49 protein-coding genes, 1 tRNA gene and 3 pseudogenes (2 of these 53 running past the window's edge) are annotated in these 56,483 nt (G+C 71.2%); 20 read left to right on the top strand and 33 right to left on the bottom strand.

Annotated elements, in window-relative coordinates; genetic code table 11:
- Positions 1 to 1,900, bottom strand: partial view of a hybrid sensor histidine kinase/response regulator gene (locus LRS07_RS18910; RefSeq protein WP_260499480.1) — the 5' portion only. It extends 269 nt beyond the left edge of the window; the window shows 1,900 of its 2,169 coding nt (coding positions 1-1,900); it begins with the start codon at positions 1,898 to 1,900; the stop codon falls past the left edge of the window.
- A 254-nt stretch (positions 1,901 to 2,154) separates the two neighbouring features.
- Here LRS07_RS18910 and LRS07_RS18905 point away from each other — a divergent pair.
- Positions 2,155 to 2,246, top strand: a tRNA-Ser gene (locus LRS07_RS18905).
- A 152-nt stretch (positions 2,247 to 2,398) separates the two neighbouring features.
- Here the strand turns inward: LRS07_RS18905 and LRS07_RS18900 are convergent.
- The 7 genes from LRS07_RS18900 to LRS07_RS18870 are packed head-to-tail and all read right to left on the bottom strand — an operon-like array spanning position 2,399 to position 8,373.
- On the bottom strand, positions 2,399 to 3,688 hold the full coding sequence (locus tag LRS07_RS18900) for a PQQ-dependent sugar dehydrogenase (RefSeq protein WP_509909133.1): 1,290 nt from the start codon (positions 3,686 to 3,688) through the stop codon (positions 2,399 to 2,401).
- A gap of 8 nt (positions 3,689 to 3,696) precedes the next feature.
- A complete protein-coding gene (locus tag LRS07_RS18895; protein WP_260499478.1) occupies positions 3,697 to 4,080 on the bottom strand; it encodes a DUF2231 domain-containing protein in 384 nt (127 codons plus the stop codon).
- A 36-nt stretch (positions 4,081 to 4,116) separates the two neighbouring features.
- Positions 4,117 to 4,428, bottom strand: a complete 312-nt coding sequence (locus LRS07_RS18890; RefSeq protein ID WP_260499477.1) for a hypothetical protein — start codon at positions 4,426 to 4,428, stop codon at positions 4,117 to 4,119.
- Positions 4,425 to 6,164, bottom strand: coding sequence for a cbb3-type cytochrome c oxidase subunit I (locus tag LRS07_RS18885; RefSeq protein WP_260502170.1), 1,740 nt, complete (start codon positions 6,162 to 6,164; stop codon positions 4,425 to 4,427). Before LRS07_RS18885 ends, LRS07_RS18890 begins: the two co-directional genes overlap by 4 nt.
- Positions 6,055 to 7,020: a cbb3-type cytochrome c oxidase subunit I gene (locus LRS07_RS18880; RefSeq protein WP_260499476.1), complete on the bottom strand. Its 966-nt coding sequence runs from the start codon at positions 7,018 to 7,020 to the stop codon at positions 6,055 to 6,057. The genes LRS07_RS18885 and LRS07_RS18880 overlap by 110 nt, the downstream gene beginning before the upstream one ends.
- Complete coding sequence (gene coxB, locus LRS07_RS18875) at positions 7,017 to 7,955, bottom strand: cytochrome c oxidase subunit II (protein ID WP_260499475.1); 939 nt, start codon at positions 7,953 to 7,955, stop codon at positions 7,017 to 7,019. Before coxB ends, LRS07_RS18880 begins: the two co-directional genes overlap by 4 nt.
- Positions 7,956 to 7,980: 25 nt before the next feature.
- A complete protein-coding gene (locus tag LRS07_RS18870; protein ID WP_260499474.1) occupies positions 7,981 to 8,373 on the bottom strand; it encodes a c-type cytochrome in 393 nt (130 codons plus the stop codon).
- Between LRS07_RS18870 and LRS07_RS18865 the strand changes: the two genes are divergently transcribed.
- Complete coding sequence (locus LRS07_RS18865; protein WP_260499473.1) at positions 8,372 to 9,097, top strand: c-type cytochrome; 726 nt, start codon at positions 8,372 to 8,374, stop codon at positions 9,095 to 9,097. The two genes, LRS07_RS18870 and LRS07_RS18865, sit on opposite strands and share 2 nt — an antisense overlap.
- On the opposite strand, the gene LRS07_RS18860 is transcribed toward LRS07_RS18865, so the two are convergent.
- The 9 genes from LRS07_RS18860 to LRS07_RS18820 all read right to left on the bottom strand — a co-directional run bounded on the left by LRS07_RS18860 (position 9,036) and on the right by LRS07_RS18820 (position 17,735).
- Positions 9,036 to 9,683, bottom strand: coding sequence for a cytochrome b (locus LRS07_RS18860; protein WP_260499472.1), 648 nt, complete (start codon positions 9,681 to 9,683; stop codon positions 9,036 to 9,038). The genes LRS07_RS18865 and LRS07_RS18860 overlap by 62 nt on opposite strands.
- Positions 9,680 to 10,447, bottom strand: a complete 768-nt coding sequence (locus LRS07_RS18855; protein ID WP_260499471.1) for a cytochrome c oxidase assembly protein — start codon at positions 10,445 to 10,447, stop codon at positions 9,680 to 9,682. Before LRS07_RS18855 ends, LRS07_RS18860 begins: the two co-directional genes overlap by 4 nt.
- Positions 10,448 to 10,735: 288 nt before the next feature.
- Positions 10,736 to 11,668 (bottom strand): 3-hydroxyacyl-CoA dehydrogenase family protein, encoded by a 933-nt coding sequence (locus LRS07_RS18850; RefSeq protein ID WP_260499470.1) that lies wholly within the window; start codon positions 11,666 to 11,668, stop codon positions 10,736 to 10,738.
- A complete protein-coding gene (gene kce, locus LRS07_RS18845; RefSeq protein ID WP_260499469.1) occupies positions 11,665 to 12,621 on the bottom strand; it encodes a 3,5-dioxohexanoate:acetyl-CoA acetone transferase in 957 nt (318 codons plus the stop codon). Before kce ends, LRS07_RS18850 begins: the two co-directional genes overlap by 4 nt.
- Before the next feature lie 71 nt (positions 12,622 to 12,692).
- On the bottom strand, positions 12,693 to 13,505 hold the full coding sequence (locus tag LRS07_RS18840; protein ID WP_260499468.1) for an ABC transporter ATP-binding protein: 813 nt from the start codon (positions 13,503 to 13,505) through the stop codon (positions 12,693 to 12,695).
- Positions 13,502 to 14,257 carry an ABC transporter ATP-binding protein gene (locus LRS07_RS18835; RefSeq protein ID WP_260499467.1) on the bottom strand — a complete coding sequence of 252 codons (756 nt, stop codon included), beginning with the start codon at positions 14,255 to 14,257 and terminating at the stop codon, positions 13,502 to 13,504. The genes LRS07_RS18840 and LRS07_RS18835 overlap by 4 nt, the downstream gene beginning before the upstream one ends.
- On the bottom strand, positions 14,254 to 15,531 hold the full coding sequence (locus LRS07_RS18830; protein ID WP_260499466.1) for a branched-chain amino acid ABC transporter permease: 1,278 nt from the start codon (positions 15,529 to 15,531) through the stop codon (positions 14,254 to 14,256). The genes LRS07_RS18835 and LRS07_RS18830 overlap by 4 nt, the downstream gene beginning before the upstream one ends.
- Positions 15,532 to 15,535: 4 nt before the next feature.
- Complete coding sequence (locus LRS07_RS18825) at positions 15,536 to 16,477, bottom strand: branched-chain amino acid ABC transporter permease (RefSeq protein WP_260499465.1); 942 nt, start codon at positions 16,475 to 16,477, stop codon at positions 15,536 to 15,538.
- 16 nt (positions 16,478 to 16,493) lie between these two features.
- Positions 16,494 to 17,735 (bottom strand): branched-chain amino acid ABC transporter substrate-binding protein, encoded by a 1,242-nt coding sequence (locus LRS07_RS18820; protein ID WP_260499464.1) that lies wholly within the window; start codon positions 17,733 to 17,735, stop codon positions 16,494 to 16,496.
- Positions 17,736 to 17,930: 195 nt separating this feature from the next.
- Between LRS07_RS18820 and LRS07_RS18815 the strand changes: the two genes are divergently transcribed.
- Entirely contained in the window at positions 17,931 to 18,953 is a 1,023-nt protein-coding gene (locus LRS07_RS18815; RefSeq protein ID WP_260499460.1) for an AraC family transcriptional regulator, read from the top strand.
- A gap of 18 nt (positions 18,954 to 18,971) precedes the next feature.
- Here LRS07_RS18815 and LRS07_RS18810 read toward each other — a convergent pair whose 3' ends face one another.
- Positions 18,972 to 20,675, bottom strand: a complete 1,704-nt coding sequence (locus tag LRS07_RS18810; protein ID WP_260499458.1) for a tannase/feruloyl esterase family alpha/beta hydrolase — start codon at positions 20,673 to 20,675, stop codon at positions 18,972 to 18,974.
- Positions 20,676 to 20,946: 271 nt separating this feature from the next.
- On the opposite strand from LRS07_RS18810, the gene LRS07_RS18805 reads away from it, so the two are divergent.
- Entirely contained in the window at positions 20,947 to 21,738 is a 792-nt protein-coding gene (locus LRS07_RS18805; protein ID WP_260502169.1) for an SDR family oxidoreductase, read from the top strand.
- A gap of 21 nt (positions 21,739 to 21,759) precedes the next feature.
- Here the strand turns inward: LRS07_RS18805 and LRS07_RS18800 are convergent, their stop codons facing one another.
- Positions 21,760 to 22,737 (bottom strand): NAD(P)-dependent oxidoreductase, encoded by a 978-nt coding sequence (locus LRS07_RS18800; RefSeq protein WP_260499456.1) that lies wholly within the window; start codon positions 22,735 to 22,737, stop codon positions 21,760 to 21,762.
- A 122-nt stretch (positions 22,738 to 22,859) separates the two neighbouring features.
- On the opposite strand from LRS07_RS18800, the gene LRS07_RS18795 reads away from it, so the two are divergent.
- From LRS07_RS18795 to LRS07_RS22350, 3 genes and pseudogenes are all read left to right on the top strand, one after another.
- A complete protein-coding gene (locus LRS07_RS18795) occupies positions 22,860 to 23,831 on the top strand; it encodes a Bug family tripartite tricarboxylate transporter substrate binding protein (protein ID WP_260499454.1) in 972 nt (323 codons plus the stop codon).
- Positions 23,832 to 23,835: 4 nt separating this feature from the next.
- Entirely contained in the window at positions 23,836 to 24,945 is a 1,110-nt protein-coding gene (locus tag LRS07_RS18790; protein ID WP_260499453.1) for an enolase C-terminal domain-like protein, read from the top strand.
- Positions 24,946 to 25,027: 82 nt separating this feature from the next.
- Positions 25,028 to 26,143: pseudogene (locus LRS07_RS22350) on the top strand (cation:proton antiporter); the annotation flags it as partial.
- 423 nt (positions 26,144 to 26,566) lie between these two features.
- On the opposite strand, the gene LRS07_RS22345 reads toward LRS07_RS22350, so the two are convergent.
- From LRS07_RS22345 to LRS07_RS18765, 5 genes are all read right to left on the bottom strand, one after another.
- Positions 26,567 to 27,565, bottom strand: a complete 999-nt coding sequence (locus tag LRS07_RS22345) for a Rieske 2Fe-2S domain-containing protein (protein ID WP_409450654.1) — start codon at positions 27,563 to 27,565, stop codon at positions 26,567 to 26,569.
- 125 nt (positions 27,566 to 27,690) lie between these two features.
- Positions 27,691 to 28,653 carry a Bug family tripartite tricarboxylate transporter substrate binding protein gene (locus tag LRS07_RS18780; RefSeq protein WP_260499450.1) on the bottom strand — a complete coding sequence of 321 codons (963 nt, stop codon included), beginning with the start codon at positions 28,651 to 28,653 and terminating at the stop codon, positions 27,691 to 27,693.
- A 39-nt stretch (positions 28,654 to 28,692) separates the two neighbouring features.
- Entirely contained in the window at positions 28,693 to 29,424 is a 732-nt protein-coding gene (locus tag LRS07_RS18775; protein WP_260499449.1) for a GntR family transcriptional regulator, read from the bottom strand.
- A gap of 99 nt (positions 29,425 to 29,523) precedes the next feature.
- Positions 29,524 to 29,841 carry a RidA family protein gene (locus LRS07_RS18770; RefSeq protein WP_409450563.1) on the bottom strand — a complete coding sequence of 106 codons (318 nt, stop codon included), beginning with the start codon at positions 29,839 to 29,841 and terminating at the stop codon, positions 29,524 to 29,526.
- 156 nt (positions 29,842 to 29,997) lie between these two features.
- Entirely contained in the window at positions 29,998 to 30,792 is a 795-nt protein-coding gene (locus tag LRS07_RS18765; RefSeq protein ID WP_312028325.1) for a transporter substrate-binding domain-containing protein, read from the bottom strand.
- On the opposite strand from LRS07_RS18765, the gene LRS07_RS18760 reads away from it, so the two are divergent.
- The gene (locus LRS07_RS18760; RefSeq protein WP_260499448.1) at positions 30,786 to 31,676 is read left to right on the top strand and encodes a LysR substrate-binding domain-containing protein; all 891 of its coding nucleotides are present in this window, start codon (positions 30,786 to 30,788) and stop codon (positions 31,674 to 31,676) included. The two genes, LRS07_RS18765 and LRS07_RS18760, sit on opposite strands and share 7 nt — an antisense overlap.
- A 1-nt stretch (position 31,677) precedes the next feature.
- Here the strand turns inward: LRS07_RS18760 and LRS07_RS18755 are convergent.
- Both LRS07_RS18755 and LRS07_RS22340 read right to left on the bottom strand, forming a co-directional pair.
- A pseudogene (locus tag LRS07_RS18755) lies at positions 31,678 to 32,019 on the bottom strand (Bug family tripartite tricarboxylate transporter substrate binding protein); the annotation flags it as partial.
- A gap of 25 nt (positions 32,020 to 32,044) precedes the next feature.
- Positions 32,045 to 32,674: pseudogene (locus LRS07_RS22340) on the bottom strand (Bug family tripartite tricarboxylate transporter substrate binding protein); the annotation flags it as partial.
- Between the two features lie 230 nt (positions 32,675 to 32,904).
- Here LRS07_RS22340 and LRS07_RS18750 point away from each other — a divergent pair.
- From LRS07_RS18750 to LRS07_RS18725, 6 genes are all read left to right on the top strand, one after another.
- Complete coding sequence (locus LRS07_RS18750) at positions 32,905 to 34,596, top strand: alpha/beta fold hydrolase (protein ID WP_260499447.1); 1,692 nt, start codon at positions 32,905 to 32,907, stop codon at positions 34,594 to 34,596.
- Complete coding sequence (locus LRS07_RS18745; protein ID WP_260499446.1) at positions 34,593 to 36,908, top strand: xanthine dehydrogenase family protein molybdopterin-binding subunit; 2,316 nt, start codon at positions 34,593 to 34,595, stop codon at positions 36,906 to 36,908. Before LRS07_RS18750 ends, LRS07_RS18745 begins: the two co-directional genes overlap by 4 nt.
- The gene (locus LRS07_RS18740; protein WP_260499445.1) at positions 36,905 to 37,393 is read left to right on the top strand and encodes a (2Fe-2S)-binding protein; all 489 of its coding nucleotides are present in this window, start codon (positions 36,905 to 36,907) and stop codon (positions 37,391 to 37,393) included. Before LRS07_RS18745 ends, LRS07_RS18740 begins: the two co-directional genes overlap by 4 nt.
- Positions 37,394 to 37,408: 15 nt before the next feature.
- On the top strand, positions 37,409 to 38,095 hold the full coding sequence (locus LRS07_RS18735) for an SRPBCC family protein (protein ID WP_260499444.1): 687 nt from the start codon (positions 37,409 to 37,411) through the stop codon (positions 38,093 to 38,095).
- 266 nt (positions 38,096 to 38,361) lie between these two features.
- A complete protein-coding gene (locus LRS07_RS18730) occupies positions 38,362 to 39,543 on the top strand; it encodes an ABC transporter substrate-binding protein (RefSeq protein WP_260499443.1) in 1,182 nt (393 codons plus the stop codon).
- Positions 39,540 to 40,670: a Rieske 2Fe-2S domain-containing protein gene (locus LRS07_RS18725; RefSeq protein WP_260499441.1), complete on the top strand. Its 1,131-nt coding sequence runs from the start codon at positions 39,540 to 39,542 to the stop codon at positions 40,668 to 40,670. Before LRS07_RS18730 ends, LRS07_RS18725 begins: the two co-directional genes overlap by 4 nt.
- 32 nt (positions 40,671 to 40,702) lie before the next feature.
- Here the strand turns inward: LRS07_RS18725 and LRS07_RS18720 are convergent, their stop codons facing one another.
- Genes LRS07_RS18720 through LRS07_RS18710 form a run of 3 tightly spaced genes read right to left on the bottom strand, consistent with a single transcriptional unit; the run spans position 40,703 to position 43,871 of the window.
- Positions 40,703 to 41,557 (bottom strand): fumarylacetoacetate hydrolase family protein, encoded by an 855-nt coding sequence (locus LRS07_RS18720; RefSeq protein WP_260499439.1) that lies wholly within the window; start codon positions 41,555 to 41,557, stop codon positions 40,703 to 40,705.
- A 29-nt stretch (positions 41,558 to 41,586) separates the two neighbouring features.
- Positions 41,587 to 42,633, bottom strand: coding sequence for a cupin domain-containing protein (locus LRS07_RS18715; protein WP_260499438.1), 1,047 nt, complete (start codon positions 42,631 to 42,633; stop codon positions 41,587 to 41,589).
- Complete coding sequence (locus LRS07_RS18710) at positions 42,630 to 43,871, bottom strand: FAD-dependent monooxygenase (protein ID WP_260499437.1); 1,242 nt, start codon at positions 43,869 to 43,871, stop codon at positions 42,630 to 42,632. Before LRS07_RS18710 ends, LRS07_RS18715 begins: the two co-directional genes overlap by 4 nt.
- Before the next feature lie 121 nt (positions 43,872 to 43,992).
- Here LRS07_RS18710 and LRS07_RS18705 point away from each other — a divergent pair, with 121 nt between their 5' ends.
- Genes LRS07_RS18705 through LRS07_RS18680 form a run of 5 tightly spaced genes read left to right on the top strand, consistent with a single transcriptional unit; the run spans position 43,993 to position 52,256 of the window.
- Positions 43,993 to 44,910 (top strand): LysR family transcriptional regulator, encoded by a 918-nt coding sequence (locus LRS07_RS18705; protein WP_260499436.1) that lies wholly within the window; start codon positions 43,993 to 43,995, stop codon positions 44,908 to 44,910.
- A complete protein-coding gene (locus tag LRS07_RS18700; RefSeq protein WP_312028324.1) occupies positions 44,840 to 46,489 on the top strand; it encodes a DUF7125 family protein in 1,650 nt (549 codons plus the stop codon). The genes LRS07_RS18705 and LRS07_RS18700 overlap by 71 nt, the downstream gene beginning before the upstream one ends.
- The gene (locus LRS07_RS18695; protein ID WP_260499434.1) at positions 46,467 to 48,287 is read left to right on the top strand and encodes an ATP-binding protein; all 1,821 of its coding nucleotides are present in this window, start codon (positions 46,467 to 46,469) and stop codon (positions 48,285 to 48,287) included. The genes LRS07_RS18700 and LRS07_RS18695 overlap by 23 nt, the downstream gene beginning before the upstream one ends.
- Positions 48,196 to 51,564: a DNA ligase D gene (gene ligD / locus LRS07_RS18685; protein WP_409450653.1), complete on the top strand. Its 3,369-nt coding sequence runs from the start codon at positions 48,196 to 48,198 to the stop codon at positions 51,562 to 51,564. The genes LRS07_RS18695 and ligD overlap by 92 nt, the downstream gene beginning before the upstream one ends.
- Positions 51,565 to 51,581: 17 nt before the next feature.
- Positions 51,582 to 52,256, top strand: coding sequence for an alpha/beta hydrolase family protein (locus tag LRS07_RS18680; RefSeq protein ID WP_260499433.1), 675 nt, complete (start codon positions 51,582 to 51,584; stop codon positions 52,254 to 52,256).
- 12 nt (positions 52,257 to 52,268) lie between these two features.
- On the opposite strand, the gene ku (LRS07_RS18675) is transcribed toward LRS07_RS18680, so the two are convergent.
- From ku (LRS07_RS18675) to LRS07_RS18660, 4 genes are all read right to left on the bottom strand, one after another.
- Complete coding sequence (gene ku / locus LRS07_RS18675; RefSeq protein ID WP_260499432.1) at positions 52,269 to 53,132, bottom strand: non-homologous end joining protein Ku; 864 nt, start codon at positions 53,130 to 53,132, stop codon at positions 52,269 to 52,271.
- Between the two features lie 8 nt (positions 53,133 to 53,140).
- Positions 53,141 to 54,007 (bottom strand): tetratricopeptide repeat protein, encoded by an 867-nt coding sequence (locus LRS07_RS18670; protein ID WP_260499430.1) that lies wholly within the window; start codon positions 54,005 to 54,007, stop codon positions 53,141 to 53,143.
- A gap of 39 nt (positions 54,008 to 54,046) precedes the next feature.
- Positions 54,047 to 54,964 (bottom strand): non-homologous end joining protein Ku, encoded by a 918-nt coding sequence (gene ku / locus LRS07_RS18665; RefSeq protein WP_260502167.1) that lies wholly within the window; start codon positions 54,962 to 54,964, stop codon positions 54,047 to 54,049.
- A 122-nt stretch (positions 54,965 to 55,086) separates the two neighbouring features.
- Positions 55,087 to 55,554, bottom strand: coding sequence for an Lrp/AsnC family transcriptional regulator (locus tag LRS07_RS18660; RefSeq protein ID WP_312028323.1), 468 nt, complete (start codon positions 55,552 to 55,554; stop codon positions 55,087 to 55,089).
- Between the two features lie 123 nt (positions 55,555 to 55,677).
- Between LRS07_RS18660 and mdeB the strand changes: the two genes are divergently transcribed.
- Positions 55,678 to 56,483 carry the start of an alpha-ketoglutarate dehydrogenase gene (gene mdeB, locus LRS07_RS18655; RefSeq protein WP_260499429.1) on the top strand. The gene runs 1,897 nt beyond the window's last position, so only the first 806 of its 2,703 coding nucleotides appear in the window; its start codon is at positions 55,678 to 55,680; its stop codon lies off the right edge, out of view.

Raw genomic sequence — 56,483 nt, 5'->3', positions numbered from 1 at the left:
CGCTGTGGGCGGTGGTGACGCGCAGGCCGTCGCGCTCCAGCAGGCGGTGCATGACGGCGACCATCAACTCGTCGTCGTCGACGTAGAGCACCCGCTTGCCCTCGCCCTGCAGGCCGTCGAAGCCGCTGTCCTCCTCCGGCGGCACCGCCAGCGGGTCGCCATCCACCCAGGGCAGCAGCACGTCGAAGGTGGTGCCCTGTCCCTGCAGGCTGTTCACCAGCACCGCGCCGCCGTGGGCCTTGACGATGCCGTGGGTCACCGACAGGCCGAGCCCGGTGCCCTGGCCCGTGGGTCGGGTGGTGAAGAAGGGTTCGAAGATCCGCGCCAGCGTCTGCGGCGTCATGCCGCAGCCGTTGTCCGCCACCGTGATGCGCGAGTACCGGCCGGCGGGCAGCGGCGCCGGGTCGCCCTCGGCCGGCGGCGCCACCTCCGTGCTGTCCAACCCCACGTCGATGCGACCGGTGCCCGCGCTCACCGCATGGACGGCGTTGGTGCACAGGTTCATCAGCACCTGCTCCAGCTGGGTCGGGTCCACCGCCGCCCAGGGCTCGGGCGTGTCGACCTTGACCGACAGGGCCACCCCCGGCGGCAGCGCCGGCCGCAGCAGCTCCACCGTCGCGTCGACCAGAGGCCGCAGCGGCTGCGCGGTCAGCGCCGCCTTCTGCGGCCGGCTGAAGGCGAGCAGCTGGTTGACCAGGTTGCGCGCGCGCTTGGCGGCCTGCTGGATGTGCCGGAGCCCGGCGTGCGCCGGATGGTCGGCCGCGGTGTCGAGCAGGCTCAGCCGGGCGTTGCCGAGGATGGCCGCGAGCACGTTGTTGAAGTCGTGCGCGATGCCGCCGGTCAGCGTGCCGATCGATTCCAGCCGCTGCGACTGCCGCAACTGCTCCTCCAGCGCCAGTCGGGCCGTCTCGGCCTGCTTGCGCTGGGAGATGTCGCGCATGAAGCCGGCGAACACGTGCGCGCCCTCGTGGCTGATGTGGCTGAACGACACGTCGAGCGGGAACTCGTGCCCGTCGCGGTGCAGGCCCGCCGCCTCGGCCGCGCGCCAGTTCATCCGTTTGGTCCCGTGGGCCAGGTAGCGGGCCATGCCGCGCCGGTGCGCCTCGCGCAGGCGCGGCGGCTGCAGCATCTCGATGTTGCGGCCGACCACGTCCTCCGGCCGGTGGCCGAAGGTGGTGGTCAGCGACGAGTTGGCGTACAGCACGGTGCCCGACTGGTCCATCATGACCACCGCATCGGGTGCGGTTTCCCACAGCAGGCGAAAGCGCTGCTCGCTGGCCTCCAGCGCCTGGCGGGCCTGCAGTTCCGCCTCGCGCTGTCGCGCCTGGCTGGAGACGTCGCGGGTGATGCCGACCATGCACAGGTCGTCGCCGTGGCCGCTGAACAGGCCGGTCACCTCCAGGTGGCGCACCTCGTCGGCCAGCACCACCCGGTAGCGGCACTTGAAGAGCTGCCGAGAGTCCATCGCGCGCTGCAGTTCCTCCCGCACCCGTTCCCGGTCCTCGGGGTGGTGCCGTTCGCGCAGCGGCTCGCGCGGCATCGGCCGCTTCACCTGCGACGGTGAAAAGCCGTACAGCTCGCAACCACGGGCGTCGAGGATGAACACATCGGCGCCCACCTTCCATTCGAAGATCGCCAGCGAGTCGCTCGCGGTGGCAAGGGCCAGCCGTTGCTCGGTGGCCTGCAGGGCGGCGAGGGCGGACGCCGCGCGCTGCTCGGCGAGCCGCAGCCGGCGCAGCGGGAAGGCGGCCAGCGCCAGGGCCAGCAGTGCCATCGGGACGGTGACCGCCGGCGCGGTGACCCCGGCGCCGGCCATCGCCGCCAGGGCCAGGCCGGACAGCGCGGCCAGCGGCAGCACGGTGGTGCGCAGCGGCAGCGATGGGCGAGGAGGCGACTTCAAGGCGGACGACGGTTCGGCAAGGCGGGCCACCACGACATCGTTGATCCGCCTGCCACCTGTTCGGCACAAGCCGCCCGCTTCTTGAGCGCCGGCCCGGGGCATGTCGCACACGTTGGCGGCGGGACGATCGGCGGGACCTCCTTCCCGGGCGTTCTGCACGGTGCCTCGCACCGCACGCCACCGCAGACGCCGGCGCCCGTTGGTCTAGAATGCCGGGCTTCGCCGCCCCACCACTCGCGGCGCGATGTCCCTCTGGAGAGGTGGCAGAGTGGTCGAATGCACCGGATTCGAAATCCGGCGTACTGGTTCTCCAGTACCGAGGGTTCGAATCCCTCCCTCTCCGCCAAAGGAAGCCGCTGCCCGCCCGTCGGGCAGTTTTCAAGAATGGCCCGCACCGGCCGGGCTTTTCCGAGGTGCAGGGCCTCTGCTGCGCCTCGTGGCGCTCAACCTCGACCGGAAGCGGTCCGTCTTCTTTGCGCGCCGCTCCCGTCGCCTGCGTCAGCGCGTCGGCGTGACGCGCCAGACGGTGTTGGACAGGTCGTCGGCGACGATGACGGCGCCCTTGCCGTCCACCGACACGCCCACCGGGCGGCCCATCGTCTTGCCGTCGGCCTGGAAGCCGGTCACGAAGTCGACCGCCGGCCCCGCGGGCCGACCGTCCCGGAACGGCACGAAGATCACCTTGTAGCCCACCGGCTCGGACCGGTTCCAGCTGCCGTGGAGCCCGACGAAGGCGCCTTCGGCAAAGGCACCCGCGCCGCGCTGCCGGGTGAACGCCAGCCCGAGCGGCGCGCTGTGCGACTGCAGGGCGAAGTCGGGCTTGACGGTGGCGCTGACCTTCTGCGGATCGGCCGGCTTGACCCTCGTGTCCACGTTCTGGCCCCAGTACGCATAAGGCCAGCCGTAGAAGGCGCCCTCGCGCACCGAGGTCAGGTAGTCCGGCACGAGTTCCGGACCCAGTTCGTCGCGCTCGTTGACCACCGCCCAGAGCTGGCGGCTGCTCGGCTCGAAGGCCAGTGCGGTGGGGTTCCGCAGCCCGGTCGCGAAGGGCCGGGTGGCGCCGGTCTGGGCGTCGATCTGCCACACCATGGCGCGGTTCTCCTCGATCGCCATGCCGCGCTCGCCGACGTTGCTGTTCGAGCCGATGCCGACGTAGAGGAAGCGTCCTTCCGCGTCGGCGGCCAGTGCCTTCGTCCAGTGGTGGTTGATCGCGGACGGCAGCTTCGCCACCTGCACCGGCGCCTCGTCCGCCTGGGTCTGGCCGGTGCGGTAGTTGAACCGCACCAGCGCGTCCTGGTTCGCGACGTAGAGCCGGTTGCCCACCAGGGCCAACCCATAGGGTGCGTTCAGCTTCTCGGCGAAGACCCAGCGGCCTTCGTAGGTGCCGTCGCCGTCGGCATCGCGCAGCAGCGTCAGCCGGTCGCCGCCCTTGACCGACGTGGTGCCCTTGGATTTGATGATGCCGGCGATGTAGTCCTTCGGCGTCAACACCGGCGCGCTCTTGCCCTTGCCCTCGGCGACGAGGATGTCGCCGTTGGGCAGCGCCAGCGTCTGGCGCGGGATCCGCAGGTCGGCGGCGATGGCGCGGACGGTCCAGCCCTCCGGCACGGTCGGGCTGCGGTCGCCCCACGAGGCGGGCTTCGCGATCGCCATCTCCGGCAGCAGTCCGCGCTGCGGCGGCGGCAGGTCGACCACCTCGTCGCCGGGACGGCCGGCGCTGCCCGGTTGGGCCACGGCGAGCACCGCGCCGGCGCTGACCCCCACGGCGGCGGCGGCGAACCAGGACATCCTGCGCGTCATGCCGTCCTCCGCTGCAGGCGCTGGAGGCCCATCACGCTGGCGAGCGCCACCAGCAGCACGACGGCGACGGACAGGATCAGACCGCTGGGCATCGCGGCCCAGCCGTCCCTCGCATGGACCAGGGCGTTGATGAAGCCGACGACCACGCCCAGCAGCAGCAGAAGCAGCGCCACCCAGCCGCGCCCATGGCGGGCCGCGCGGGCACGCAGGTGGTCGACCAGGCCCCACAGCAACGCCGGTCCGGCGAGCAGCAGCCCGCCGGCGTTCAGCCAGGAGGCGAAGTTGGTCCACTGCACTTCGTAGGACTGGGCGTAGGCCCAGTCGCTGAGCAGGGCACCGAGGAACAGCGGGAGCGCTGCGAACGCGAGGGTGGCGTGCATGGCCGCGGTGGGGCAATGCGGATGCCAGGCGGTCCGTCAGGGCAGGAAGACCAGCGACGGCAGCGCGCCGAACACGACGGCCGCCGCCGCGATGGCAATCGCGCCGGTGCCGATCCGCCGGTTCCAGCCGGCGAAGTCCCCGGCTGCTGACATGCCGTGGCGCACGCGCTTCCATTCGAACGCCAGTGCGGCCAACGCCAGCGGCGTCAGCGCCCAGGCCAGCGCATTGGCAGGCCACTGCCGCGGCCACCACAGCTCGGCCGCCACCCAGCAGCCCATGAAGTGCGCGAACCAGATGGAGAAGGCGCCGACCAGCGGTCGCCAGCTGGCCGTGCGGATGGCGTTCATCCGGCGCCCCACGGGGCCACGCGCGGCAGCAGAAGGCCGGCCGCGCCCTCCATGGCCGCATAGATGAACAGCAGGCGAAGGGCTTCCAGCGTCTTGTTCGCCGGGCCGGGCGCCAGCCCACGCACCCAGCGCAGGAGGTAGAAGACCGTCGACAGCACCACCGCCGTGACGACCGAGGCGTGCCACGCCAGCATGGCGTAAACGGTGGCGCCCTGGCCGCTGGCGTCCCCGCGCAGCCCGGCGTTCCGCCAGTCGAGCCCGTCGAGCACCAGCGCGGCGGCCAGGCAGACCGTGCTCGCCGTCATCAGCAGTGCGCTCATCCCGCTGCCGCGTTCGAAGCGGGCCATCGCCGGCCGCGCCGCGTAGGCGAACCCCGCGGCGGCCGCGAGCAAGGTCAACCCCGGCCACAGCGTCTGTCGAGGCGCCGGCACCGTCCACGCGTGCGGTTGCGAGCCGAGCAGGTAGAGGTAGGCGAACATCGCCATCAGGAAGATCATGCCCAGCACGATGTCGAGCAGCACGGCCGCCCACCAGGCGTGCGAACGGGGGCCGGCGACGTAGGTCGGCAACATCACCCCGCCGCCGGCGTCGACCTCCTTCTGCGGCAGATGGTGGTCGTTGGTCCAGAGCCAGCGCATCAGGCTGACGATGGTCAGCACGCCGCACACACCGGCCAGTGCCAGCGCCTTGACGGTCAGCAGCAGGAAGAAGCCGGCCGTGAACAGCGCGGACAGCAGCGGCCACCACGACGGCCCGGGCATGACCTGGACGTACTGGGGTTCGGCCTGGAGGGGACTGGTCACCAGCGTCTCCCGGTGGCCGGTTGCCGTGCCGGGCAGGAAGTAGCGCCCGGCCTCGACGTCCTGGCGCAGGCGAGCGTCGCTCCACAGCGGCTCCAGGTCGCGCACCACCGGGATCGACCGCACCGCGTAGTTGCCGGTGGCCAGCCATTCGAGGGTGCCGCCGTTGAAGACGTTGCGCGCGTCACCGGAGGACGGGCGGCGGTAGCAGCGGATCGCATCGACGAGGAACAGCAGCACGCCGGCGGCCATGACGAAGGCGCCGATGGTCGAGATCGTGTTCGGGATCTCCCACGACCGGCCGGGCAGGTAGGTGTCGACCCGCCGCGGCATGCCCATCAGCCCGGTCAGGTGCATCGGCAGGAAGGTGACGTGCACGCCGATGAACATCAGCCAGAACACCCAGCGGCCCAGCCGCTCGGACAGCGCGCGGCCGATGACCATCGGCGTCCAGTAGTAGAAGCCGGCGAACAGCGGGAAGACCATGCCGCCGATGAGCACGTAGTGGAAGTGCGCCACGACGAAGTAGGTGTCGTGGGCCTGTCCGTCGAAGGCGACCATGCCGACCATCACGCCGGTCAGACCGCCCATGACGAAGATCAGGATGCCGCCGACGAGGAACAGCGCCGGCGTGTTGCGCTGCACCCGGCCGGAGGCCAGCGTGGCGATCCAGGCGAACACCTGCGCCCCCGCGGGAATCGCCACCGCCATCGACGCCGCCGAGAAGTAGCCGGCCGCCAGCTCCGGCAGGCCGACGGTGAACATGTGGTGGGCCCAGACGCCGAAGCTGATGAAGCCGGTGGCGATCATCGCGAGCACCACCAGCTCATGCCCGACCAGCCGCTTCTGCGCCACGGTGACGACCATCGTCGACACCATCGCCGAGGCGGGGATGAAGATGATGTAGACGTCGGGATGGCCGAAGAACCAGAACAGGTGCTGGTACAGCAGCGGGTCGCCGCCCCCGGGTGGCGTCGAACAGCGGCCAGTTGAAGGCGCGTTCCAGCTCGAGCAGGAAGGTCACCATGATCATCGCCGGGAAGGCCAGGATGATCATCACGCCGAAGATCAGCACCCCCCAGGCGTAGAGCGGCATGCGCGTCAGCGACATGCCCGGCGCGCGGGTGCGCAGCACGCCGACGATCAGCTCGATCGCGCCCGCGATGGCGCTGATCTCGATGAAGCCGATGCCGAGCAGCCAGAAGTCCGCGTTGATGCCCTTGGAGTAGGCGTCCGAGCTCAGCGGCGGGTACATGAACCAGCCTTCGGACGGCGCCAGGCTGAAGAACACCGAGCTGAAGAACACCGTGCCGCCGATCGCGTAGGCCCAGTACGAATAGGCCGACAGCCGCGGGAACGGAAGGTCGCGCGCCGCCAGCATCTGCGGCAGCAGCATCACGGCGATGGCCTCCACCGCCGGCACGGCGAAGAGGAACATCATCACCGAGCCGTGCATGGTGAACAGCTGGTTGTAGGTCTCCTGCGGCACGATGCCGGCGAGCGGCGCCGCCAGCTGCACCCGCATCACCAGCGACAGGACGCCGGCCGCGAGGAAGAAGGCGAACGCGGTGACGATGAAGAAGAAGCCGATGACGTTGTTGTTGACCGCGCTCAGGCGGCTCGCGCCGGACGGCGTCTGCCAGACCTTCTCCAGCGCCTGCAGCTCGCCGGCCGGCCGGCCGCCCGCGGTGGGGAAGCGCCGATAGAGCGCCGGGTCGAAGCCGGTCTCGGACGGCAGGGCCGCGGCGTCCTGCACCGCCGCCGGACCGGCCGCTGCCGCCGTCGTGCTCATCGCAGGGACTCCATGTACGCCGCAAGGGCCCGGAGCTCGTCGGCCCCCAGCGAGCGGTACGAGGGCATGCGGTTGTTCGGCTTGATGGACTGGCTGTCGCCGATCCAGCCGATCAGCGTGGCCCGGGTGTTCGGCAGGATGCCGGCGCCGAGCGACAGCCGTGAACCGACGTGGGTCAGGTCGGGCCCCGACAGCCCCTGCGCCGGCGTGCCGGCGATGCGGTGGCAGGCGGCGCATCCCGCGTCGCCGAAGAGCCGGCGGCCGCGTTGCACGTCGACGTCGCCCGTCGAGGGCACCGACGTCGGCACGGCGGCGGCCGAGGCGGCCCGGCGCCCCGCAAGCCAGCGCTCCCAGTCGGCCGCCTCGTGCGCGACCACCACGAAGCCCATGAGCGAGTGCGCCCCGCCGCAGAACTCCGCGCATTGACCCCCGTAGACGCCGGCCCGGTCGGCGTGGAGCTTCAGCCGGTTGACGCGGCCGGGGATCATGTCCATCTTGCCGCCGAGTTTGGGCACCCAGAAGCTGTGGATCACGTCCTCGGAGACCATCTCGACGACGACCGGCCGGCCGGCGGGGATGTGCAGCTCGTTGGCGTCCGCGGCGACCTCCCGGCCGGCGTCGTCGAGGTAGCTCACCCGCCACCAGTAGATGTTGCCGGCCACCCGCATCCGCGGCTCATCGCCACGCAACGTGGTCATGCCCGCCACCATCGTCGTGCCCCAGGCCAGCAGCAGGAACAGGATGCCGGCCGGGATGATCAGCCCGAACCAGCGCACCACCTTCTCGCCGCCGAGCCGCTCGCGCAGCGTGTCGCTGCCGTACAGCGCCACCCACATCGACGCGCAGACGAGCAGGAAGATCGCCGTCATCAGCGCGATCAGCACCCAGGCCAGCGTGGTGACGGTGTTCGACAGCGGCCCCTGCGGATCGAGCACCGGCGGCGGCCAGCCGCTCAGGGCGTCAGCGAGACTTGAGCTGGAGGAGATAGGCTGTGACATCCCGCGCTTCCTGGTCTGAGAGGGCGATCGCCGGCATGGCCGTTCCCGGCACGAGGGCGGGTGCGTTGCGGATGAACTGCATGAGGACGCCGGGCTGGTTCGGCAGTTGCCCTGCGATCAGGCCCTGGCGGCCGAACGCCTGCAGGTCCGGACCGAGGCCGCCGCGCGGCCACCGCACGTCGGGGAAGGCGTGGCACGCGGCGCAACCCTTCTCGACGACCAGCTGGCGGCCGCGCGCCAGGTCGACGTCGCCGACCGACGGGGCGCGGTCGGGCGGGCCGTCGCAGGCCACCAGCCCCAGGCACGCCGTCACCAGCCACCGTGGCCACCAGCCCAGCGCGGAGTCATCGACCATGTCGGACCGTCAGCACATCCATCGTCCGCGTCGGCCGGCCGTCCGGTCGCGCCCCGCCTTCACGGCGGCATTGCATGGCGCCGGCTGGCGCGCCGCCGCGCTGCTGTCGGCCGCGCTGGCGGCGGGCTGCACCGACCGCCTGGCGGCCAGCGACGACCGCTGGGGCGCCAGCGGCGCGTTGATCGCGGTCAGCGGCGGCGAAGGCGGCGCGCGGTACGCGTGCGCCACCTGCCACGGGGCGCGCGGCGAAGGCAACGGCTTCGACGCGCCGCGGCTCGCGGGGCTTCCCGCCGGCTACCTGCAGAAGCAGATGGAGGACTACGCCGCCGGCCTGCGGCCGCACGCCGTGATGCGCGACGTGGCCGGCTTCCTCGACAGCCATGAGCGGGTGCGGGTGGCCAACCACTATGCAGCGCTGGCGCCCGCGGGCATGCCGGCCGCGACCGAGGAGCGGCCCGCCGCAGCGACGGCCGGTCTGTACGCCCGGGCCTGCGCGACCTGCCACGGCGCGGACGCCACCGGCACGGTGCACGGGCCGCCGCTGAACGCGCAGCCGGCCCTCTACCTCGCCCAGCAGCTGCAGGACTGGCAGAAGTCGAAGCGACGGAACGACGGCAACCATGCGATGTTGAAGGTGGCGCGGCAACTGGGCTCCGAGGACGTCAGGCAGCTGAGCCTGTACCTGGCCCGGATCCCAGCACGCCCGGCTGATCCGGCCCGTTGAGGTCCAGCATCGACGGCAGCACGCGGTCGCGCTTGACGACGTAGTGCAGCACCGCGGCCCCTGCATGGCCGGGAATGGCCAGCGCCGTCATCCACACCACCCAAAAGTGAACCAGCTCGGCGCCCCGCATCAGGCGGTGCTGCAGCGTCTCGGACAGCTGGTCGAACGGCAGGTTCGGAAACGGGACGACGCCCGCGATCGACAGCGGCAGGTCGCCCGGCAGCGTCGACCACATCACCCAGCCGCTCAGCGGCAGCGCGAAGAAGCTGACGTAGAACCAGGCCTGCAGCACGGCGCTCGCGCGGCCCGAGAACGAGCGCTCGTCGACGTTGTCCGGGCCGCCGATCTGGTTGCTCCACAGGAATCGCAGCGAACCCACCAGCATGATCGCGAGGCCGACCTCGGCGTGGGTCTGGTAGCCGAGGTGCTTGTCGCCGCCGGCGGGCAGCCAGCCGAGGTACCACCCGTAGCCGAGCTGGAAGACCATCAGCGCCGCCATCACCCAGTGGAAGGCGACGCCGATGGGCGAGTACACGCCGCGGCGGTTGTAGCCCTCGGCCCACTCGATCAGCGCGACGAGGTTCATGCCGGCCGCGCCAGCGGGTGGCGGTCGCGCTCGGCGCGCATCCAGCGCCAGCCGATCCACAGGGCGGCGCCGAGGTACCCCAGGCTGCCGGGCGCCCACATGACGATGCCGGCGAGTTGCTGGTCTTCCAGGGGCGTGACGCCCCAGGCGATCGTGGACGCGAAATGGGGCGCGTACAGCGGTCGCGTGGCGAAGGCGATCAGCGCCCCGAGCAGGCCCATCAGCACCGTCGAGGCGAGGATGGCCGTCAGCGAGACCGCGGGGCCCGCGCGGCGGAGGGCCGCCCAGAACGCCGTCGCGGTGGCCAGCAGCGACAGCTGCATCAGCCAGTAGACGGGGGTGGAGGACAGCGCCGCCGCGTAGGCGCCGGGGCCGTGCCAGAACCAGAACGTGCCGGCCGCCACGAGCGTGCAGGACGCGGTCGGCAACGCCAGCGAGCGCAGCGACCGTCCCAGGCCCAGGACCAGCAGGGGCGCCAGCACGAAGACGAGCGCCATGTGGTGGACCACCCGGACGGTGAAGAAGGTCGAGCTCAGGGCGCACAGGGGCGACACGTAGAGCAGGACCACGGCGATCCAGCCGGCACGCAGCGCGCGCTGCTGCCGCGTGTCCATCCCGACCGGCCGCAGGCGGGGCACCCACAGCGCGATCGCGCCGATGAGCAGCGCCAGCGCCAGCACCGGGTCGGTGTTCCAGCGCCAGAGCCACTCCTGCGGACCTGGGGCGGCGCCGCAATATGGCATCCACTGATGAGCTTGTTCCATGTTGCGAGCGCCGTGTTTGCCTTGGCCGGCCACCGGCGACGTGAAAGGGTCTGCTCGGGCACCGCCTGTGCGCGAGGCCCCAGCAATCGCTGTTCCGGAACAAGGCTGATCAGGACGGGCACGCGCTCGGGCGGCGCCTCCGCCGGCTGCCCGTGCCCGACGACGCGGCGCGCCCGGCCGCGGGCCCGTCAGGCTCGGTGGTCTCGCGCTGGGACCGGGCGCCGAAGCGCCGTCGACCGGCACGCCGCCCTTGCTTCCGATGCACTGGTACTTCTTGCAGGTCTCGCGTCAGGGCTCATCGGCCATTGGCGGTCTTTGGGTCAGCCGAATGAGGTGTCGCGTCAGGCGCTCCCGCACCCCCGCCACCTGTTCCGGCGTCCAGTCGCGCAGGCCCCGGCCGGCCGCCATCCCGCCGTGCCCGGCGTCGAGCAGGCGGTCGAGCAGCGGCGAAGGTGCCGTGGCGCGGCTCAGTTCGGGAAAGAGCAGGCCGTGCACGTCCCGCGTCAGCTCCAGCCCGACCAGGTCGGCGTTTTCCATGGGGCCCAGCACCGACAGGCGCATGCCGAAGCTGTTCTTCACCACGAGGTCGATGCTGGCGGCGTCGCACACGCCGTTCTCGATGAGGCTGATCGCCTCGCGCCAGAGGGCGTGCTGGAGGCGGTTGCCGATGAATCCGGCCACGTCACGCTTCACTTCCACGGGCCGCTTGCCCACCGACTCGAGCCAGCCGAACGCCTGCCTGAACACCGTGTCGAGGGTGTGGTCGGTGCGCACGACCTCGACAAGGGGCACGAGGTGCGGCGGGTTCCACCAGTGGGTGCCGACCAGGCGCGCCCTCGCATCCAGGGGCAACGCCTCTCCGATGCGGGTGATGGGAATCACCGACGTGTTGCTGGCCAGCACCGCATGCGCCGGCGCAGCGGCGGCGATCTGCGCGAAGAGCCGCTGCTTCAGCGCCAGCTTCTCCGGGACGGCCTCGATCACGAGGTCGGCGTTGGCCACCGCCGCGTCCAAGGCGGCTTCGAGGACGATGTTGCACAACACCCGTTCAGGGTCGGCGCCTTCGGCCGCGAGGTTGTGCCCGATCCGCGCCAGGGCTGCGTCGAGCACCTCGCGGCTCGGGTCGCTGATCACCACCGCATGCCCGGCACGCGCGAACACCTGGGCGATGCCGTGGCCCATCATGCCGCCGCCGACCACGGTCACGGTGAGGGCCTTCATCCGCCGCTCCGGCCGCGGGCGACAGGGCCCGACGCGTCTCGTCCCTTCAGACCCAGCATCGCGCGCGCCTCGTCCGGTGTCGCCACCTCCAGCGACAGCTCGTCGAGGATGCGGCGGATCTTGCGCACCTGCTCGGCGCAGGAGCGGGCGAGCTCGCCCTTGCCGAGGTAGAGGCTGTCCTCCAGGCCCACGCGCACGTTGCCGCCCATCACCGCGGCCATGGTCAGCAGCGGCATCTGGTGGCGCCCGGCGCCCAGCACCGAGAAGCGGTAGCCGTCGCGGCCGAACAGCCGGTCGGCGGTCTGCCGCATGGTCACCAGGTTCTCCGGGTCGGGCCCGAGGCCGCCGAGGATGCCGAAGATGCTCTGGATGAACAGCGGCCCGCGCACCAGGCCCTCGTCGACGAAGTGCGCCAGGTTGTACAGGTGGCCCACGTCGTAGCACTCGAACTCGAAGCGGGTGCCGGCCTCCTCGCCCAGCACCTTCAGGATGTGCTTGATGTCGGCGAAGGTGTTGCGGAAGATCAGGTCCTCCATGCCTTCCACGTAGGGCCGCTCCCAGTCGTGCTGCCAGGCGGTGATCTTGCGCGCCACCGGGTGGATGGAGAAGTTCATCGAGCCCATGTTGAGCGAGCACATCTCGGGCTTGAGCTTGAGCGGGTAGGCCAGCCGCTCGGCCAGCGTCATGCGGGTGCTGCCGCCGGTGGTGATGTTGATCACCGCGTCGCAGGCCGCGCGGATGCGCGGCACGAACTGCTCGAAGACCGCCGGGTCGGGGGTGGGCCGGCCGTCCGCCGGGTCGCGGGCGTGCAGGTGCAGGATGGCCGCGCCGGCCTCGGCCGCCTCGATGGCCTGCTCGGCGATCTGCTCGGGCGTCAGCGGCAGGTACGGCGACATGGTGGGCGTGTGCACCGAGCCGGTGACGGCGCAGCTGATGATCACTTTGTCGGCCACGCCGACCTCCTTCCAAGGAACCATGAGCCCCCCGCGGGGGGCGGGCCGGGCGAAGCGCGGACCGGGGGCGGTCATACGGCCAGCCACTGCGCCAGCAGCTGCGGGTCGGATTCCAGCTGCTGCGGGCTGCCGTCGAAGACGATGCGCCCGTGCCCCATCACGCACACGCGCTGCGACACCTTCATCGCGATGGCCAGCTTCTGCTCGACCAGCACCACCGAGACGCCCTGGCGGTGCATGTCCTCGATGCACTCGCCGACCTGGGCGACGATCTTGGGCGCCAGGCCCTCGGTGGGCTCGTCGATCAGGATGACGCGCGGGTTGCCCAGCAGCGAGCGGCAGATGGTGAGCATCTGCTGCTCGCCGCCGGACAGGCTGCCGGCCTTGGTGTGGCGGCGCTCCTTCAGGCGCGGGAAGTAGTCGAACATCTGCTGCACCGTCCAGCGCGGCGCGCCGGGCACCGGCGGCTGCTCGCCCATGCGCAGGTTCTCGTCGACGGTGAGGTTGGCGAAGACCTCGCGCTCCTCGGGCACGTAGGACAGGCCCGAGCGGCAGATGGCGTGCGGCCGCAGGCCGGCCAGCGACCGCCCGGCCAGCGCGATGCGCCCGCCGCTGGGCGGCAGCAGCCCCATCAGCGCCTTCAGCGTGGTCGAGCGGCCCGAGCCGTTGCGCCCGAGCAGGCTCAAGACCTCGCGCTCGCCGACGCTGAAGCTCACGCCGCGCAGGATGTGGCTCTTGCCGTAATGCGCGTGCAGGTCTACGACCTCCAGCAATGACGACCCCTCGTCCGGCGGGTACGCCGGCCGATCCCCCGAGGGGATGCGGGCCGGCTTGGGAGCGGCCCGGCGCTCGGCCCGCTCGCCTTGGCTCGCGGTGTTACTCATGCCGCCGCCTCCTCGCCCAGGTAGGCCTCGCGCACGGCGGGGTCGGCGCGCACCTCGGCCGGCGTGCCGGTGGCGATGACCTGGCCGTAGACCAGCACGCTGATGCGGTCGGCCAGCGCGAAGACCACGTCCATGTCGTGCTCCACGATGAGCAGCGCGCGCCCGGCCGTCACCTCGCGGATGAGCGCCAGCGTGTAGTCGGTCTCCTCGGCCGACATGCCGGCCATCGGCTCGTCGAGCAGGATCACCTGGGGGTCGCTGGCCAGCGTCATCGCCAGCTCCAGCGAGCGCTGGCCGGAGTAGCTCAGCTCGCCGGCCAGGGCGTCGGCGTGGGCCTGCAGGCGCACGCGCTCCATCAGCCGCTCGGCCGCCTCGCGCACCGGGCGCAGGCCGTCCAGCCGGCGCCAGAAGCTGTACTGCAGCCCGGCGCGCTGCATCACCGCGATGCGGATGTTCTCGAACACCGTCAGGCGGGGAAAGATGTTGGTGATCTGGAACGAGCGCGCCAGCCCCAGCCGGTTGATGCGCTGCGGCGAGCGGCCGTCGATGCGCTGGCCGTCGAACAGCACCTCGCCGGCGCTGGGCCGCAGCTGCCCCGAGACCAGGTGGAACAGCGTCGACTTGCCCGCGCCGTTGGGGCCGATGAGCGCGCGCCGCTCGCCGGCGGCCAGGTCGAGGTCGATGCCGCGGATGATCTCGGTGGCGCCGAAGGACTTGCGCAGGCCGCGCACGGTGAGGATGGGATCGGTCACGACAGCACCTCCTTGCCTGGCGTGACCGCGGGCGCGGCGGGCTTTGGCTCGCGCAGCGTCCCCAGCGCCGCGGTGCGCCCGCGCGCGGCCCAGGCCACCGCCGCCCCGGCGCCCAGCAGCAGCAGCGGCACGCCCCAGGTCGCCACCGCTGCCGGCGGCCAGGGCCGGCCGAACAGCACGATCGGCGGCGCCGCCCCGGCCATGCGCGCCAGCGAGCGGTAGTCCTGCGAGAACAGCCGCTGCAGCAGCTCCACCGTGAACACCACGCCCGCGGCCAGCAGCAGCGCGGCCAGCGCCCACAGCAGCGCCGAGGGCAGCACCGCGGCCAAGCCGTGGCGCTGCACGCCGCGCGCCGCGCCGCTGACCAGCCCGGTCAGCCCCGCGGGCATGAACATCATCACCAGCACGAACAGCACGCCCTGGTAGAGCAGCCACGACTGCGTGGCGTCCGACACCGCGTAGCCGAAGAAGGTCATGATCGCCGCGCCCAGCGCCGGCCCCAGGAAGCTGCCGACGCCGCCGATGTAGCTGTTGAGCACCACCGAGGCCGACACGTGGGCGTCGAACACCACGTAGTTCACCGCCTCCTGGTTGACCACCTGCAGCGCGCCGGCCACGCCGGAGAACATCGCCGAGATGGCGAAGGCCGACACGCCCAGCCCGTGCACGTCGTAGCCGAGGAACCTCAGCCGGTGCGCGTTCTCGCGCAGCGCCAGCGTCAGCCGCCCCATCGGCGTCAGCGCATGCCAGTACAGCGCCGCCAGCGACACCAGCACCCAGGCCAGCGTCAGGTAGTAGACCTCGGTGGTCGAGCCGAAGGTGAAGCCCCAGGCCGGCATGCGCATGCTGCTGATGCCCGACTCGCCGCCGAACCAGCCCTTGAGCTGCGGCGCCAGCGCGTGCAGCAGCTCGGCGATCGCCAGCGTGATCATGGCGAAGGTGGTGCCGCTGCGCTGGGTGGCGAACCAGCCCGCCACCAGCCCCACGCCCAGGCCGACCACCGCGCCCACCAGCGGCAGCAGCGGCGTGGGCAGCAGGCCGGCACCGCCGAGGGCGTTCATCGCGTGCACGGTGGCGAAGGCGCCGGCGCCGAAGTAGGCGGCATGGCCGAAGGACAGCATGCCGGCACGCCCGCTGAGCAGGCTGTAGGCACAGGCGAACAGCGCCGCGATCAGCATCTGGATGCTGGCGTTGAGCAGCCCCGCGGGCAGCAGCGCGGGCAGCGCCGCCAGCACCGCGACACCGCCGGCGGTCCACAGCAGGAGGGGTTTCATCGCGTCAGGCCTTCTCGCCCATCAGCCCCGAAGGGCGCACCAGCAGCACCAGCAGCATCAGCGCGAAGGGCAGCGTGGCCGCCAGGCTGGACAGCTTCAGCGTCAGCAGCCCGCCCACGCCCTCGGCCCAGTCGTGCGCGCCCAGCGGCCGCAACAGGTCGGCCAGGCTGGCGTCCACCGACACCGCCAGCGACGTCATGACGCCGATCAGCAGCGAGGCCAGCATCGCCCCGCCGAGTGAGCCCAGCCCGCCGACGACCACGATGACGAAGACCATGACGCCGATCTCCAGCGCCATGTTGGGGCTGGTGGTGTAGAAGGCGCCGGCCACCGCCCCGGCCAGCCCGGCGAGTGCCGCGCCGACGCCGAACACCGCCATGAACACCCGCTGCACGTTGTGGCCCAGCGCCTCGGCCATGCGCGGGCGGTAGATGGCCGAGCGCACCACGATGCCGACCCGGGTGCGCGTCAGCAGCAGGTAGACGAGGGCGAACATGACGATCGCCACGCCGCCCATCAGCAGCCGGTAGGCCGGGTACTGCTGACCGCCCAGCGTGAAGGCCGCGACGTCCATCGCCTTGGGGATGCGGTAGTCGACCGGGTAGTTGCCGAAGACCAGCTTGATGGCCTCGGCGATGATGAACGACAGGCCGAAGGTGAGCAGCAGCTCGTGCGCGTGGCCGTGGCGGTGCACCCGGCGCAGGAACCAGCGCTCCACCGCCACGCCGACGGCGCCGGCCAGCACCGTGGCCAGCACCACCGCCGCGGCGAAGCCCACCAGCCCCTGCAGCGTGTAGGCGAAGTACGCGCCCAGCATGTAGAACGAGGCGTGCGCGAAGTTGAGCACGCCCATCATCCCGAAGATGAGCGTCAGCCCGGCCGACACCATGAACAGCAGCAGGCCGTAGACGACCCCGTTGAGCAGCGAGAAGACCAGCGTGTCCATCGTCGCGGCAGCGGGGTCAGTTCGGGCGCTGCATCTTGCAGCTGGCCTGCGCCGGCACCGCCGCCTCCTCGGCGCTGAACACCTTCACCGGCTTGAAACCCATGTCGGTGTCGTCGACCTTGTACTTGGCGTCCTTGGCGACCATGGAGACGACCATGGGCATCTGAACCTGGTGGTCCGCCGCCCGCATGCTCATTTCGCCCATCGGGGTCTGGAGGCGCGTCGTCTCGAGGTTCCGGGCGAAGGCGTTGACCGGCAGTTGGCCGTTGCTCGGCGGCGGTGTCCGCTTCAGCGCCTCCATCACCATCAACATGCCGAAGGTGGCCTGCGGCTCGATGAACACCGGCGCCCGGCCCATCTTGGCGCTGTAGTCCTTGACGAACCGCTCGCCCTCGGCACCGGCCGCCTCCGCGTTGAAGGTGTGCGCGACGAAGTGACCGACCGCCGTGTCGCCGGCGTTGGCGATGTTGCCCGGCTGGTCGAGGAAGACGGTGGCGAAGCGCGCCTTCAGCCCCGCGGCCTTGGACGCCTTCATCAGCAGCAGCAGGTCGTTCGACCAGTTGCCGGTGATCACGGTGTCGGCGCCGGAGCTGGCGATCTTCGCCACATAGGGTGCGAAGTCCTGGATCTTGTTGACGTCGTGCAGCGCCTTGTCGACCACCTGGTAGCCGCCGAGGCCGGCGGTGTCGACCGCCGCGCGCTCCATGTCCTGGCCCCAGGAGTAGTTCTGGTTGAAGGCATAGACCTTGGTGCCCAGCGCGCCGGTCTGCTTCATCGCCTGCACCAGCGACTTCACCCGCACCTGCGCGTTGCCGGCCATGCGGAAGTGGTGGAAGTGGCACTTCTCGCCGGTGAGCTCCAGCGCCTCGCCACCGACGTTGATGTAGACCAGCTCCTTGCCCGGGTTGCGCAGGTTGTGCTTGCGAACGTCCTCCGTGATCTGCCCGGCGATGGCGGACGAGGCGCCCTGCACGACGATGTGGACACCGTCGGCGATGGCCGCCCTGAGCTTGTCGGAGGCGCCGGCGGGCCCGCCCTGGTTGTCGTACTCCAGCAGCTGCACCGGCTCGCCGTTCCAACCCCCGGTGGCGTTGATGCGGTCCACGGTGTAGCGCACGGCCGCGCGGTAGGCGAGGCCGGTGGACGCCTGCGGACCCGACAGCGTGTCGACCAGCCCGATCTTGACCGGGGCGCCCTGGGCGGCGGCCGACAGCAGGCACACCGCGGGGAAGAAGCACAGCCGTGATACGTGGCGCATGGGAGGTCTCCTGTCGTGGGTTATCGGACGGTGATGCTATGAACCGACCCGCAGGAGGCACAGGTTCATCCCGGCTAACGGCAGGTTCGAAACGGACAGCTTCGATCATCGTTAACCCCGAGTGCCGAGGAGACGAGCCTTCAAGACCATCGCGCCCTGTACGGTCCTTGCGGGACAGAAGGAAGTGGTGGTTCGATGGTGTTCAAGCCCTGGCTCAACGACAAGATCTACGCGCCCTACAAGGTCAGCGCGCTCGTCGAGACGCTGCTCGGCCTCGGCGTGCCGGCGGTGGAGACACTCAAGGGCACCGGCCTGTCGGCCCAGGATCTGGAGGACGCGCAGACGCTCACCTCGGTGGGCCAGTACCTGACGGCCTGCCGCAACGCGGTGCGGCTGGTGCCCGACCCGATCACGCCGTTCCTGCTCGGCCGCAAGATGCACCTGTCGGCCTACGGCATGTACGGCTATGCGCTGATGTGCAGCGTGACCCTTCGCAACTTCTTCGACGACGGGGTCAAGTACCACCACCTCGCCACGCCCACGGTGGTGATCGAGTGGCGCGAAGAGGCCGGTGCCGCCATCTGGAGCTTCCCGCGGTTGACGTCGCCGGAGCTCAGCGCCGACCTGCACCGCTTCCTCATCGAACTGCAGCTGATGCTGCACGCGGTGCACCTGAAGGACGTGGCCGGGCCCGCCTGCACGCCGCTGAAGGCCACGTTGTCGTACCCGCAGCCGCCCCATGCCGACCACTACGCCCGGTTCCTGGAGTGCCCGGTGAGCTTCAACGCGCCGGCGTGCGAGCTGCACTTCGACGCCGCCATCCTCGACAAGCCGACGCAGCTGGCGCACAAGCTCACCTCCACGCTGATGCAGGCCACCTGCGAGCGGCTCATCGGGCAGGCCAAGATCTCGGCGGGCGCCTCGGGCGAGGTCTACCAGATCCTGATGGCCACGCCCGGCCGGCTGCCGGCGCTCGGCGAGGTGGCGGCGATGGTGCACATGCACGAGCGCACGCTGCGGCGCAAGCTGGAGAGCGAGGGCACCTCCTTCGGCGAGATCGTCGACGACGTCCGGGCCTCGCTCGCCATCGAGTACCTGCGCACCACCAAGATGAAGACCGACGACATCGCCGCGCTGGTGGGCTTCAGCGACGCCGCCAACTTCCGCCGCGCGTTCAAGCGCTGGACCGGCAAGGCGCCCAGCGACTTCAAGCGCTGAACACCGCCGAGCCAGGGGTCAGTTGACGCAGGCGAAGGAGGCCGCGGCGTTGACGTCGCCGCTTCCCTTGTACTGAGGCCACTTCGGGTACTCGCACATCGGTCGGGTGCGGCCCGGCACGCCGACCGTGTCACGGGTGATCTGCTCGCCCGGCACCGTCGCCTTCTCGACCCAGTTCTCCAGGGTCGTCAGCGAGTCCCAGGTGGCGTTGAACACGCTGCTGGCGGCGTGGTTGTAGCCGGGAACCTCGTAATAGCGGGCGAAGCCGCGCAGCCCTTGCAGGCCCATCTGGCTGACCAGCGTGTTGTAGTAGGCCCGCGTCGACCGGCTGCTGACCAGCACGTCGTTCAGGCCATGGGCCATCAGCAGGCGGCCACCGCGTGCCGCAAAGCCGGAGAGGTCGGTCTTCGCGTCCAGCGTGGTGCTCAGGAAGCTGATCCGCGACGCCCAGGCGCCGGGGTTCTCGGGGTCCAGCGACAGCGAGTTGTAGCCCGGGTCGCGGGTCACGTGGTACTTGATCCACTGGTCGGTGTAGATGCTGATGTACGGCGCGTCGGCCGGCATCGGAAGCACCGGCGCCGAGCGGTTGAAGGCGAGGAAGTTGACCGTCGGCTGCACGGGCGTGTTCCAGGTGTAGATGCCGGTGTCCGCGCCCCAGATGTTGTAGCCGGGATGCTGAGTCTCGCCGCTGGCGAGGTAGTTCAGGTTGGTCGGCGTGTTGATCACCTTCATCGCGGTGATCTGGGCGTCCGACAGGCAGGTGTCGCCCGTGTCCGCACCGCCCGGGCAGCGCAGGGGCGCCCCATCGACCAGCGCCGTCGACGGGTCGAAGACGGCGTTGCAGCGATCCTGGTGGCCGATGATGCCGTCGCTGACGCCGTCGAAGGCGTCGCAGGTCTGCACCGCGGACTTGAACAGCGCCTCGCGCTTGGCCGCGTTCGGGTAGGCGCCAGGCTGCGCCAGGGCCCGGCTCATCCGGTGGCCCCCGAGGATGCTGACCATGCCGGCGCGCGCGGGATACCACGCGATGGCGCCGTCCCAGTCGGCCGGCCACCGCTGGATGGCGGTGAGCGCCTCGCGCCCACCGGTCGATCCACCCGAGAAGTACGAGCGCACCGGTTTCTGCCCGTACCGCGCCTGGATGAGCAGCATGGCGACGTCGCGCGTCTTCTTCAGCGCGTCGCCCGAGTTGTAGTTGTGCAGCGCCTCGTCGTTCAAGCCGAACGAGGCGTCGAGGCTGGCCAACGGACCCGCCTGGTGACCGGAGTCGCTGCCGAAGACGGCGTAGCCGCGCCCGATCGGCAGCGGCTGGTCCGTCGGCCCGGCCGACACGTTGCCGACCACGTTCGGCACCGTGCCGTCCAGGCCACCGCCGCCCAGCATCAGCGCCTTCTGGTTCCACACGGTCGGCAGCGCCAGGTTGAACCGGATGCTGGGGGCGGTCGGGTCCACCGGCGCGATCTCGCCGGACACCAGGCAGTGCTCCGGCCGTGCGGCCGCCCCTGAACCGGAAGGCGCCACGGTGACCGCGGCGGTCACCCTGGCGCCGGTGGTGGGCAGGCCGATCTGGTCCGCCGGCACGGTGCGGCCCGCCATCTCGGCGCACGACAACGGCACGGCGACGACGGCCGACGGCGGGGCATCGTCGGAGCCGCCGCAGGCGGTGACGAGCAGGAGCAGCGAGATCAGAGAGGGCGTGGCGGGAGCCGTCCGATTGGGCATGGCGGAGTCATCTCCAATGTGGTGTGTTGGGTGTGCCGCCCGGCCACGGGGTGGTGTGGGGCGGCGGGCGGCTCGCATCATTCGGCCTCGTCGGGGATCACAGAAGGTCCGCACAGGACAGATCCGATCCATGCCGGACAGGCTCGGGAAAACCACCACGGTGGCGGTCGCATCGGCCCGTCCGCCGCCGACCTGGGATCAGCCGGATCGGACCTGTGCTCCATCGGCCACCGCGCCTAGCATGGCGCGCTCCGCCCATGAAGAAGGAACCATGCCGCTCGCCGATTCACTTCGCCCTCGACCCGGCCTTCGCGTGCTCGTGACGGCCGGCGCCAACGGCATCGGCCAGGCCATCTGCCGAGCGTTCCACGAGGTGGGCGCGAAGGTGCACGTCTGCGACATCGATCGGCGCGGGCTGGAGCGGCTGGCGTCGTCGCTCCACGGCGTCGAATACACCGTGGCCGATGCGGCGCTGCCCGCGGACGTGGACCGCGTGTTCGATGCGCTGGAAGGCTCGCTGGGCGGCCTCGACGTGCTGGTCAACAACGCGGGCGTAGCCGGGCCGACGGGTGCCATCGACACCATCGACCTGCAGGCATGGGAGCACACCATCGCCGTCAACCTGAACAGCCAGTACTACTTCGCGCGGCGCGCAGTGCCGCTGCTCAAGCGGTCCGAGGCCGATCCCGTCCTGCTGACGATGGGGTCGGTGGCCAGCCGTCTGGGCTATCCCTTGCGCTCGGCCTACGCGTCGAGCAAGTGGGCCATCGTCGGCCTGATGAAGTCGCTGGCCATCGAGCTGGGCTCGCACGGCGTGCGGGTCAACGCCATCCTGCCGGGGGCCGTGGAGGGGGCCCGCATGAACGCCGTCATCGCCGCACGAGCCGTGGCCCTCGGCATCGACGAGGAGGAGATGCGTGAGCGGTACGTCAGCCGCATCTCCCTGCGCCGGATGGTGAGCATCGACGACGTCGCGGCCATGGCCCTGTTCCTCTGCTCACCGGCCGCTCGCAACGTCTCGGGTCAGGCCATCAGCGTGGACGCGAACCTCGAGTACCTGTGAGCCGCGCTGGCGGCCCGTGCCTCAGCGCGACACCGTCGGCAAGACGACGGTGTCGCGCAGCGGCTCGCCGTTGATCCGCCGGCGGCAGTTCTCGACGACCCCGGCGGCGATGCGCTCGGCGGTGGCCCGGCTTCCACCGCCGGCGAAGTGAGGGGTCAGCAGCAGGCGGGGGCAACGCCAGAGGGGGTGCCCTTCGGGCAACGGCTCGGGGTCGGTCACGTCCAGCGCCGCGCCTCCCAGCCGCCCCGAGGTCAAGGCGGCCAGCAGCGCGTCCTGCTCGACCAGGCCGCCGCGCCCCACGTTGACCAGCAGCGCGTGGGGGCGGCAGGCCTCCAACACGCCGGCATCGATGATCCGCGTCGTCTGTGGTGTCAACGCGAGCGCGACCACCAGCACGTCGGCGTCGGCCGCCCTGTCACGCAGGCGTTCCAGCGGATGGACCGCGTGCAGGCTCGGATCGGGCTGCGGCCGCCGGGTCACGGCCTCCACCGTCATGCCGAAGGCGAGGGCGCGTGGGGCGAGGGCACGCCCGATGTGGCCCATGCCGACGATGAGCAACCGCGCGCCCTCGACGCTGCGGGCCTGTGCGGACAGGCTGCTGTCCCAGCGTCCGGTGTCCTGCGCTCGAACCGCCGCCGGGAGTTGGCGGCCGAGCGCCAGCACCAGCGCCATGGCGTGCTCGGCGACGGTGGCGGCATTGGCGCCGGCGGCGGCGCTCACCACGGTCCCCGGCGGCAGGCCGGCCGCCTCGAATCCTTCGCGTCCGGCGCTGATCAGGTGCAGCCAGCGCTGGCCACCGAGGCCGTGCAGCGCCGCGCTGATCTGCCGGGCCATCGGAAGCGGTGCGTCCGGCAGCACGAGACCATCGGCGCCGGGCAACTGGGCGATGAAGCTGTCCAGGGACTCCGCCACGGTCAACTGCACCCCGGGCAGGGCGGTCAGCCCCGCGATGATCTGCTCGCGGGCAAGGGGAAAGCGGGGCCAGTAAACGAGCCGCATGGTCAGGCTGCCTCCAGGTGTCGCGCTCGGCGATAGTGCGTATGCTGACACGCCTGCCGCCGGCGGGCGCTGGCCCGGCGTTCGATCGGTGCGCGGGACGACACGACAAGCAAGGAGACTTCATGACCTCGACCCGCCGCCGCGCCGCCTGGCTGGCGCTGCTCTGCGTCCCCTGGCTTGCGGCCGCGCCCGCCCAGGCACAGGAAAGCTACCCGTCCCGTCCCATCCGGTTGGTGCTGCCCTACGCCGTGGGTGGCAGTGCCGACACCCTGGCCCGCGCGCTGGCCGAGCAGATGCGCGCCAGCCTCGGCCAGCCGGTGGTGGTCGACAGCCGGCCGGGCGCCAACTCCATGCTCGGCGCGGAACTGGTGGCGCAGGCGCCGAAGGACGGCTACACGCTGCTGTACCTCGGCTGGCCGACCATCTCGACGAACCTGGTCACCTACAAGGACGTGCGCTACAGGCTGGAGGACTTCCAGCCCATCACCACGTTCTACCGCTCGCCGGTGTCCCTGACGGTGCGCAAGGACCTCCCGGTCAACAACCTCAAGGAGCTGGTCGAGCACGCCCGGCGCCAAGGCGGGCTCAACTTCGGCACGTCCGGCGCCGGCAGTTCGCCGCACCTGCTGATGGAGCGGCTCAAGCAGGCGACCGGCGTCGCCTTCCAGCACGTGCCGTACAAGGGCGAGGGCCCGGCGGTGCAGGACGTGCTGGGCGGCCACCTGCCGGTGTTCGCCGGCAGCATCGCCACACCGTTCCAGCATGTGCGCGCCGGCGCCCTCAAGGTCATCGCCACCTCGCTGCCCGATCGGCTGCCGGCCTTCCCCGAGGTTGGCACGTTCCGTGAGGCGGGGTTCGCCGAGCATGTGTTCACCTACTGGCACGGCATCGCGGCGCCGGCCGGCACGCCGCGGCCCGTGATCGACAAGGTGCATGCCGCGGTGGTCGCCGCCATGGCGTCGCCGGCCGTGCGCAACGTGCTCGGCCCCGACCAGATCCCGACCCTGCTCAGCCCCGAGGCCTTCACCGCGCTCATCCGCAGGGACATCGAGACCTGGGCTCCGGTGATCCGCGCCAACAACCTCGTCGAGTAGCGCCGTGCGCATCACCGATCTCACCCTGACGATGTTCACCGTCCCGGGCGTGCCGCCCACGCGCTATGCGGCCCACCTGGCCAACCTGTCCGGCACGTTGGAACTGGGACTGTTGACCCTGGACACCGATGAGGGCGTGCAAGGCCATGCGTTCCTCGGCTCGGCGATGAGGCCGGCGGGGCTGGACGCCGCAGCGCTGATGCAGGGGTTGAAGCCCCTGCTGATGGGCGAGGACCCGCTCGAGCGCGAGCGCCTGCACGAGCTGATGCGTCGCTGGTCTCGAACGTCCACGCTGCGTCCCATGGGGACGGTGGACGTGGCCCTCTGGGACATCGCGGGCAAGGTGGCCGGGCTGCCCATCCACCGCCTGCTCGGCGGGTACCGGCAGGCGCTGCCCGCCTACGCCAGCTCCCAGAAGCTGTCCGGCACCGACGCCTACGTCGAGCAGGCGCTGCACTTCAAGTCGCTGGGCTGGACCGCCTACAAGATCCACCCGGTGGGCGAGGCGTCACAGGACATCGCCATCTGCGAGGCCGTGCGGCGCGCGGTGGGCGACGGCTACACGCTGATGCTCGACGCCTCCTTCGCCTACCGATTCGACGAGGCCGTGCGCGTCGGCCGCGCCATCGAGCAGCTCGGCTTCAGGTGGTACGAGGATCCGCTGACGGAGAACGACGTCTACAACTGCCGCAAGCTGCGCGACAAGCTGGACATCCCGCTGATGGCCACCGAGCTGCCGATCGGCGGCCTGGACACCTATGCCGTGTGGCTCACCGAGCGCGCCACCGACTACCTGCGCGGCGACGTGCCGCTCAAGGGCGGCATCACGACGATGGTGAAGACGGCCCACCTGGCCGAGGCCTTCAACCTGCAGTACGAGGTGCACCATGGCGGAAACTCGCTGAACAACCTGGCCGGCCTGCACGTCGCCCTGGCCATCCGCAACACCGAGTTCTTCGAGGTGCTGCTGCCGGTGGAATCGCACCGCCATGGCCTTGTGCAGGACATCGAGGTCGACGCGAAGGGCCTGGTGCAGGCGCCGGCCCAGCCGGGACTCGGACTGGACATCGACTTCGACCTCGTTCGCCGGGGGACGAACGCGGTGTTGCGCTGACCGCCGCACCGCTGCGTCGGGCGCTGCCCTGCCGCCATACTTCGCGCAGTGGAAGACCTCGAGCAGATCCTGGCCCTGTTCGGTGCCGCGGTGGTGCTGGCGGCCCTTGCGCGCCGCGCCGGCGCGCCGTATCCGGTGTTCCTGGCGGTCGGCGGCGCGCTGCTCGCGCTGGTGCCTGGGGCGCCGAGCCTGGTCCTGCCGCCGGAGCTCGTGCTGGCGCTGTTCGTGGCCCCCCATCCTCGTCGACGCCGGCTACGACGCCTCGTTGCGCGATCTGCGCGACAACTGGGCGCCGCTGTTGAGCCTGACGGTGGTGGCGGTGGGCCTCACCACCGCGGCGGTGGCCGTCGTCGCACACGCCCTGGTGCCCGGCCTGCCCTGGGCCGCGGCCGTCGCGTTGGGCGCCGTCGTGGCACCGCCCGACGCCGTGGCCGCCACCGCCGTGCTGCGCCCGCTGCGCCCACCGCAGCGCATCCTCGGCATCCTGGAAGGCGAGAGCCTGCTCAACGACGCCACGGCGCTGCTGATCTACCGCCTGGCCGTGGGCGCCGTCGCCGCCGGCGGGTTCACCGTGCAGGAGGTGGCGCCGACCTTCCTGCTCGGCGTGCTGGGCAGCCTGGTGGCCGGGCCCGCGATGGGCTGGCTGGTGGAGCGGATGCTCGAACGCGTTCAGCACATTCCCACGGCCATCATCCTGCAGTTCGTGAGCACCTTCACCGTGTGGCTGTTGGCCGAGCACATCGGCCTGTCCGGGGTGCTGACGACCGTGTGCTTCGCGATGACCCTGGGGCGCCTCGCGCCGGCGCGGGTGCCGGGCCGCATCCGCATTCCGACCAACGCGGTGTGGGCCACGGTGGTCTTCGCGCTGAACATCTTCGCGTTCATCTTCATCGGCCTGCAGATCCGTCCGATCCTGGTGGAGCTGGCGCCGCAGGCGCGCGACCAGTACCTGCTCGTCGCCGTGGCGGTGCTGGCGACGGTCATCGTCGTGCGCGTGGCCTGGCACATGTCCTTCAACGCGGCCGTCCGCTGGCGCAACGAGCGGCACGGGTTCCATCCGCCGCGGCCGATGCTGCGTCCGACGGTGGGCAGCGGGTTGGTGATCTCGTGGGCCGGCATGCGCGGCATCGTGACGCTGGCGGCGGCGCTGGCCCTGCCGCCGGCCTTCCCCATGCGGGACCTGATCGTGTTGACCGCCTTCCTCGTCGTGCTGGGCACGCTGCTGATCCAGGGGCTGACGCTCAAGCCGCTGCTGCGCGCCCTCGACCTGCGGGACGGCGATCCGGTGGCGCGCGAGGAGGAGGCCGCCCGGCGGCACCTGCTGGACACCGCCCGGAGCCGTGTGCCGGAAGGGTCACCGGCCGCCGAGGCCGTGCGCAAGGCGCTGAAGATCCGGCTCGGCCGGCTGCAGCACGCCGACGGGCCCCATGCCGCGTTCGCCGCCGACTACGAGGTCAGCTACCGCGCCGCCGTGCAGGCGGCGCGGAGGCGCTGCTGTCGCTGCGCGATCGGGGCGAGATCGGCGACGACGCCTTCCACACGCTGGAGAACGAACTGGATTGGATGGAGGTGTCCGATCCGTTGCGCGCCGCCAATGCGGACGCCACGGAGTAGCACGGCGTCAGAAGACGTTCTCGAATCGCACCATGCCGAGCCCGGGCTCACGCACCACACCGCGCGGATCGCGTCCCGACTGGACGTCGTCGATGGCGGTGAAGAAGGTCCGCCGAAGCAGTGCCACGCCGGCGTCCGTGCCGCCGAGGTTCTCGAGGGAGCGGTCCGCCACCTCGCCCTGGCTGTAGCAGGCGAACTTGTCCTGCGCGTTCACCTTCGTCGCCGCGGTCAGCGGGTCCCGCTGGTCCAGCTCGTAGACGAAGGCCTCGAGCTGCTCCCGGCAGCGGGCGCGCTCGGCGTCGTCGATGTCCTCCGGCAGGGGCATGAAGTAGGTGTGGAAGGAGGCGGTCAGCGTGTCGGACACGGGCACGACCCAGAAGGCAAGCGCCAGCGGTCGCTTCATCGGCACGCCCAGCCGGACCCCGCCCGGCATGAGGAACTCCACCTCGCGCTCGTAGCCGGGCCGACCGGCGACCGTCTTCAGGCCCCAGCGTGTCGTTTCGACCCGCAGCGTCGGCATCGCGCGGAAGCGGTCCTGGTCGAAGTCGGTCTCGAGGTGCAGCACGGACACGTGGACCGGGTCGACCATGTTCTCCAGCACCTGGAAGTAGTTGCACGGCCAAGTGCCGAGGGCGTTGATGCGCAGCCCGTCCTGCCGGGCGAGCACATCCCAGTCCGGCAGCTCGGGCGCATCGCCCGGGCCCATGTAGGCCCAGACAAAGCCGTGTCGCTCCATCACCGGGTAGGCCTTGATGCGGATGCGCTGCGAGAAGTCTCGCCCAGGCGCTTCCCCCGGCTGTTGACGGCACTGGCCGGTGCGGTCGTACAGCCAGCCGTGGTACGGGCAGCGCACGCCGTCGTCGTCCACGCGGCCGCTGGTCTTGAGGTGCTCGTCGCCGGCCGACAGCGAGGTGCCCCGGTGGGCGCACCGGTCGTCCACGAGCCCGAGCTGGCCGCTGCGGTCGCGGAACAGCGCGAGTCGCTCGCCGAGCACTTGGACGGGCATCGGATTGCGCCGGGCGAGTTGTTCCGGCATCGCGATGGGCAGCCAGTAGCTTCGGAACACCCGTCCGGCCGGCGAGCCGGGCATGGCGTCGGTGAGCAGTCGGTTCTTGTCCGGGGTCAGCATGGCTAGGCGGTTGCCTTGAGGTTGTAGCGGTCGACGATGGCTTTGAGCTGAGGCAGCACCTCCACGACGTAGCGCCGGTACTCCTCGCCGCTCATGTACAGCGGCTCCTGCGCAAGACTCGCCAGCAGCTGCACGAAGTCCGGCGACTCCATCGACGCCTTGAACGCATCGTGCAGGGTTCGCACCACGGTCGGCTCCATGCCCGCCGGGCCGACGATGCCCCAGGGGGAGTGGTCCGACGCGTCGATGCCCGACTCGATCAGCGTGGGCACCTGGGGGTACTTGCGCAGCCGGCGCCGCCCCACCACCGCCAGGAGCCTGAGCCGCCCGGCGTCCACGTGCGGCACCCATCCGGTGCTCTCGATGGCGGCCGTCACGTGACCGCCGAGCAACTGCTGCATGCTTTCGGCTGTTCCCTTGAACGGCACGACCGTCCAGTCGATCTTGCGTTGGGCGGCGATCTGGTCGCCTACCAGGTGCCCCGGCGATGCCTTACCAGGGACGGCCAGCGATACCGTGTTTGGTTGACGGCGGGCATGCTCGATGAAGTCCTCGACCGTGCGCCATGGCGCGTCGGCTCGGACGACGATGCCAAACGGGTTGTCCGACACGCCCAGGAGGTAGGTGAAGTCCTTGACCGGGTCGTACGGCGTCGGCGCGATGAAGGGCTGTCGCAGGACGGCGTTGTGGGACTGCGACAGCGTGTAGCCGTCGGCCCGCACCTTCATCAATGCCGCCGCGCCGAACGACCCGGCCGCGCCGGGGCGGTTCTCGACGAGCACGGGCTGGCCCAGGAGGCCTCCCGCGATGCGTGCCAGGCCGCGCAGCTGGGCGTCGGCCCCGCCACCGGCGGGCCAGGGGCAGTACAGCGTGATCGGCGCGCTCGGGAAGCGGGGCTGTGCGAGCAGGTGAGGGCCGGCCAGGGTGGCCCCAGCCCCGGCCAGGAGGTGCCGTCTCGTCAACATGGAGGTTCCTTGCGAGGGTGGGGAGTTGAAGCGCCTCGGCTAAGGCATGCCGTGGGCAAGCGCGGGCCAAAGCGCTCGAAGCTGCGCCGGGCTCTTCAGCGCACGCCTCAACGTGCGTCGACCGATGCGCGCGTGCTCCTCGGCGATGGCCTGGGCCCGCGTGCCTTCGCGCCCTTCGATTGCTTCGACGAGTGCCTGGTGCTGCGAATGAGACGTGCGCAGCCAGAAGAGCTGGTCCGGCGCGCTGGCGTCGACAGGCAGCATCGCGCTCGGTCCGGCGAAGGGCAGGCGGTTGTTGTTCTCGATCGCCCGGCGCAGCGCTTCGCTGCCACTGGCCTGCACGATGAGCGCATGGAACGCCTCGTTCAGCGCCGCGTACGCGCGCTGATGCTCGGGCGCTGGCGGTTCGGAAGACAACAACCCGAGGCCATCGCGCAGCAAGCCCCGCATCTTGAGCAGTGCCGTGCTCTCGACGCCCCTCTCCGCGGCCAATCGCGCGGCAAGGCCCTCGAGGCTGCCGCGAAGCGTCATCGCGTCCTCCACGTCCTGCGGCGTGAAGGACCGGGCCACGAAGCCGCCGGTGGGACCGGTGTCCACCAGACCGGTGTGCTCCAGCTCCATGAGAGCCCATCGGATCGGGGTACGCGACATGCCGAGCCGCTCCGCCAACCGGACCTCGCTGAGCCGGTCTCCGGGCGCCAACTCCCCGCGCAAGAGCAGATCACGAAGCTCGATGTAGGCCCGTTGTTCGTGCGGGATGGCGGCGTCCATTGGGACAGTCTGTATGCAGCCTGCCGCAACGAATATGGTGTTAACCCTCTTTCCTGGGCCTACGCATCGTTGCGCAGGCCATCGGCTGCATGCAGCGCTTCAGGTGCTCGGGCCGGCTTGTCGCAGTGCGACGGCCTCGATCTCCAACGCGCAGCCGTAGTGCAGCGCCGGCACCGGCACCACGGCGCGGGCCGGCCGGGCCGGGCCGGCCCAGGCCTCGTAGAGCTGGTTGAACGCCGGCCACTGGCCGAGATCGACCAGGTAGACCCGGACCTGCAGCAGCTGGCCGATGCCGCTCTGGGCGCCGGCCAGGGCCGCGGCGACGTTGGCCAAGACGCGTCGGGCCTGTACCTCGAACGCCGCTTCGTTGAGCACCGTGCCGTCCTCGGCGATCGGCAACTGGCCCGAGACGAACACCAGGCCGGCCCCGACCGCCGCATGGCTGTAGTGCCCCCTGGGGGCGCCATCCCGGCGGGCGAGAAGATGAGTTGCGGCGCGTTCATGCGGTCTCCTGTGGGTGGCCTTGGGCCGCGGTGCCCCGGACGCGGGGACCGCCGCGGCGGCTGGAAGCTGTCATGCCAAAGGCGCCACGACGGCGCCCGAAATGCCATGGCGGGCCAGGGCGCGGGCGACGAACCCGTCCGCCTTCATGTCCTCGAGGAACTGCCGCACCACCGCGACCGCGGCGTCGCTGCGGCTCGCCGGCAGGGCCATGGCCTGCTGGATGGTCATGAAGCAACCGGCGAGCAGGCGAAGGCCCGTGACCCGCCGGCAGTCCGCCTCCAACTGCTGGCGGACGCCCGCGACGACATGCGCGCCGGTGTCGAGAAACTCGTCCAGGGCCGCCGACGTCGTGGCGGTCCGCACCAGGGTCGCGTGGCGCAGCGTGCGCGTCAGGTGCAGGTCGTAGGCGGTGCCCTTGACCACGACCACCCGATGGCCGACCTGGTCCACCTCGTCGGCGCTGAGCAGCGCATCGGGCTGGCGCACCAGGTACGCGCCCTCGATCAGCACGTAGGGCGCCGTGAACGTCAGCTGCGCGGCCCGCGCAGGGTCGAGGGCGAAGAAGCCGATGTCGGCGTCCCCGGCCGCCACCGCTTCGACGGACCGCCCCGCGCCGTCGAAGGTGATCGGCTGCAGCGCCAGCCCCAGGCGCCCGGCGAGCGCCCGCGCGAGGTCGACGGACACCCCGCGGGGGTCGCCGCCCGCCTCGCCCGGCGAGGCCAGCACACGGTTGCTGAGGTTGATGGAGGCGCGCAGCACGCCCTTCGGCGCGATCTGCCGCACAAGGTCGGCGTCCATGTCGGTCCTCATTCGTTCGGCCGTCGCCCCGGCACTACAGTCCGCGCATGCGAAGAGCCTTGCCACCTCTCAGCGCGCTGCTGGCCTTCGAGGCCACGGCACGCCTTCAAAGCTTCACCCGGGCCGCCGGCGAGCTCAAGCTCACCCAGACGGCGGTGAGCCACCGCATCAAGGAGCTGGAGACCATCCTGTCGGTGCAGCTCTTCACGCGCAAGCAGAGCGCCACCCGCCTCACCGACGAGGGCCGCACCTACCTGGAGTGCATCCGGCCGGCCCTGGCCCAGATCGCGGCGGCCACCGAAAGCGTGTCCTCGGTACACGACAACCGCCTGACGATCGCGGCGCTGTTCGCCTTCTCCGCCAAGTGCCTGTCGCCGGCGCTGCACGAGTTCCGGCGCCAGCACCCGCACATCGAGCTGCGCCTCACGCCCCTGTCGCCGACGGACCGGCTGGAGCAGCGCGACTTCGACGTCGCCATCTGGCATGGCGCCGACGAGTGGCGCGACTTCGACGCGCAACGCATCGTCGACGAGGAGATCTTTCCCGTCTGCACGCCCGGGCTGCTGAGCGGCGGCCCGCCGCTGCGCACGCCGCAGGACCTGTGCCACTACCCCATCGTGCGGACCGTGTCGCCGATCATCACGGACGACTGGACGGTGTGGCTGGATCAGGCGGGTGCGCGCGTGGACCGGTTCGCCAGCGAGATCTATTGCGAGACGGTCTCCTTCTCGCTGAACTCGATCCTGGACGGGCTGGGCGTCGGCATCGGGCGCTCGGTGCTGGTCCACGACGACCTGGCCCGCGGCCGGCTCGTGGCGCCGTTCGCGCTGCGCTGCGCCTCCCCGGCCGCCTACCAGCTGCTCAGTCGGCCCGAGCGGTCGGCACTGCCCAAGGTGCAGCTGTTCAAGCGTTGGCTGCTGGCGCACTTTTCCAAGACCTCCGCACGCTGAGTCAATCGATGCGGATGCCGCCCTTGGTGACGACTTCCTTGTAGCGCGCCACGTCCCGGCGGATGCGGTCGGCGAACGCCGTCGAGGACATGCCGCCGACCTCCGCGCCGGCCTCGGCGAAGCGCTTGCGGACCTCCGGGTCCTGCAGCGTCCGGGCCACCTCGGCGTGCAGCTTGGCCAGCACCTCGGCGGGCACGCCCTTCGGCGCGAACAGGCCCACCCAGTTCGAGGCGTCCACGTTGCGCACGCCCGCCTCGTTGGCGGTGACCCAGCTGCCGTTGTACGCGGCGCGCCGGGCGGTGGTGAGGCCGAGCACCTTCACGCGGTTGGACTGCAGGTGGGGGGATGACGGCGGGCACCGCGACGACGCCCAGCTGGACCTCGCCCGACGCCACCGCCGCCACCGCCGGCGCGCCGCCCTTGTAGGGGATGTGCGTCAGCTTCGCGCCGGACTCGAGCGAGAACCACTCCCCCGCCAGGTGGTTCACGCTGCCGTTGCCGGGCGACGAGAAGGACAGCTTGCCGGGGTCCTTCTTGGCCGCCGCAATCAGTTCGGGGAGGGTGTTGTACGGCTCCTTCGCGTTGGCGACGATCAGCATCGGCGTGTCGCTGATCATGGTGATCGGCGCGAAGTCGCGGTCGAGGTCGTAGGTGATGTTGGGCATCAGCGCCGGGTTGACCGCGAACTCGCCGGTGTGGGCGGTCAGCAGCGTGTAGCCGTCCGGCGTGGCCTTGGCCGCCTGCGACACCGCGATCGTGCCCCCGGCGCCGGGCCGGTTGTCGACGACGAAGGTCCAGCCCAGCCGCTCGGTGAGCTTCTGCGTCAGCAGCCGGGCCGTGACGTCCACCACCCCGCCCGGCGCGAAGGGCACCAGCACCCGGATCGGCCGGTTGGGGTAGTCGTCCGCGGTGGCGGCCGCCACGAAGGCCGGTGCGGCCAGCCATGCCGTGCCGGCGATCAGGGCGATGCGCCGGCGGGGGATCGAAACGGTACTCATCGGTCGGCTCCTCGCGCTCTGTGATCCGGCCCGCCAAGGGGCAGGCGCGGCGATGCTGTGCGATGCGCCAGCGAGGGTCAAACGAGATATTTCTCTGCCTCACATCAATCCCGCTCATGCGTTGTTGGGTGCACCCCTGGGCGCCCCGGTGGACATGAGCAAACTTCATCGGCCACCTGCAAATTTCTCGTTGGACGGTGCGCGGCGGGCGACCGAAGAATCCGCGCCCTATGAACATGCATGGTGTCGCCACGGGACGGGTGCCTTCCGGCGACGGCGTTCCCATCGCCTACGAGGCGCGTGACCTGGGCCGTGGCCTGCCCGTGGTGGCGCTGGTGCATTCGCTGGCGATGAACCGCCGCTTCTGGGACCCCGTGGCCGAGCGCCTGGCCGGCCGTGCCGCGTTGCTGGCGATCGACGCCCGTGGCCATGGCGAGTCGGGGCGCGGCGATCCGCCCTACACCGTCCAGCGCATGGCGGACGACCTTCGCGACGTGATGGACCACCTGGGCGTCGAGCGGGCGGTGGTCGGTGGGGCCTCGATGGGCGGCTGCGTCGCCCTCGGGTTCGCCGGCACGCACCCCGGCCGCGCCAGCGGGCTGGCCCTGGTCGACACCACCGCCTGGTACGGCCCCGCGGCGCCGCGGGAGTGGGAAGACCGCGCGGCCAAGGCGCTGGCCCAGGGCCTGCCCTCGCTCGTGGACTTCCAGACCACGCGCTGGTTCAGCGACGGCTTCCGGGCCCGCGAGCCCGAGGTGGTCCGGGCGTGCATCGACGTCTTCGTGGCCAACGACCCGCAGGCCTACGTCGCCAGCTGCCGCATGCTGGGTGCCTTCGACGGCCGCCCGCTGATGGCCGGCCTGCGGCTGCCCACCCGGGTGCTGGTGGGGGGACGAGGACTACGCGGCGCCGGTGGCCATGGCGCAGGCGCTGCAGGAGGGCATCGCCGGGGCACGGCTGCAGGTCATCCCCGGGGCGCGCCACCTCACGCCGCTGGAGGTGCCCGACGTCGTCGCGGCGGCCGTGCTCGAACTGTGCGAGGAGGCCGGCCGATGACCCCGTTCGAATTCCTGCTGCCCTACTCGCTGGAGGAGGCGCTGTCGTGGCTGGACCCGGAGGACCCGGGTGTCCGACCGGTGAGCGGCGGCACCGGCGTGATGCTGATGATGAAGGCCGGCGTGCTGCGGCCCACCCGCCTGGTCAGCCTGCACCGCATCGGCCGGCAGCACGCGGCGGTGGCGGTGAACCGCGACGGCGAGCTGACGATCGGCGGCATGGCCCGCCTGGCCGACATCGAGCGCGAGCCGTCGGTGCGCGAACGCTGGCCGCTGATCGCCCACGCGCTGCGGGGCGTCGCCAACCCGAGGGTGCGTGCGGTCGCCACGCTCGGCGGCAACCTGGCCCACGGGGACCCGCACCTCGACATGCCGCCGGTGTTGTCGGCGCTGGGGGCCCGGGTGGTGCTGCGCGGGCCGCAAGGGGCGCGCATGGTGGACGTCGAGGACCTCTACACCGGCTACTACGAGACCGTGATCCGCCGTGACGAGCTGATCACCGAGGTGATCGTGCCGCCGCAGGCCGGCCCGGCGGCCTACCTGAAGATGACCACGCGCGCCGCGCACGACTGGCCGGCCCTGGGCCTGGCCGTCGTGCTGCGCATGGACGGCGACGCGGTGCGGCGCGCCACCGTCGTCGCCGCCGCCGCCACGGACCTGCCGACACGCCTGAGCGGTGCGGAGGCGGTCCTGCAGCAAGGGGGCCTGGCCGACACCGTGGTCCGCGCCGCGGCCGACGCCGCCGCCGCCGAGGCGAGGCTGGTGGGCGACGCCCACGGATCCGCCGCCTACAAGACCGAGCTGCTGAAGGTCGCGTTCCGCCGCGTCATCCAGACCGCCATGGCCCGCCACGGGAGCCGCGCATGAACGACACGTCCGTCTCCTCGCGCCAGGTGGGCCGCAGCGTGGACCGCATCGAGTCGCGCGACAAGGTGACCGGTGCCGCGCGGTACACCCACAACGTCGTGCTGCCGCGCATGCTGCACGCGAAGATCGTGCGCAGCGTGCACGCGCATGCGCGCATCCTGTCCATCGACACGCAGGCCGCCGCGGCCCTGCCCGGTGTCTTCGCGGTGGTCACCGCGCAGGACGTCCTGAAGGTCATCCCCGACCCGCACTTCGGGCCGGCCTTCCACGACCAGCCCATCCTGGCGATCGAGAAGGTGCGCCACATCGGCGAGCCGGTGGCGGTGGTGCTGGCCGCCGACCCGCACGTGGCCGAGGCGGCGGTGGGGCTGGTCGCGGTCGCGTACGAGGTGCTGCCGGCGGTCTTCGACGAGGTCGACGCCGCGGCCCGCAGCGACGTCCTGGTGCACGACGTGCTGCGTCCCGCCGGCACCTTCCCGGACCTGAAGCACCTGGCCGGCCGCAAGGGCACCAACGTCGCGCTGGACTACCGGCTTCGACACGGGGACGTCGAAGGCGCGTTCGCCCGCGCCCACCGGGTGTTCGACCACACCTTCCGCACGCAGCAGGTCATGCACGTGCCGCTGGAGCCGATGATCTCCATCGCCGAGCTGCAGGGCCCGCGCATCGTGGTCCACACCGCGTCGCAGAGCCCGTCGTTCGTGCGGCTGGAGATCGCCCGCCTGCTCGGCTGGCCGGAGAACCGGGTGCAGGTCCAGACCCGGCTCTTGGGCGGCGGCTTCGGCGCGAAGCTGTACATCAAGCTCGAGGCCCTGGCCGTCGCGTTGGCGCTGATCGCGCGGCGGCCGGTGCGCGTGGCGCTGACCATGGAGGAGCAGTTCTTCCACACCACCAAGCACGCGACGACCTTCCGCCTGCGCAGCGCGGTCGACGCCGGCGGGCGCATCACGGCCCGCCGCTGCGAGGTCTACTGGAACGGCGGCGCCTACGCCGACATCGGGCCGCGCGTCACCCAGAAGTCGGGCTTCACCGCCGCAGGGCCCTACGACATCGAGAACGTCGACATCGACTCGTACCAGGTCTACACCAACCTGCCGCCGGCCGGCGCCTTCCGCGGCTTCGGCATCACGCAGGTGGTCTGGGGGTACGAGTCGCAAGCGGACCTCATCGCGCGCGAGCTGGGCCTGGACCCGGTGGAGTTCCGGCGCATGAACCTGCTGGTCGATGGCCGGCCGCACGGCACCGGCACGGTGATGAAGGACGCGGCGCTGCGCCTGGTGCTCGACCGCGTCGCCGAGCGCTTGGGCTGGCAGCAACCGTTCGACCGCGGGAGCGGCACGCTGCGCCGGGGCCGCGGCATCGGCCTGGGCTTCAAGGCCATGGTCGCGCCGACGGCGTCGGTGGCGACGATCACCGCCGGTGGCGACGGCAGCTGCACGCTGCTGGTGAGCACGGTCGACATGGGGCAGGGCTCGGACACCGTGATGGCCATCGTGGCGGCCGAGGTGCTCGGGCTGCAGGCCGAGCAGATCCACGTGGTGCACCCGGACACCGACGTCACGCCCTACGACATGGCGACGCTGGGCTCGCGCTCGACCTTCTCGATGGGCAACGCGGTCAAGCTGGCGGCCGAGGACCTGCTGCGCCAGGCCCGTTCGCTGGCGGAGGAGGTGGGGCGGCCGTTCGAGGGCATGGCGTCGCTGCCCGCGCTGTTGAAGGCCCGCTTCGGCATGCAGGCCGGCACGGTCGTCGGCACGGGCAGCTTCGTGCCCTCGTACACCTCGCCGGACGGCAGCGGCCGCTCGGACGACATCACGCCCAACTGGATGATCGGCGGCAGCGGCATCGAGGTGGAGGTCGACACCGAGACCGGCCAGTTCCGGATCGTCCGCATGGAGAACGTGGTGGACTGCGGGACCGCGCTCAACCCCCGGGTGGTGGCCACGCAGATCTCGGGCGCGGCCATCATGCAGCTCGGCGCCACCTTCCTGGAGAACATGGCGTTCGACGCCGACGGGCAGCTGCAGAACGGCTCGCTGTCCGAGTACAAGATCCCCGGCATGCTGGACGTGCCGGCGCACCTCACCGCCGAGGCGGTGGCGTCGCAGCAGAACACGGGGCCGTTCGGCGCGAAGGGCCTCGGCGAGAGCGGCTGCTTCGGCGTCGCCTCGGCCATCGCCGAGGCCATCCACGATGCCGTCGGCGTGCGCGTCATGTCGCTGCCGATCACCCCCGAGGCGGTGTTCCGCGCGCTGCGGGCACAGCGCGGCGAACCGCTCGTCGACCGACCCGAAGGCACGATCACGCCATGAGCAGCACCAGCACCCTCATCCAGTTCCGACTCAACGGCGAGCCCGTCGCCCTGCAGGTCGAGGCGTACACCACCCTGGTCGAGGTCGTGCGCGGCTGCGGCCTGCACGGGGCGCGCGAAAGCTGCGGGCAGGGCCTGTGCGGCTGCTGCACCGTCGTCGTCGACGGCCAGGCCGTCACCGGCTGCATCCACCCCGCCATGCACGTGGACGGCTGCGACGTGGCCACGGTGGAGTCGCTGGAACAGGACGGCCAGCTGGACCCCGTGCAGCAGGCGTTCATCGATGCCGGCGCGTTCCAGTGCGGCTTCTGCACGCCCGGCTTCATCCTGATGTCGCGGCAGCTGCTGCGCGACAACCCCGACCCGTCGGAACACGAGATCCGGCACCACCTGGCCGGCAACCTGTGCCGGTGCGGCGCCTACCCGGAGATCGTGCGGGCGGTGACGCTGGCCGCCGAGCGCCTGCGGGCGCCGACGAAGACCTGAGCGACACGCACGACCATGGACATCCAAGGCGAAACCCTCCTCGCGGTGCCGCGCCCTGCCGTCTGGCAGGGGCTGAACGACCCCGCGGTGCTGCAACGCTGCCTTCCCGGCTGCGACACCTTCGAGGCCGACGGCCCCGACCGCTACCGCGTCGCGTTGCAGGCCACGGTGGGTCCCATCCGGGCCCGCTTCGCCGGCACGCTGCGGCTGCACGACATCCGGCCCGGCACCGGCTATTCGCTGACGTTCGACGGTTCGGGCGGCGTCGCGGGGTTCGGCAAGGGCAGCGCCCAGGTGACGCTGGAAGACGTCGGCGAGTCCACGCGGCTGCGCTACGTGTCGAAGGCCCAGGTCGGCGGCCGGCTGGCACAGGTGGGAGGCCGGCTCATCGACGGCGTCACGAAGCGCATGACCGATGACTTCTTCGCGCGCTTCGCGCGCGAGCTCGAAGGGCCGGGGCGAGCCGCCGGCGTGGCGGCGTCGGCAGCGGGCGCGGCCCACGCGACGTCCTCGGAGACGACGGCCACCGTCGCGCCGGCGCCGGTGCCCGTCCAGCCCTCCGACGGGCCGGCGCAGGGACCGGCAAGGCCCATGGCCGCCTCCGGCAACGCAGTCGCCGTCATCGCCGCCGCGGTCTCGGCCACCGCGGCGTCGGTGGCGGTGCTGGCGGCATTGCTGGCCTTCCAGTTCGGCCGCGGTTGACAAGGGGAACGCGGACGGGACCACCTCACGGACACGGGCGACGCGCGGGCGTCGGCCGAGCAGGGATGTCGAAGGGGCTGCACCGCAAGGTCGCAGCCCTTTTCTGCATGGGCCACACGCGGGTGCACACGCTGGGGCGGCCCCATCCAAATAGCTGATCCGCAAGATTGGCGCAGGTCGATTGACACACCAATGGCCGCGTCCGATGCTCCATCGGACCCGCCCGCGTTCGCTGGGCGAGGACCACAACAATCCAGGAGACGAGCATGAAGCGGCGAGCAGTGGTGCAGGCCTCCGTCGGCGTGGCGCTGGCGGCGGTGGGGGCGGCAGGCGTGCGGGCGCAGTCCCGTCCGTTCCGCATCGGGTGGGTGCTGCCGATGACCGGCGCCTTCGCGTCGACCGGTCGGCAACAGGAAGCGGGCGCGCGCCTGTACCAGGCGCTCCACGGCGACACGGTGGAGGGCCGCAAGGTCGAGCTCCTGCTGCGGGACGACGCGGGCGTCGCCGACACCGGACGGCGCATGGTGTCGGAGCTGGTGGTGAACGAGAAGGTCGACGTGGTGGCGGGCTGCGGCCTCACGCCGATCGCCCTCGCCGCGGCGCCGATCGCGACGCAGAGCAAGACGCCGCTGGTGGTGACGGCCGCTGCCACGTCCAGCATCACGGAGGCCTCGCCCTTCGTCGTGCGCACGAGCTACTCGCTGCCCCAGTCCTCGATCGCGATGGCGCAATGGGCCATCCGCAACAAGATGCGGCGCTTCGTGTCGCTGGTGCCGGACTACGGTCCCGGGCTGGACGCCGAGAAGTACTTCAACGGCTACGTGCGCGAGAACGGCGGCACCGTGCTGGGCGAGATCCGCGTGCCGATGCGCAACCCGGACTACGCGCCCTTCCTGCAGCGGGTGCGGGACATCAAGCCGGAGGCGCTGTTCGTCTTCCTGCCGTCGGGACCGGGCGCCATCTTCATGCGCCAGTTCGTCGAGCGCGGTCTGGCCAACGCCGGCATCACCATCATCGGCGACGGCACGCTCACCGACGACGACGTCATCGGCGACATCGGCGATGCGGGGCTCGGCGTGATCACCGCGCAGCACTACTCGGCGGCGCATCCGTCGGCCCTCAACCGGCGCTTCGTCGCCGCCTTCGAGACGGCCAACAAGGGCATGCGGCCGAACTTCATGGCCGTCGGCGCCTGGGACGGCATGCGGGTCATCCACGAGGCGCTGCGCGCCACCGGCGGCAACGGCGACGGCCCCGCGCTGCTGGCGGCGATGAAGGGCCAGACGTTCGAAAGCCCGCGCGGCATGATGACCATCGATCCGGAAACCCGCGACGTCATCCACGACATCTACATGCGCAAGGTGGAGAAGGTCAACGGCAAGCTCTACAACGTGGAGTTCGACGCCATCAAGCAGATGAAGGACCCGGCCAAGGGGAGGCCCGCGTGAGGGCGTCGGACGGCGCCGCCACCGCGGGGACCGCGGTGAACTGGATGCGCAACGTCTGGTACGTCGCCGGCTTCGAGCACGAGCTGGACGGCGTGCCGTGGGTCGCCCGCCGCTTCCTCGGGGTGTCGGCGATCATGCTGAAGACGGCGGCCGGCGAGGTGTCGGCGCTGGAGGACGTCTGCCCGCACCGGCTGCTGCCGCTGTCCGCCGGCCGCCGCCATGGCGACGAACTGCAGTGCGGCTACCACGGCCTGCGCTTCGCCGCGGACGGCACCTGCCTGGAAGCCCCCGGCCAGCCGTCGCCCCCGGCGCGGGCCCACGTGCGTCGCCTGCCCCTGCTGGCGCGCCACGGCCTGCTCTGGATCTGGCTGGGCGATCCGGCGCTGGCGCGGCCTGAACTGGTGCCGGACATGCGGTGGAACCGCGACCCGCAGTGGACGCCCTCCCGCGGCTACCACCACGTGCAGGCCGACTACCGGCTGTGCATGGACAACCTGATGGACCTGGGCCACGAGAGCTGGGTGCACCGCAGGACCATCGGCCAGGGCGACGAGGAGTGCATTCCCAGGTACCCGGTGACGGTGTCGGTGGCGGGGGAGGGGCTGGTGCGGGCGCACCGCGAGATGCCGAACATCGAGCCGCCGCCCTTCTTCGCCATGGTGCTGGACCACCATGGGCGCATCAACCGCTGGCAGACCGCCATCGCCATGGCGCCGTCGCTGTGCATGACCGACTTCGGTGTCTACCCGGTGCAGGCGTCGCCCGACGACGCCTTCCGCAGCCACGTGCTGCACCTGTTGACGCCCGAGACCGAGCACACCACCCACTACTTCTGGGCGGTGGCGCGCAACCGCAAGCTCGACGATGCCGACCTGACCGAGGCGATGCGCCGCGCCACCGAGCACACCTTCGACGAGGACGCGGCGGTGCTGAGCCTGCAGCAGCAGCAGCTGCAGCGCTACGGCGGCGCGGTGCCCGGGGTGGCGCTGCGGGTGGACGAGGCGCCGATCCGCACGCGGCGCGCGCTCGAGGCGCTCATCCGGCGCGAGGCGCAGGAGCCCGGCTTCTGCTTCGTGCCGCCCCCGATGGTGGACGACGCGACGCCCACGCTGGCCATGGCGGCCTGAGCCGGCCGGACCCCGGCGGGTCCGGCCCGCCCTCAGCGGGCGATGGTCATCGTCAGTTCGCCGAGGCCCTGCACACGGGCCACCATGCGATCGCCCGGGCTGACCGGGCTGACGCCGGCCGGCGTGCCGGTCATGATGACGTCGCCCGGCATCAGCGTGTACATCGCCGAGGCGTACTCGATCAGGTGCTGCACGTTGAAGATCAGGTGCCGGGTGTTCGACCGCTGCCGCGTCTCGCCGTTGATGGTGATGTCGAGGTCCAGCGCGTTCGGGTCGGCCACCTCGTCGGCGGTGGTGATCCACGGTCCGATGACGCCGAAGGTGTCGGGCGACTTGCGGAAGCCGGGGAACTCGGGGCCGCGCACCGTCATGTCCAGCGCGACGCAGTAGCCGAACACATGGTCGAGGGCCCGCTCGCGCGGCACCCGGCGCGCCTGGCGGCCGATGACCACCCCCAGCTCCACCTCGTGGTCGGTGCGGCGGTCGGGAAAGGGGATCTGCACCGCGCCGTCGGGCCCGAGCAGCGAGGTCGGCGCCTTGATGAACAGGCCCAGCTTGTCCAGCGAGACGAAGTGCTTGCCGTGGTTGATCTGCCGGTCGGCGTTGGCTTCGGCGATGTGGTCGTCGTAGTTGATCGGGGCGCCGATGATCTTGCCCGGGTTGGCCACCGGCGCGCGCAACGTCACCTCGGCCAGCGGCGTGCGCTGGGCACCGGGCAGGAAGCCGTCGATCTCCGGCCGCACCTGGTCGAAGTGGCCGACGATCCAGTCGTAGGCCGGGTAGGGCCAGCCCGGGCGGCCGAAGCGCTCGAACAGCGGCGTGATGTCGTGCACCTGGTCGTCACGGACCACGCCGATGCGGTTGTCGTTGAAGCGGCAGAGTTTCATGGTCGAAGGTCCTCGTTCTTCGTGGAGGGTCAGCCGCGCTGCTCGCGGTACAGCCCCAGTTTCTGGTGCACCGGACGGTCGGAATAGGCGAACAGCACGGCGTCGCCCGACGTGCCGGCACCGGCGCGCCAGCGCCGCCAGCCCGGCACGACGAAGACGTCGTTGGGCGCCAGCGTCGTCGGCGCCTCGCCGTCGATCTCGATGGTGGGCGCGCCGTCGACCACCACCAGCACCACGCTGTCAGTGGTCCGCAGGTGTCGGGCCGTCCAGCCGCGCGGCAGCAGCTGCATCCACGCGCCGATGGTCGGGATGGCCCAGTCGCCGTTGAGCGGGTTGGCGTAGCGCACCACCGCGCCGAGGCAGTCGTCGATCTGGCCGCCGTGCGCCAGGCCGTGCAGCGCCTCGCGGGTGCGTTCGTAGGGGTAGCTGAAGACCGGCGACGTCGGCCCCGCGGCCTGCCGCTCCAGCGGCAGCAAGGCATTGCCGTAGCGGTGGAACACCTGCTCGGCGTCGCCCCGCGTCGGGAAACGCTCGGCCTCGTGCTCCTCGCGGAAGCCGGCCTGCAGGAAGCCGACCAGCGGCACGTCCAGCCCGTCCAGCCACATCACCGGACCGTCGCCGTCGTTGCCGTGGTCGTGCCAGGTCCAGGCCGGCGTGACGATGAAGTCGCCGCGTCGCATCGGTGCGCGCAGGCCGTCCACGGCGGTGTAGCCGCCGCTGCCCTCGAGCACGAAGCGCAGGGCCGACTGGCTGTGGCGGTGGGCGCGCGCGGTCTCGCCGGGCAGGATGAGCTGGAGGCCGGCGTAGATGGTGTCCGTCACCTGCGGCCGGCCCGGCAGACCGGGGTTGCGCAGCATCAGCACGCGGCGTTCGGCCTGCGCCGCGGTGATGATGTGGCCGGCCTCCAGCAGCTGCTCCCGCATCTCGCGCCAGCGCCAGGCGACCGGCAGCGCCTGGCTGCGCGGCTCGGGCGGCACCATGCCCTGCATCACCTCCCACAGCGGCGACACGTTCAGGGCCGACATGCGCCCTCGCACGTCGGGGTCGAGGTCGGCGGTCGGCGTCGGGCCGTTCATCGCGCGGCCTCCGCCGCCGGCCGGCTCGAACGTGTCGTCGACCCCGGCTGCGGCGACGCGTCGCCGTTCCAGATCCAGTCCAGGCAGCGGTAGAAGTCCGCCTCGGTGCGCTCGGCCAGGGCCGCGTCGCGGGCCTCGCGGGCGATGCCCTCGGCGTGATAGAACTCCCACAGCTCCCGCGAGCCGAGCTGGATGCGCGCGCAGCGCACCAGGCGGCGGCGGGCGTAGTCGGCGAAGGCGCGCTCGAAGTCGCCCCCGCTGTCGCGCACCTGGTCGGCCAGGCACACCGCGTCCTCGAGCGCCATGCCGGCGCCCTGCGCATAGGACTGCAGGGTGGGGTGGGCGGCGTCGCCGAGCAGGGCCACCCGGCCGCGGTGCCAGGGACGGAAGGGGTCGCGGTCGGTCAGCGGCCAGCGCTTCTCCAGGTCCATCAGCGCCAGCACGTTCTTCAGCGCCGGGTGCACGTTGGCGTAGATCGCCTTGACCTGCGCCTCGTACCGGGCGGGGTCGTCCACGCCGGGGGCCGGGTTGCGGAACACCGCGACGACGTTGAACAGCTCGCCGTGCTGAAGCGGGTAGTGCACGACGTGGTAGCCGGGGCCCGACCACAACGCCACCTCGTCGAGGTGGCGCAGGTCGCGCGGCGCGGCGGCCATCGGCAGGATGGTGCGGTGGGCCACGTAGCCGGTGTCCCGTGCCGGCCCGTCGGGACCGATGAGGTTGCGGATGCGGCTCTTGACGCCGTCGGCACCGACCAGCGCGCAGCCCTCGTGCTGCACGCCGTCGGCGGTGACGGCCCGCACGCCGGAGGGCCCGCCGTCGTGCACGTCCACGACGGCGGCGTTGACCGTCAGGCGGATGCCCGGCTGGCGCCGGCAGGCGTCGAGCAGGATGTCGTGGATGGTCGAGCGGTGAATGACCACGTACGGGGCCTTGAAGCGCTGCCGGTACGCCTCGGTGGCCAGCGGGATGCGCATCAGCACCTCGCCGGTGGTCACGTCGGGCATCACCAGCGCCGCGGGGTAGTCGCAGGCCGCCCGCACCGCCGGCGTGACGCCCAGGCGGTCGAAGACCTTGAACACGTTGGGCCCCAGCTGGATGCCGTAGCCGATGGGCGAGATCTCGCGCGCCTGCTCGAGCACGTGGACCGGCAGGCCCGCCTGCGCGAGCGCCAGCGCCGTGCCGAGCCCGCCGAGCCCGCCGCCCACGATGAGCACCGGTTTGTCGTGGCCGTTCATCGAATGCATGTCTCCGTTCTGGTGGCGTCGCCGGCTCCTGGCAACTACGCCTGTCGACGGGATGATTGCGGCCGCAAAATCATCGGTCAATCACATGCGCTGGATGGCTGGGATCAGAAAATTGGATGTCCGGCAAGTCGACCTCAACCTGCTCGTCTTCTTCGAGGCCATGCTGCGCCACCGCAGCGTGACGGCCGCCGGCCGCGAGCTGGGCATGAGCCAGCCGTCCGCCAGCTACGCGCTGCTGCGCATGCGCAACGCGTTCGAGGACCCGCTGTTCATCCGCGTCAGTTCCGGCATGGAGCCGACGCCGCGGGCGATCGCCATGCAGGACACGGTGCGCGACGTGCTCATGCGCATCCGCACGGACCTGCTCAGCCCGGCCAGTTTCGACCCGCAGGCGTCCAGCAGGGAGTTCCGCATCGCCACCAGCGACGTCGGTGAGAGCTTCTTCGTGCCGCGCATCGACGGCGTGCTGCGATCGCAGGGACGGCGGCTGCGGCTTCGGGTGGTGTCGTCGACGCCGGCGGAACTGGAGCAGCAGCTGGCGTCGGGCGAGATCGACCTGGCGATGGGCCACTACCCCGACCTGGTCGGGGCCGACTTCTTCCAGCAGGCGCTGTTCACCAGCCATTTCGTCGTCATCGCCAAGCCCGGCAACCCCCATGTGGGCGACGAACTGACGATGGAGCGCTTCCTGGCCGCGCCGCACATCGACGTGTCGACGCCCGGGCGCAGCCAGGAGATCATCCTGCGCCACATGGCCGAGCAGAAGATCGTGCGTCACGTGCCGCTGCGGGTGTCGCGATTCCTCAGCCTGCTGGAGATCGTCTCGCAGTCCGACCTGATCGCCGTGGTGCCGAGGGAAGTCGCCCAGTTCTTCAGGAGTTCGCGCGACATCGAGGTCCACCCTCTGCCCTTCGAATCGCCGCACTTCCGGCTGCGCCAGCATTGGCACAAGCGCTTCCATGGCGATGGGGCCGTCGGCTGGTTGCGCGAGCAGATGCACGCGCTGTTCAAGGACACGCCGGCCACCTGATTCCTCAGGCCGCCACGGCGCGGCGCCACCGACGGTGTCGGAGCGGGCCAGCGGGCCCGTCCCGGCGTCGACGCCGTCGGGCATGGTCATTGCCCATGGGGGCGCCATGGCTTTAGTCCAACCACATCCCCGGGTCAAGACCGGCATTCCGGAGCTTGACGTCGTCCTGAAAGGCGGCCTTCCTGCAGGGCGGGTGCACCTGGTCGAAGGGCGTCCGGGGACCGGCAAGACCACGCTGGCCCTGCGCTTCCTGGTCGACGGCGCCGCGCAGGGCGACGCCTGCCTCTACGTCACGTTGTCCGAGACGGCGGCGGAATTGCGAGCCACCGCGGCCAGTCATGGCTGGGACCTGACGGGCGTCGAGGTGGTGGAGATCCGCCTCACCGAGGAGCGGCTGGAGCGGCAGCAGAGCATCTTCGCCAGCGGCGAGTTCGGCCTGGGCAGCACGGTGGCCGAGATCGTGGAGCGCATCCAGGCGGCGCGGCCGAGGCGCGTCGTGGTGGACAGCATGGCCGAGATGCGGCTGATGGCCGAAGACGCCATGCGCTACCGGCGCCAGGTGATGGCGCTGCGCCACCACCTGCAGTCGTCCGGCGCCACGGCGCTGCTGCTGAGCGACACCTCGGACCCGGACGAATACGACCTGCAGGCCTTGGTCCACGGCGTGGTGTCGCTCGAGATGATCGAGCGCCAGTACGGCGCGGCGCGGCGGCGGCTGCGCGTCGTCAAGCTGCGCGGTGCGGATTTCCAGAGCGGCTGGCATGACTTCGTCATCCAGCGCGGTGAACTGCTGGTGTTCCCCAGCCTCATCGCCGACGAGCACCGCCGCGATTTCGAGCCCTCCGACGAGACGACGGGGGTGGAGGCGCTCGACCACCTCCTGGGCGGTGGCCTCGGTCGGGGCAGCACGACGATGCTCATCGGTCCCTCGGGCGTCGGCAAGTCGTCGCTGGCCATGCACTGCCTCGTCGCGGCCACCCGGCGCGGGCATCACGCGGCCTGCTTCTCCTTCGACGAGTCCGACGAGAGCGTGCTGCAGCGGGCGCGTGCGCTGGGGCTGGACTTCGACAACCAGGTGCACGCCGGCAAGCTGCACTGGGAACGGGCCAACCCGTCGCGCATCTCGCCTGGCGAGTTCGTCTGGAAGGTGCGCCGCCAGGTGGAGGACCACGATGCCCGGGTGGTGGTCATCGACAGCATGAACTCCTACCTGGAGACGATGCCCGAGGAGCGCGCGCTCATGCTGCAGATGCACGAGCTGCTGACCTACCTGTCGAACCAGGGCGTGGTGGTGCTGCTGATCCTGGCGCAGAAGGGCGTGGTCGGCAGCGTGGAGAACCCGATCGACCTCTCGTTCCTGAGCGACACGCTGGTGCTCATGCGGTTCTTCGAGTCCGAGGGCCAGATCGGCAAGGCCATCACGGTCGTCAAGAAGCGCAACGGCAGCCATCAAGTGGGCGTCCACCGGTTCGCCTTCGCCGACGGTGGTGTGCGCATCGAGCTGAACCGGCTGCAGCACGGCGCCCTGGCACCCGTCGGCCACGAGGTGGCGCGCCATGACCATGCTGGAGCACCCTAAGGAGTCGGGCGGCACCGTCCTCGTGTGGACGCGGCAGGAGGTCGATGCGAGCGTCATCGGCCTGGTCTGCCGCGCAGCCACGTTCGACTGGCGCGTGGTGGCCGACACGGTCTCCTTCTGCCGGGACATCGAGGCGGCGGCCGTCACCGCCGTGGTGGTCAGCGAGGAGGCGCTGCACGAGCGCATGGACGCGATGGCGCGTTGCCTGCGCGAGCAGCCACGGTGGTCCGACATCCCGGTGATCGTGCTCACGTTCGCGAACGCGTCCCAGCGGCTGGCGGAGCGCTGGCAGGCGCTGCGGCCGCTGGGCAACGTGACCCTGCTGGAGCGCCCGCTGCGGGTGGAGACGATGCGCGCCGCGCTGTTCGCCTCCAGGCGGACGCGCGAACGCCAGTACCTGCTGCGTGACCACATGGCAGCGCTCGAGCAGTCGGCCCAGAAGCTCGAGGAGGCGGTTCGCCAGCGCACGGCCGAACTGGAGGCGGCCCTGCGCGACCTGCAGGTCGCCGAGAAGGCACTGGTGCAGTCCCAGCGCCTGGAGGCGGTGGGCCAGCTCACCGGGGGCGTGGCGCACGACTTCAACAACCTGCTGCAGGTCATCTCGTCGAGCACCGCGCTCCTGGAGCGGCAACGCCACCAGCCCGAGCTGGCGCAACGGCCGCTCGAACTCATTCGGCGCACCACCGAGCGTGGCGCCCGGCTGACGCAGCAGCTGCTCGCCTTCGCCAGCCGCCAGCCGCTCGTCGCCCAGCGGCTGGACGTGAGCCATGTGCTGCTCGCGCTCAAGCCGTTGCTGGAGCGCTCGCTGCGCGACGACATCGTGGTGCACCTCAGGATGCCGCACGACGTGTGGCCGGTGCGTGCCGACGCCACCCAGTTGGAGGTGGCGCTGCTCAACCTGGCCATCAATGCGCGCGACGCGATGCCGCACGGCGGCGAACTCACCATCGAGGTGAGCAACGTGCCGGGCAGTGAGGCGAACGGCCGGGTCGACGCCGTCAGCATCGCGGTGACGGACACCGGCCACGGCATGACCGAACAGGTCGCGGCCCGGGTGTTCGAGCCGTTTTTCTCCACCAAGGCGGCCCAGGGCAAGGGCACGGGTCTGGGCCTGAGCCAGGTCTATGGCTTCGTCCGGCAGTCCGGCGGCGAGGTGTGGCTGCGGCACTCCAGTCCCTCGGGGACCTGCTTCGTGCTGACGCTGCCGCGGGACCACGTCGAGGGCCCGGTGGCCTCCGTCGGTGCGGTGGCGGCGGCGGTCGGAGACGACGGTGACCTGCGAACGTTGCGGCCGACCGTGCTGGTGGTCGACGACGATGTCGAGGTGGCCTCCGCCACGTGTGCGCTGCTGGGCGCGCTGGGCTGTCGCTGCCACACCGCCCGCAGCGGCGACGAAGCGTTGACCAGGGCGAAGGCCGATGACGACATCGACGTGGTGCTGTCCGACGTCCTGATGCCCGGCGCGCTGGACGGCCTGCAGCTGCGCGACGCCCTCAAGGCCTGGCGACCCTCGCTGCCGGTGCTGCTGACGTCGGGCTACGTCGGTGCCCCCCGAACGACTGGCCCGAACCGACGCGAAGCTGCTGATGAAGCCGCACACGGCCGATCAGCTGCGCGGGGCCTTGACCGAAGCGCTTCGAAGTCGGCGCTGATCGGTCGCCCACCGGCCCACCCACGCCTGAGCCGACGACCGTGCGGATCGCGACCTGGAACCTCAACAACGTCACCAAGCGGCTGGACCTGCTGCTGGACTGGCTGGCACGGAAGCGGCCGGACGTCGTCGCGCTGCAGGAGCTGAAGACGCCGACGGCCGGCTTCCCGGCCGCGGCCTTGAAGGAGGCGGGCTACGACGCCGTGGTCGTCGGCCAGCGGTTGTGGAACGGCGTCGCGCTGCTGAGCCGGGGGCACCCGCCGCTGCCGGTGGTCACCGCGCTGCCGGGCGACCCGAAGGACAAGGAGGCCCGGTACGTCGAGGCCGCGATCCATGGGGTGCTGTTCGGCTGCCTCTACCTGCCCAACGGCAACCCGCAGCCGGGCCCCAAGTTCGATCACAAGCTGCGCTGGTTCGAGCGCCTGCGGCAGCGCGCCGAGGAACTGTGGGCGTCGGGCCAGCCGGTGGTCCTGCTGGGCGACTGGAACGTCGTGCCGACCGACGCCGACATCTACAAGCCCGACACGTGGCGCGACAACGCGCTGCTGCAGCCCGAGGCGCGGCAGGCCTTCGGCCGCCTCCTGTCCCAGGGCTGGACCGACGCGCTGAAGGCGGTGCACCCGACGTCGACCCCGTACACCTTCTGGGACTACCGGCGCCAGCGCTGGGAGCGCGACGCCGGCCTGCGCATCGACCACATCCTCGTCAGCCCGGCGCTGGAGGTCGTCGACGCCGGCGTCGACCGCGAGGAGCGCGGCCGCGAGAACGCCAGCGACCACGCGCCCGTGTGGGCCGAGGTGACGCTGCGGACCACCGGCGGCCGCCCGGCGGGCAGGGCGGCGACCCGGAAGACCGCCAAGACCACCAAGCCCGCCACGCCGGTGCCGGCCCCACCGGAGGACAAGCCGCTGTCGCGCTACAACCAGAAGCGCGACTTCAAGAAGACCGCCGAGCCGGTCGGCACCGTGCCGCCGGCGGCCGGCGACGGGCCGCGGCCGCTGCAGTTCGTCATCCAGAAGCACTGGGCCTCGCGGCTGCACTACGACGTCCGGCTGGAACTGGACGGGGTGATGCTCAGCTGGGCGGTGCCCAAGGGGCCGTCGTTCGACCCGGCGCTCAAGCAGATGGCCATCCACGTCGAGGACCACCCGCTCGGCTACAACACCTTCGAAGGCACGATCCCGAAGGGCGAGTACGGCGGCGGCACGGTCATCGTCTGGGACCGCGGCACCTGGTCGCCGGTGGGGGACCCGCGCGACGGCCTGGCCAAGGGCAAGCTGATCTTCCACCTGCACGGCCAGAAGCTGGCGGGCCTGTGGGAGCTGGTGCGCATCTCCAAGCCGGGCGAGAAGAAGCAGGACCAGTGGCTGCTCTTCAAGAAGCGGGGCGACGCCTGGGCGCGGCCGACGGCCGAGTACGACGTCATCACGGCCCTGCCCGACAGCGTGGTCGAGAAGCCGCTGGGACTCGTCGAGCAGCGGGAGCCGCGCGGCAGTCCGCCGACCGAGGGCCGCGCCTCGGCCGACACCGCGCCCGACCTGCGCCGGGCCAAGAAGGCGCCGCTGCCGCCGACGCTGGCGCCGCAGCTCGCCACGCTGGTCACCGCCGTGCCGCCGGGCGACTGGGTGGTGGAGACCAAGTTCGACGGCTACCGCCTGCTGGCCCGCATCGACCGCGGCCAGGTGCGGCTCTTCACCCGCAACGGCAACGACTGGACGGACAAGCTGCGGCCGATCGCCGAGGCCGTCGCGGCGCTTGGCGTGAAGAGCGGCTGGCTGGACGGCGAGATCGTGGTGCTGAACGACGCCGGCGTGCCCGACTTCAACCGGCTGCAGAACGCCATCGACAACACGAACACGAAGGACATCGAGCTGTTCCTGTTCGATGCGCCCTTCCTCGACGGACAGGACCTGCGCGCCGTGCCGCTGGCCAGCCGCCGGTCCCTGCTGCAGGCGGTGTTCAAGGACCGCACCTTCGACAAGGTGCGTTTCAGCCAGGCGTTCGACGCGCCGCCGGACGAGATGCTGAGCGCCGCCTGCCAGATGGGCCTCGAGGGCGTGATGGTCAAGCGGGCCGACGCGCCCTACGTCGCGGGCCGCACCGAGAGCTGGCTCAAGCTCAAGTGCCAGCACCGGCAGGAGTTCGTCGTCATCGGCTTCACCGACCGCACGGGCACGAAGGACGAGGTGGGCGCGCTGCTGCTCGGCTACCACGAGGGCGGGCGGCTGCGCCATGGCGGGTCGGTCGGCACCGGCTGGGACACCGCCACGGGCCGCCGGCTGCACGCGCTGCTCGCCCCCTGGAAGTCGACACGCCGCCGGTGGACCCGCAGACCGTGAAGCCCGGCCGGTGGTCGCGGCGGGCCAGGGGCGCGCAGCGGTGGGTGCGGCCGACCACCGTGGTGGAGGTGGCGTTCTCGGAATGGACATCCGAGGGGCACGTCCGGCATGCGGTGTTCCGCGGCGTGCGCGACGACAAGCCGGCCGGCCTCATCGTCCGGGAGCGCGCCGGCGCCGCCCCCGGCGCCATGCCCGGCGCGGTCCCCGAGCGGCCCTCGGTCAAGGTCACCCACCCCGAGCGGGTCATCGACCCATCCACCGGCTTCCGCAAGGTGGACCTGGTGCGCTACTACGAGGGCATCGCCGACTGGATGCTGCCGCACCTGAAGGACCGGCCGGTGTCGCTGGTGCGCGCGCCGACCGGCATTACCGGCGAGCTGTTCTTCCAGAAGCACCCCGAGACCAGGATGCCGGGCCTGAAGGAACTGGACCCGGCGCTCTGGCCGGGCCACTCGGCCCTGCTGGCGGTCGACTCGGCCGAGTCGCTGGTGGCGGCGGCACAGATGAACACGGTGGAGTTCCACACCTGGAACTCGGTCGTCCGGCGCATCGACCAGCCCGACCGGTTCATCCTCGACCTCGACCCCGGCGAGGGCGTCACCTGGCCGATGCTGCAGGAGGCGGCGCTGCTGACGCGCACGATGCTGACCGAACTCGGCCTGCAGAGCTGGCTCAAGACCAGCGGCGGCAAGGGGCTGCACGTCGTCGTGCCGCTGACCCCGAAGCTGGACTACGACGCGGTCAAGGCGTTCACCCAGTCGGTGGTGCAGCACATGGCCCGCGTCATCCCGCAGCGTTTCGTGGCCAAGAGCGGCGGCACCAACCGGGTGGGCAGGATCTTCATCGACTACCTGCGCAACGGCCATGGGCAGACCACGGCGGCCGCCTTCTCGGCCCGCGCACGCCCCGGCATGGGCGTGTCCATGCCCATCGCCTGGGAGCAGCTGCACGAGGTCAAGGGCGGCTCGCAGTGGACGATCGCCACCGCGCGCGAGTACCTGTCCTTCCGGAAGGACGATCCCTGGCAGGGCTACTGGCATTGCCGGCAGACGCTCACCAAGGCCCTCCGCGCGCTGGCAGCTTGAGGCGCCTTCACCCGCTCATGACACAGGAACGACCCCTTCCCGTCGCCCTGGAGGACGGTTCGTCCGTCTCCGCGCTGTTGACGCTGCCGCGGGCCTCGAAGGCCTGCTACGTCATGGCACACGGCGCCGGCGCCGGCATGCACCACCCCTTCCTGCACGACATGGCACAGCGGCTGGCCGAGCGCCGGGTCGCCACGCTGCGCTTCCAGTTCCCATCCATGGAGCGGGGCTCGAAGCGGCCCGATGCACCGGCCACCGCGCAGGCCGCGGTGCGGGCCGCGTGTGCCGCGGCCGCGGCCGCCACCGGGCTGCCGCTGGTCGCCGGCGGCAAGTCCTTCGGCGGCCGCATGACCTCGCAGGCCCAGGCGGTGTCGCCGCTGCCGCAGGTGGCCGGCCTGGCCTTCCTCGGCTTCCCGCTGCACCCCGCCGGGCAGCCCGCCACCGCACGCGGCGACCACCTGGCCCGGGTGACGGTGCCGATGCTGTTCGTGCAGGGCACGCGGGACAAGCTGGCGGACCCCGCCCTGATCTCCGGCCTGCTCGCATCCCTCGGGCCGAAGGCCGGCCTGTTGGCGGTGGCCGACGCGGACCATGGCTTCCAGGTGCCCGTGCGGTCCGGCCGCACCGCGTCGGACGTGACGGCGGAAGTGGCGGACGGGCTGGCGGCCTGGGTCGAGCGCCTGCTCGCCTGAGCGCCGCGGTCCTCAGGCCTTCTTGCGGGCCGGCTTGCCGGTCTTGCGAGGGGCCGGCGACGCCTTCGCCTCAGCCGCCGTGCTGCCCCGCTTGCCGCCCAGGCTGCGCTTGAGCAGTTCCGCCAGGTCGACGACGTTGTCCCCGGTGGGCGGACCTTCTTCCAGCGGCTCGACGGTCTGGGTCTCGCCGGCCTCGGCCTTCTTGGCGACGAGCGCCCGGATCGCCTCCGAGAAGCGGTCCTGGTAGCGGCCGGCATCGAACGCCACGGTCATCTCGTCGATGAGCTGGCGGGCCATCTTCAGTTCGGCGTCCTTGAGCCCGTTCGCGTCCTTGCCCTCGGGCGGGAGCTTCAGTTCTTCGGGCGACCGGATCTCGTCCGCCCAGCGCAGCGTGCCGAGCATGAGCGCGGGGCCCGCCGGCAGCAGCGCCGCCAGGTGCTCCTTGTTGTGCATCACCACCCGCGCGATGCCGATCAGCGACGCATCGGCCATCGCCTCGCGCAGCAGCGAGTACACCTTCTCCGCCTTCGGCGCGGGCTCCAGGTAGTACGGCTTCTCCAGGTAGACGAACGACACGTCCTGCGCCTGCACGAAGGCCTCGATGGCGATGGTCTGCGTGGTCTTCGGGTAGGCGTTGCGGATCTCGTCGTCGCTCAGCACCACGTAGCCGTCGTCGTGCTTGACGCCCTTGACGATGTGCGCCTTGTCGATCTCCTTGCCGGTGCGCTTGTTCACCCGCTTGTAGCCGACGGGGTCGAGCGTGCGCTGGTCGAGCCAGTCGAAGTCGATGTCGTTCTCGTGCGAGGCCGGGTACAGCGACACCGGCAGGTGCACGAGGCCGAAGCTGATGGCGCCTTTCCAGATGGCACGGGGCATGTCGGGTCTCAGGTTCCTCGCGTCAGGCGACGGTAGGCGTTCAAATGGCGGATGAGCCGCTGGCCTTCGCCCAGCCGCTCATAGAGCAGCGCGGCGTTGTGGTGCGCATCGGCGAAGGTCGGGTCGGTTTCCAGGCAACGCTCGTACTGTTCCGCGGCTTCCGTCAGCCGGCCCAGGTCTTCCAGCACGAGGGCGAGGTTGAAGTGCAGCGTTCCCTTGTCGGCGCACCGTCGCAGGCCATCCTGGTAGAGCGCCACCGCCGCTTCGTCCCGATCGGTTTCGCTCAGCAGCGTGCCGAGGCCGAGGTAGGCGTCGGTGCAGCAGCGGTCGAGCTGCAGCGCCTGGCGGTAGGCGGCCTCCGCCGCCACCGGATCCCGGTGCTCCAGCTCGGCGCCTCGGACGACCAGGTCACGCGGGTCGGCCGCGGGTGCCGGCGGGGACGGCCCCCGGCCATCGGTGTCGGGTGACGACAAGGCCACCACCTGGGCGGCCGCCCCGTCCCGCGCCTCCACCTCGAAGTCGAGCAGCAGCTGACCCGAGACGACGCTGCGCGGGCTGGCCGCGTCACGAACGGCGATGTCGCCGCCGACGGCGGTCACGCGCAGCCCGCTCAAGGGGAGGTCGGACGGGAGCTGTTCACGCAGCCTGGCCAGTGCCTGCACCACCCGCGACGCCGGCACTCCGGCCCGGAGCAGCCCATGGGCGGAACGCAGCAGCACCAGGTCCTGGAACGAGAACAGGTACTGTCCGCGGCGGCCCTTCGCGGGCACGACGTAGCCGCGGCTGATGAGGCGCAGCACCATGGCCCGCGGGATGCCGACCGCGCCTTCGACGCTCTTGAGGGTGTGAACGGTGGCCGCCGCCGCGGTGCTCATGGGCAAGGAAGGGAGGGCGCTTTCGGCGAGCGCACGCGCTCAGCGGGTGGCTCGTTTGCGGGACGGCGCCGGCGCGGCTGCCACGGCTTCCGGCGCGGCGGCAGACCGGCGCGCTGGCCGCCGCGGCTTGTCGGCGGTCGCTTCTTCGGCCGGGGCGGCCGACTTCGCCGGGCCGGCCCCCTTGCCGCGGCCGAGGCTCGCTCGCAGGGCGTCCATCAGGTCGATGACTTGCGCCCCCGTGCCGGCTTCGGCCGGCGCGGACGTCACCACCTGCTGCCCGGAGATCTTCTGGTCGATGGCGGCGAGGATGCGCTTCTTCTCCTCGTCCTCGTACTGCGCAGGGTCGTAGGTGTCCTGCGCGATCTGGTCGATGAGCTGGGTGGCGAGCTTGAGTTCGGCGTCGGACACCGTTGTCTGCTCGATGTCGAGGTCGGCCATCCGGCGCACCTCGTCGGCGTAGAGCAGCTGCTGCAGCACGACACCCTGCTCGGTGGGGCGCAGCTGGACCACGTACTGCTTGCCCTTCCAGGCCCACTTGGCTAGCGCATGTCGGTCGGTGCGCCGCATCGCCTCCCTCAGCAGGTTGTACGGCTTGGCGCCGCGCTTGTCGGGCGCGAGGAAGTAGGCCTTGTCGTAGTAGAGCGGGTCGACCTGGTCGGCCGGGATGAAGGCCACGATGTCGATGCTGTGGCTCGACGCGTCTTCCAGCGCCTTCAGTTCCTCGGACGTGAACGTCACATAGCGGTCCGGCTCGAACTCATAGCCCTTGACCATCTCGGCGCGCGGGACGACCTGCCCGCTCTTCTCGGAGACGTATTGCTGCTTCAGCCGCGACCCGTCCTGAGCCAACAGGTTGAAGCGCACCGCCGAGGACGACTCGGTGGCGGAGTACAGCTTCACCGGGATGGAGACCAAGCCGAAGCTGAGCGTGAGGGAAGCGATCGAACGAGCTGCCATGGCGGCCTCCTGGCAGGCGAAAGCGCCGCCAGCGGAGGGGCAAGAAGCGTGCGCAACGACCAGGATGGGGTCGGCGGCGCGGCGGCGCGGCGGCGCGGCGGCGCCCCGGCCGCGCCACGCCCTCACCGCGTCGACAGCGGCAGGGCGGTCTTGTAGCGCACCTGCTTGAGCGCGAAGCTGGAGCGGATCTTCTCGATCTCGGGCATCGGCGACAGCCGCTCCAGGATGAAGCGCTCCAGCGCGGCCATGTCGGGCACCGCCACGCGGATCAGGTAGTCCGCGTCGCCCGTCATCAGGTAGCACTCCATCACCTCCTCGCGGCTGCAGATGCGGGCCTCGAAGGCCTCCAGCGCCGCTTGGGTCTGCCGCCGCAGGCTGATGGAGATGAAGACGTTCAGGTGCAGCCCCAGCCGCTTGGCGTCCAGCAGCGCGACGTACTGCCGGATCACGCCGCCGGTCTGCAGCGCCTTGACCCGCGCCAGGCAGGGCGACGGCGAGAGGTGAACGCGCCGCGCCAGCTCGACGTTGGACAGGCTGGCGTCGGCCTGCAGCTCGCGCAGGATGTTCAGGTCGATGGCGTCCAGATCCATGATCGAGGCTGTTTCGGCGGTTCTGCAGCATTCTGTGCTGCGGATACGCCGGACGACCAGCGTGATCAGCCACAACTGCGGCGCAGGCTTTCCTACAGTGCTGGCAGACAGGAGGAAGGACCCATGAGTGACCCGTTGAGCCACCGAGAACCGCGGGGCACCGCAGCCGACCTCGACCCGCAGGAGACCACCGAGTGGCGCGACGCCCTGCGGTCGCTGCTGCAGGCCAGCGGCCCGGCGAGGGTGCACCAGGTCATGGACGTGCTGGCCGCGATGGCGCGCGACCCGTCCGTCGGCTGGCAGCCGGCGCGCGGCACGCCCTACGCCAACACCATCGCGGTGTCGCAGCAGCCGCCTTTCCCCGGCGACCTGGCGCTGGAGGAGCGGCTGGCGTCGCTGATGCGCTGGAACGCGCTCGCGATGGTGGTGCGGGCCAACAAGGCCTACGGCGAACTCGGCGGTCACATCGCAAGCTATGCCAGCGCGGCGGACCTGTTCGAGGTCGGCTTCAACCACTTCTTCAAGGCCGGGGTCGACGGCGCGGGTGCCGACCTGGTCTTCTTCCAGCCGCATTCGGCGCCGGGGGTCTACGCGCGCGCCTTCCTCGAGGGGCGGCTCGGCGAGAACGACCTGGCGCATTACCGACAGGAGATCACCGCCGCAGGCAGCGGCGCACAGGGCCTGTGCAGCTATCCGCACCCGTGGCTGATGCCCGACTTCTGGCAGTTCCCCACCGGCTCGATGGGCCTCGGCCCGATCAGCTCGATCTACCACGCGCGCTTCATGCGCTACCTGCAGCACCGCGGGCTGCTGGACACCTCGGGGCGCACGGTCTGGGGCGTCTTCGGCGACGGCGAGATGGACGAGCCCGAGAGCATGAGCGCGTTGACGCTGGCCGCGCGCGAGCGGCTCGACAACCTGGTGTGGGT

Source organism: Aquabacterium sp. J223 (assembly GCF_024666615.1).
GTDB lineage: Bacteria > Pseudomonadota > Gammaproteobacteria > Burkholderiales > Burkholderiaceae_C > J223.
The sequence above is the reverse complement of the archived record's forward strand: the minus strand, read 5'-3'. Positions and strand labels throughout refer to the sequence as shown.

Coding starts and splice junctions, on each gene's coding strand:
- LRS07_RS18860 (WP_260499472.1), bottom strand. CDS start 9,683: ATGAACCTCGTCGCGCTGATCGAGTGGGCCGAGGGCTACAACCGCCGC.
- LRS07_RS18830 (WP_260499466.1), bottom strand. CDS start 15,531: ATGAAACCCCTCCTGCTGTGGACCGCCGGCGGTGTCGCGGTGCTGGCG.
- LRS07_RS18805 (WP_260502169.1), top strand. CDS start 20,947: ATGCCGCTCGCCGATTCACTTCGCCCTCGACCCGGCCTTCGCGTGCTC.
- LRS07_RS18745 (WP_260499446.1), top strand. CDS start 34,593: ATGAACGACACGTCCGTCTCCTCGCGCCAGGTGGGCCGCAGCGTGGAC.
- LRS07_RS18670 (WP_260499430.1), bottom strand. CDS start 54,007: ATGAGCACCGCGGCGGCGGCCACCGTTCACACCCTCAAGAGCGTCGAA.
- LRS07_RS18810 (WP_260499458.1), bottom strand. CDS start 20,675: ATGCCCAATCGGACGGCTCCCGCCACGCCCTCTCTGATCTCGCTGCTC.
- LRS07_RS18660 (WP_312028323.1), bottom strand. CDS start 55,554: ATGGATCTGGACGCCATCGACCTGAACATCCTGCGCGAGCTGCAGGCC.
- LRS07_RS18895 (WP_260499478.1), bottom strand. CDS start 4,080: ATGCACGCCACCCTCGCGTTCGCAGCGCTCCCGCTGTTCCTCGGTGCC.
- LRS07_RS18825 (WP_260499465.1), bottom strand. CDS start 16,477: ATGGACACGCTGGTCTTCTCGCTGCTCAACGGGGTCGTCTACGGCCTG.
- LRS07_RS18695 (WP_260499434.1), top strand. CDS start 46,467: ATGACCATGCTGGAGCACCCTAAGGAGTCGGGCGGCACCGTCCTCGTG.
- LRS07_RS18840 (WP_260499468.1), bottom strand. CDS start 13,505: ATGAGTAACACCGCGAGCCAAGGCGAGCGGGCCGAGCGCCGGGCCGCT.
- LRS07_RS22345 (WP_409450654.1), bottom strand. CDS start 27,565: ATGCCCGTCCAAGTGCTCGGCGAGCGACTCGCGCTGTTCCGCGACCGC.
- ku (WP_260502167.1), bottom strand. CDS start 54,964: ATGGCAGCTCGTTCGATCGCTTCCCTCACGCTCAGCTTCGGCTTGGTC.
- LRS07_RS18700 (WP_312028324.1), top strand. CDS start 44,840: ATGGCGATGGGGCCGTCGGCTGGTTGCGCGAGCAGATGCACGCGCTGT.
- LRS07_RS18680 (WP_260499433.1), top strand. CDS start 51,582: ATGACACAGGAACGACCCCTTCCCGTCGCCCTGGAGGACGGTTCGTCC.
- LRS07_RS18800 (WP_260499456.1), bottom strand. CDS start 22,737: ATGCGGCTCGTTTACTGGCCCCGCTTTCCCCTTGCCCGCGAGCAGATC.
- LRS07_RS18710 (WP_260499437.1), bottom strand. CDS start 43,871: ATGAACGGCCACGACAAACCGGTGCTCATCGTGGGCGGCGGGCTCGGC.
- LRS07_RS18880 (WP_260499476.1), bottom strand. CDS start 7,020: ATGAGCACGACGGCGGCAGCGGCCGGTCCGGCGGCGGTGCAGGACGCC.
- LRS07_RS18850 (WP_260499470.1), bottom strand. CDS start 11,668: ATGAAGGCCCTCACCGTGACCGTGGTCGGCGGCGGCATGATGGGCCAC.
- ku (WP_260499432.1), bottom strand. CDS start 53,132: ATGCCCCGTGCCATCTGGAAAGGCGCCATCAGCTTCGGCCTCGTGCAC.
- LRS07_RS18775 (WP_260499449.1), bottom strand. CDS start 29,424: ATGGACGCCGCCATCCCGCACGAACAACGGGCCTACATCGAGCTTCGT.
- LRS07_RS18720 (WP_260499439.1), bottom strand. CDS start 41,557: ATGAAACTCTGCCGCTTCAACGACAACCGCATCGGCGTGGTCCGTGAC.
- LRS07_RS18735 (WP_260499444.1), top strand. CDS start 37,409: ATGGACATCCAAGGCGAAACCCTCCTCGCGGTGCCGCGCCCTGCCGTC.
- LRS07_RS18815 (WP_260499460.1), top strand. CDS start 17,931: ATGGTGTTCAAGCCCTGGCTCAACGACAAGATCTACGCGCCCTACAAG.
- LRS07_RS18780 (WP_260499450.1), bottom strand. CDS start 28,653: ATGTTGACGAGACGGCACCTCCTGGCCGGGGCTGGGGCCACCCTGGCC.
- LRS07_RS18730 (WP_260499443.1), top strand. CDS start 38,362: ATGAAGCGGCGAGCAGTGGTGCAGGCCTCCGTCGGCGTGGCGCTGGCG.
- LRS07_RS18855 (WP_260499471.1), bottom strand. CDS start 10,447: ATGGAACAAGCTCATCAGTGGATGCCATATTGCGGCGCCGCCCCAGGT.
- LRS07_RS18740 (WP_260499445.1), top strand. CDS start 36,905: ATGAGCAGCACCAGCACCCTCATCCAGTTCCGACTCAACGGCGAGCCC.
- LRS07_RS18750 (WP_260499447.1), top strand. CDS start 32,905: ATGAACATGCATGGTGTCGCCACGGGACGGGTGCCTTCCGGCGACGGC.
- LRS07_RS18870 (WP_260499474.1), bottom strand. CDS start 8,373: ATGGTCGATGACTCCGCGCTGGGCTGGTGGCCACGGTGGCTGGTGACG.
- LRS07_RS18890 (WP_260499477.1), bottom strand. CDS start 4,428: ATGAACGCCATCCGCACGGCCAGCTGGCGACCGCTGGTCGGCGCCTTC.
- LRS07_RS18795 (WP_260499454.1), top strand. CDS start 22,860: ATGACCTCGACCCGCCGCCGCGCCGCCTGGCTGGCGCTGCTCTGCGTC.
- LRS07_RS18900 (WP_509909133.1), bottom strand. CDS start 3,688: ATGTCCTGGTTCGCCGCCGCCGCCGTGGGGGTCAGCGCCGGCGCGGTG.
- LRS07_RS18820 (WP_260499464.1), bottom strand. CDS start 17,735: ATGCGCCACGTATCACGGCTGTGCTTCTTCCCCGCGGTGTGCCTGCTG.
- LRS07_RS18865 (WP_260499473.1), top strand. CDS start 8,372: ATGTCGGACCGTCAGCACATCCATCGTCCGCGTCGGCCGGCCGTCCGG.
- LRS07_RS18715 (WP_260499438.1), bottom strand. CDS start 42,633: ATGAACGGCCCGACGCCGACCGCCGACCTCGACCCCGACGTGCGAGGG.